At 53.9% G+C, this 57,671-nt stretch carries 49 protein-coding genes (1 of these 49 only partly in view); 31 read left to right on the forward strand and 18 right to left on the reverse strand.

Annotated elements, in window-relative coordinates:
• Window positions 1-48: 48 nt before the first annotated feature.
• The 11 genes from LX66_RS16320 (at window position 49) to glgB (ending at window position 11,152) form a co-directional block, all read left to right on the forward strand.
• Complete coding sequence (locus LX66_RS16320; RefSeq protein ID WP_145715337.1) at window positions 49-951, forward strand: serine hydrolase; 903 nt, start codon at window positions 49-51, stop codon at window positions 949-951.
• Between the two features lie 521 nt (window positions 952-1,472).
• Window positions 1,473-2,027, forward strand: coding sequence for a peroxiredoxin (locus tag LX66_RS16325; RefSeq protein WP_145715339.1), 555 nt, complete (start codon window positions 1,473-1,475; stop codon window positions 2,025-2,027).
• 160 nt (window positions 2,028-2,187) lie between these two features.
• Window positions 2,188-2,775 carry a carboxymuconolactone decarboxylase family protein gene (locus LX66_RS16330; protein WP_145715341.1) on the forward strand — a complete coding sequence of 196 codons (588 nt, stop codon included), beginning with the start codon at window positions 2,188-2,190 and terminating at the stop codon, window positions 2,773-2,775.
• Window positions 2,776-3,007: 232 nt separating this feature from the next.
• Complete coding sequence (rpmB, locus tag LX66_RS16335) at window positions 3,008-3,244, forward strand: 50S ribosomal protein L28 (protein ID WP_145715343.1); 237 nt, start codon at window positions 3,008-3,010, stop codon at window positions 3,242-3,244.
• Between the two features lie 27 nt (window positions 3,245-3,271).
• Window positions 3,272-3,454, forward strand: coding sequence for a 50S ribosomal protein L33 (gene rpmG, locus LX66_RS16340; protein ID WP_089918539.1), 183 nt, complete (start codon window positions 3,272-3,274; stop codon window positions 3,452-3,454).
• 73 nt (window positions 3,455-3,527) lie between these two features.
• Window positions 3,528-3,698 (forward strand): DUF4295 family protein, encoded by a 171-nt coding sequence (locus LX66_RS16345; RefSeq protein ID WP_145715345.1) that lies wholly within the window; start codon window positions 3,528-3,530, stop codon window positions 3,696-3,698.
• A 187-nt stretch (window positions 3,699-3,885) separates the two neighbouring features.
• Window positions 3,886-4,848, forward strand: coding sequence for a signal recognition particle-docking protein FtsY (ftsY, locus tag LX66_RS16350; protein WP_145715346.1), 963 nt, complete (start codon window positions 3,886-3,888; stop codon window positions 4,846-4,848).
• A gap of 98 nt (window positions 4,849-4,946) precedes the next feature.
• Window positions 4,947-5,816 carry a cupin-like domain-containing protein gene (locus LX66_RS16355; RefSeq protein WP_145715348.1) on the forward strand — a complete coding sequence of 290 codons (870 nt, stop codon included), beginning with the start codon at window positions 4,947-4,949 and terminating at the stop codon, window positions 5,814-5,816.
• Window positions 5,817-6,031: 215 nt separating this feature from the next.
• Window positions 6,032-7,339: a 30S ribosomal protein S12 methylthiotransferase RimO gene (gene rimO, locus LX66_RS16360; protein WP_145715350.1), complete on the forward strand. Its 1,308-nt coding sequence runs from the start codon at window positions 6,032-6,034 to the stop codon at window positions 7,337-7,339.
• 36 nt (window positions 7,340-7,375) lie between these two features.
• The gene (locus tag LX66_RS16365) at window positions 7,376-9,088 is read left to right on the forward strand and encodes a DEAD/DEAH box helicase (RefSeq protein WP_244620424.1); all 1,713 of its coding nucleotides are present in this window, start codon (window positions 7,376-7,378) and stop codon (window positions 9,086-9,088) included.
• 129 nt (window positions 9,089-9,217) lie between these two features.
• Window positions 9,218-11,152 (forward strand): 1,4-alpha-glucan branching protein GlgB, encoded by a 1,935-nt coding sequence (glgB, locus tag LX66_RS16370; RefSeq protein WP_145715352.1) that lies wholly within the window; start codon window positions 9,218-9,220, stop codon window positions 11,150-11,152.
• Here glgB and LX66_RS16375 read toward each other — a convergent pair.
• Window positions 11,139-11,324 (reverse strand): hypothetical protein, encoded by a 186-nt coding sequence (locus LX66_RS16375; protein WP_145715353.1) that lies wholly within the window; start codon window positions 11,322-11,324, stop codon window positions 11,139-11,141. The two genes, glgB and LX66_RS16375, sit on opposite strands and share 14 nt — an antisense overlap.
• Before the next feature lie 120 nt (window positions 11,325-11,444).
• On the opposite strand from LX66_RS16375, the gene LX66_RS16380 reads away from it, so the two are divergent.
• Entirely contained in the window at window positions 11,445-12,338 is an 894-nt protein-coding gene (locus LX66_RS16380) for a DUF4382 domain-containing protein (protein WP_145715355.1), read from the forward strand.
• 358 nt (window positions 12,339-12,696) lie between these two features.
• On the opposite strand, the gene LX66_RS16385 is transcribed toward LX66_RS16380, so the two are convergent.
• The 3 genes from LX66_RS16385 to LX66_RS16395 form a co-directional block, all read right to left on the reverse strand.
• On the reverse strand, window positions 12,697-13,095 hold the full coding sequence (locus LX66_RS16385) for a KGG domain-containing protein (RefSeq protein WP_170232383.1): 399 nt from the start codon (window positions 13,093-13,095) through the stop codon (window positions 12,697-12,699).
• A 537-nt stretch (window positions 13,096-13,632) separates the two neighbouring features.
• Window positions 13,633-16,026, reverse strand: a complete 2,394-nt coding sequence (locus LX66_RS16390; RefSeq protein ID WP_145715357.1) for a glycoside hydrolase family 31 protein — start codon at window positions 16,024-16,026, stop codon at window positions 13,633-13,635.
• Window positions 16,027-16,261: 235 nt separating this feature from the next.
• Window positions 16,262-17,293: a beta propeller repeat protein gene (locus tag LX66_RS16395; protein ID WP_145715359.1), complete on the reverse strand. Its 1,032-nt coding sequence runs from the start codon at window positions 17,291-17,293 to the stop codon at window positions 16,262-16,264.
• Window positions 17,294-17,385: 92 nt separating this feature from the next.
• Here LX66_RS16395 and LX66_RS16400 point away from each other — a divergent pair, with 92 nt between their 5' ends.
• From LX66_RS16400 to LX66_RS16450, 11 genes are all read left to right on the forward strand, one after another.
• A complete protein-coding gene (locus LX66_RS16400; RefSeq protein WP_145715361.1) occupies window positions 17,386-20,517 on the forward strand; it encodes a ligand-binding sensor domain-containing protein in 3,132 nt (1,043 codons plus the stop codon).
• Window positions 20,518-20,614: 97 nt separating this feature from the next.
• Complete coding sequence (locus tag LX66_RS16405; protein ID WP_244620425.1) at window positions 20,615-21,247, forward strand: response regulator transcription factor; 633 nt, start codon at window positions 20,615-20,617, stop codon at window positions 21,245-21,247.
• A 655-nt stretch (window positions 21,248-21,902) separates the two neighbouring features.
• Window positions 21,903-23,804, forward strand: coding sequence for a DNA topoisomerase IV subunit B (locus tag LX66_RS16410; RefSeq protein WP_145715365.1), 1,902 nt, complete (start codon window positions 21,903-21,905; stop codon window positions 23,802-23,804).
• Window positions 23,797-24,720 (forward strand): DUF1835 domain-containing protein, encoded by a 924-nt coding sequence (locus tag LX66_RS16415; RefSeq protein WP_244620426.1) that lies wholly within the window; start codon window positions 23,797-23,799, stop codon window positions 24,718-24,720. Before LX66_RS16410 ends, LX66_RS16415 begins: the two co-directional genes overlap by 8 nt.
• A gap of 16 nt (window positions 24,721-24,736) precedes the next feature.
• Window positions 24,737-25,129, forward strand: coding sequence for a cupin domain-containing protein (locus LX66_RS16420; RefSeq protein ID WP_145715367.1), 393 nt, complete (start codon window positions 24,737-24,739; stop codon window positions 25,127-25,129).
• A 17-nt stretch (window positions 25,130-25,146) separates the two neighbouring features.
• On the forward strand, window positions 25,147-27,693 hold the full coding sequence (locus tag LX66_RS16425) for a DNA gyrase/topoisomerase IV subunit A (protein ID WP_145715368.1): 2,547 nt from the start codon (window positions 25,147-25,149) through the stop codon (window positions 27,691-27,693).
• A 212-nt stretch (window positions 27,694-27,905) separates the two neighbouring features.
• Complete coding sequence (locus LX66_RS16430) at window positions 27,906-28,460, forward strand: RNA polymerase sigma factor (protein WP_145715371.1); 555 nt, start codon at window positions 27,906-27,908, stop codon at window positions 28,458-28,460.
• Between the two features lie 79 nt (window positions 28,461-28,539).
• Entirely contained in the window at window positions 28,540-29,646 is a 1,107-nt protein-coding gene (locus LX66_RS16435; protein ID WP_145715373.1) for a FecR family protein, read from the forward strand.
• Window positions 29,647-29,958: 312 nt separating this feature from the next.
• Complete coding sequence (locus LX66_RS16440; RefSeq protein WP_158642654.1) at window positions 29,959-33,426, forward strand: SusC/RagA family TonB-linked outer membrane protein; 3,468 nt, start codon at window positions 29,959-29,961, stop codon at window positions 33,424-33,426.
• A gap of 16 nt (window positions 33,427-33,442) precedes the next feature.
• Window positions 33,443-35,194 (forward strand): RagB/SusD family nutrient uptake outer membrane protein, encoded by a 1,752-nt coding sequence (locus tag LX66_RS16445; protein WP_145715376.1) that lies wholly within the window; start codon window positions 33,443-33,445, stop codon window positions 35,192-35,194.
• 140 nt (window positions 35,195-35,334) lie between these two features.
• Window positions 35,335-36,492 carry an Sb-PDE family phosphodiesterase gene (locus tag LX66_RS16450; protein ID WP_145715378.1) on the forward strand — a complete coding sequence of 386 codons (1,158 nt, stop codon included), beginning with the start codon at window positions 35,335-35,337 and terminating at the stop codon, window positions 36,490-36,492.
• Window positions 36,493-36,494: 2 nt separating this feature from the next.
• Here the strand turns inward: LX66_RS16450 and LX66_RS16455 are convergent, their stop codons facing one another.
• From LX66_RS16455 to LX66_RS16505, 12 genes are all read right to left on the reverse strand, one after another.
• Window positions 36,495-37,637: an NAD(P)/FAD-dependent oxidoreductase gene (locus LX66_RS16455; protein WP_145715380.1), complete on the reverse strand. Its 1,143-nt coding sequence runs from the start codon at window positions 37,635-37,637 to the stop codon at window positions 36,495-36,497.
• On the reverse strand, window positions 37,627-38,328 hold the full coding sequence (locus LX66_RS16460) for a methyltransferase domain-containing protein (RefSeq protein ID WP_145715382.1): 702 nt from the start codon (window positions 38,326-38,328) through the stop codon (window positions 37,627-37,629). The genes LX66_RS16455 and LX66_RS16460 overlap by 11 nt, the downstream gene beginning before the upstream one ends.
• Window positions 38,325-39,413: a type III polyketide synthase gene (locus LX66_RS16465; protein WP_145715384.1), complete on the reverse strand. Its 1,089-nt coding sequence runs from the start codon at window positions 39,411-39,413 to the stop codon at window positions 38,325-38,327. Before LX66_RS16465 ends, LX66_RS16460 begins: the two co-directional genes overlap by 4 nt.
• Window positions 39,406-40,275 (reverse strand): UbiA family prenyltransferase, encoded by an 870-nt coding sequence (locus LX66_RS16470; protein ID WP_244620427.1) that lies wholly within the window; start codon window positions 40,273-40,275, stop codon window positions 39,406-39,408. The genes LX66_RS16465 and LX66_RS16470 overlap by 8 nt, the downstream gene beginning before the upstream one ends.
• Window positions 40,276-40,317: 42 nt before the next feature.
• Window positions 40,318-41,277: a hypothetical protein gene (locus LX66_RS16475; protein ID WP_145715386.1), complete on the reverse strand. Its 960-nt coding sequence runs from the start codon at window positions 41,275-41,277 to the stop codon at window positions 40,318-40,320.
• 57 nt (window positions 41,278-41,334) lie between these two features.
• Complete coding sequence (locus LX66_RS16480) at window positions 41,335-41,913, reverse strand: D-sedoheptulose-7-phosphate isomerase (protein ID WP_145715388.1); 579 nt, start codon at window positions 41,911-41,913, stop codon at window positions 41,335-41,337.
• 42 nt (window positions 41,914-41,955) lie between these two features.
• Window positions 41,956-43,089, reverse strand: a complete 1,134-nt coding sequence (locus LX66_RS16485; protein ID WP_145715390.1) for a glycosyltransferase — start codon at window positions 43,087-43,089, stop codon at window positions 41,956-41,958.
• Between the two features lie 128 nt (window positions 43,090-43,217).
• Window positions 43,218-44,174: a glycosyltransferase family 2 protein gene (locus LX66_RS16490; RefSeq protein ID WP_244620428.1), complete on the reverse strand. Its 957-nt coding sequence runs from the start codon at window positions 44,172-44,174 to the stop codon at window positions 43,218-43,220.
• Window positions 44,175-44,277: 103 nt separating this feature from the next.
• Window positions 44,278-44,772: a DUF4199 domain-containing protein gene (locus LX66_RS16495; protein ID WP_145715391.1), complete on the reverse strand. Its 495-nt coding sequence runs from the start codon at window positions 44,770-44,772 to the stop codon at window positions 44,278-44,280.
• Between the two features lie 19 nt (window positions 44,773-44,791).
• On the reverse strand, window positions 44,792-46,054 hold the full coding sequence (locus LX66_RS16500; RefSeq protein WP_145715393.1) for a dihydroorotase: 1,263 nt from the start codon (window positions 46,052-46,054) through the stop codon (window positions 44,792-44,794).
• A 247-nt stretch (window positions 46,055-46,301) separates the two neighbouring features.
• On the reverse strand, window positions 46,302-46,463 hold the full coding sequence (locus LX66_RS28170; RefSeq protein ID WP_158642655.1) for a hypothetical protein: 162 nt from the start codon (window positions 46,461-46,463) through the stop codon (window positions 46,302-46,304).
• A gap of 97 nt (window positions 46,464-46,560) precedes the next feature.
• A complete protein-coding gene (locus tag LX66_RS16505; protein WP_145715395.1) occupies window positions 46,561-47,544 on the reverse strand; it encodes a lipase family protein in 984 nt (327 codons plus the stop codon).
• Between the two features lie 146 nt (window positions 47,545-47,690).
• Between LX66_RS16505 and LX66_RS16510 the strand changes: the two genes are divergently transcribed.
• The 3 genes from LX66_RS16510 to LX66_RS16520 all read left to right on the forward strand — a co-directional run bounded on the left by LX66_RS16510 (window position 47,691) and on the right by LX66_RS16520 (window position 49,135).
• Complete coding sequence (locus tag LX66_RS16510; protein ID WP_145715397.1) at window positions 47,691-48,281, forward strand: TetR/AcrR family transcriptional regulator; 591 nt, start codon at window positions 47,691-47,693, stop codon at window positions 48,279-48,281.
• Window positions 48,282-48,352: 71 nt separating this feature from the next.
• Window positions 48,353-48,802 (forward strand): hypothetical protein, encoded by a 450-nt coding sequence (locus tag LX66_RS16515; protein WP_145715399.1) that lies wholly within the window; start codon window positions 48,353-48,355, stop codon window positions 48,800-48,802.
• A gap of 9 nt (window positions 48,803-48,811) precedes the next feature.
• The gene (locus LX66_RS16520; RefSeq protein WP_145715401.1) at window positions 48,812-49,135 is read left to right on the forward strand and encodes a DUF3817 domain-containing protein; all 324 of its coding nucleotides are present in this window, start codon (window positions 48,812-48,814) and stop codon (window positions 49,133-49,135) included.
• A 15-nt stretch (window positions 49,136-49,150) separates the two neighbouring features.
• Here LX66_RS16520 and LX66_RS16525 read toward each other — a convergent pair whose 3' ends face one another.
• Window positions 49,151-49,903: an SDR family NAD(P)-dependent oxidoreductase gene (locus tag LX66_RS16525; protein ID WP_145715403.1), complete on the reverse strand. Its 753-nt coding sequence runs from the start codon at window positions 49,901-49,903 to the stop codon at window positions 49,151-49,153.
• 97 nt (window positions 49,904-50,000) lie between these two features.
• Here LX66_RS16525 and LX66_RS16530 point away from each other — a divergent pair, with 97 nt between their 5' ends.
• The 4 genes from LX66_RS16530 to LX66_RS16545 all read left to right on the forward strand — a co-directional run bounded on the left by LX66_RS16530 (window position 50,001) and on the right by LX66_RS16545 (window position 56,031).
• Window positions 50,001-50,369, forward strand: a complete 369-nt coding sequence (locus LX66_RS16530; RefSeq protein ID WP_145715405.1) for a winged helix-turn-helix transcriptional regulator — start codon at window positions 50,001-50,003, stop codon at window positions 50,367-50,369.
• A 19-nt stretch (window positions 50,370-50,388) separates the two neighbouring features.
• Complete coding sequence (locus LX66_RS16535) at window positions 50,389-50,889, forward strand: GNAT family N-acetyltransferase (RefSeq protein ID WP_145715407.1); 501 nt, start codon at window positions 50,389-50,391, stop codon at window positions 50,887-50,889.
• Window positions 50,890-50,935: 46 nt separating this feature from the next.
• The gene (locus LX66_RS16540; protein WP_145715410.1) at window positions 50,936-51,838 is read left to right on the forward strand and encodes a hypothetical protein; all 903 of its coding nucleotides are present in this window, start codon (window positions 50,936-50,938) and stop codon (window positions 51,836-51,838) included.
• Between the two features lie 104 nt (window positions 51,839-51,942).
• Window positions 51,943-56,031, forward strand: a complete 4,089-nt coding sequence (locus LX66_RS16545; RefSeq protein WP_145715412.1) for a carbohydrate-binding protein — start codon at window positions 51,943-51,945, stop codon at window positions 56,029-56,031.
• A gap of 52 nt (window positions 56,032-56,083) precedes the next feature.
• On the opposite strand, the gene LX66_RS16550 is transcribed toward LX66_RS16545, so the two are convergent.
• Window positions 56,084-57,202 (reverse strand): serine hydrolase domain-containing protein, encoded by a 1,119-nt coding sequence (locus LX66_RS16550; protein WP_145715414.1) that lies wholly within the window; start codon window positions 57,200-57,202, stop codon window positions 56,084-56,086.
• Window positions 57,203-57,471: 269 nt separating this feature from the next.
• On the opposite strand from LX66_RS16550, the gene LX66_RS16555 reads away from it, so the two are divergent.
• On the forward strand, window positions 57,472-57,671 hold the 5' portion of the coding sequence (locus tag LX66_RS16555) for a hypothetical protein (RefSeq protein ID WP_145715416.1). The gene runs 88 nt beyond the window's last position; the window shows 200 of its 288 coding nt (coding positions 1-200); it begins with the start codon at window positions 57,472-57,474; its stop codon lies beyond the right edge, outside the window.

The raw sequence follows: 57,671 nt of genomic DNA on the forward strand, positions 1-57,671 counted from the left end.
ATTTGGAATTTGGAATTTGCTCTGATTTGGTATTTGAATTTTTCAACTATGAAACTTTTCTATCTCTGTTGTTTCCTCCTGCTTTGCCAGGCTGCTTTTGCCCAGCAGGAAGACAGGCGCCTGGCGGCAAAGCTGCGCCCCCTGCTGGCGCGGCACCACGGCATTGCCGGCATTTATGTGCACCACCTCAAAACAAACAGGGTAGTGGCCATTAATGCGGATACGCTGTTCCCCACGGCCAGCACCATCAAAGTGCCTATCATGATCGGCATCTTCGACAGGATTGAAAAGGGAGAGCTGCAGTACCGCCAGCCCCTGGTGTACCGGGACTCCCTGTTGTACGAGGGGGAGGACATACTCGGTTCCTTTAAAGACGGGGAAAAGATCGGGCTGGACAAGGTAATGATGCTGATGTTGACCATGAGCGACAATACGGCCAGCCTCTGGCTCCAGTCCCTGGCCGGCGGCGGGCAGCAGATCAATGCCTGGCTGGAGGCGCAGGGCTTTACCCATACCCGGGTCAACAGCCGCACCCCGGGCCGGGAGGAAAACCGCCGGCAGTATGGTTGGGGGCAGACCACACCCCGGGAAATGGCCCGCCTCCTGGAAATGATCTATAAAGGGGAGGTGGTGAGCAAAGCCGCCAGCGAGCGGATGTACCGCAACCTGACCCGCAACTACTGGGACACGGAAGGGCTGTTGCAGGTGCCGCCGGGGGTGAGAACGGCCTCCAAGAACGGTGCGGTCAATGCCTCGCGGTCCGAGGTGGTGATGGTAAACGCCCCGCACGGGGATTATGTGTACAGTATTATTACAAAAGAGAACCAGGATCAGCGCTGGGAGCGGGATAACGAAGCCTGGGAGTTGCTGCGCAGGGTGGCTGGGCTGATCTGGCAGCATTATGAAGGTAAGGGCAAATGGATGCCCGACCCTGCGTTAGGGCAGTTTTAATACGGATAATGGTACCTGTGAAGGCCATTAGATGAACAGATCCTGGGTAGCGTCAAATTCATCCTGTCTGCTGATACTGTTTTTGATAAACGGGATCAAAGCAAGGCCCACCGTAATGATCACCAGAAGTACATGCTTAAGTTTCATTCGTCAGTATTTATCGTTCAAAGGCCCTTATGGAACCTCTCCGCCGGCTGGCGGACCGGTTTCATACCTGCCCGGTTTTTTCCAAGTTCTCTAAGTATAACTAAATAACGTGCCAAAATGTTACGACTTTAGCGCCCGCTGAAAGGTATGCTAAACGCGGGTTTAGCAATACCGCGCCAGATCGTGGCCTGGCGCGGGCCTATATGGGTTGTCTATGAGAGGGTGTGCAAGGTATAGATATTATCAATACCTTATCTTGAAAATCTATTTGATTAATTATGGCCGGACACGCAATTTTGCACCTGGTTTAAAATGCGTGGATGTTACGCAAAGCAAGGTATTAAGATCGTCAATTCAAAAAACAAGTATACAGTATGAAGAATGTTATTTTATCCGTAGGGTCACAGTTCCCGGAGTTCAAGAAAGCATCCGTTATATCTACAGAGAAAGGCAAAGAGTTCTATGACCTGTCTTCCGAGGAGATCAGGAATTCCGGCAAATGGTTGGTAATGTTCTGGTGGCCTAAGGATTTCACCTTTGTTTGCCCGACCGAGATAGCTGAGTTTAACAAGCACTACCAGGACTTCGCCGACCGCGACGCCATCCTGGTGGGCGCCTCTACCGATAGCGAATTTGTGCACCTGGCCTGGAGAAAGGACCATGAAGACCTGCGCAACCTGCAGTTCCCGATGCTGGCTGATACTTCCAAAACCCTGGCTGAAGAACTGGGTATCCTGGAAGCCAACGAAAAAGTGGCCTACCGCGCTACTTTTATCGTAGACCCTGAAGGTATCGTACGCTGGGTATCCCTGTACGACCTGAACGTGGGACGTAACGTAAAAGAAGTGCTGCGCGTGCTGGACGCCCTGCAGACAGACGAGCTGTGCCCCTGCAACTGGCAGAAAGGCGAAGCTACGCTGACCGCCTAAGCAGCGGCGCCATTGAAACAGCCGCTTGCCCGGCGCTTTTATTTTAATTAAGATCAATTTTCAATAGCGGGCAATTGGTAGCTTGCAGCCCTCACCGGCAATGAACGGACGCGGGGCTGCAAGCTGCTGGTTGCCCGCTGTCATTAAAATCACTACAACTATGTTTGCAACAACCAATAATGATACGGCCATCCAACTATTACAGGCCATCGGGCTGAGCGAAGCCGCTTTGTCCGGCCACCTGCAGGCCTTGGTCACCACGGATGCCCGCTACCTGAAGGACCTGAAGATCAATGTGACCAATGCCCTGGGAGCCGCCACCCTTACCAAAAAGGAGGCTTACCTGGTAGGCCTGGCCGTGGCGGTGAATGAGAAGCAGGCCGCCCTGCAGACCGCCTTTGAGGCGCTGGCCCGGCAGGAAGGCGCTACGGACAAGGAAGTGGCGGAAACCATTAGCTGCACTTCCCTGATGAACACCAACAACGTGTTCTACCGTTTCCGTCACTTTGTGAACAAGGAATTCTATAATACCACGCCTGCCGGCATCCGCATGAGCATTATGGCCAACCCGGTGCTGGGTAAGGAGTTCTTCGAGCTGCTGAGCCTCGTGATCTCCGCCCTGAACGGCTGCGAGATGTGCGTGACCTCCCACGAGGAGGCCCTGCTGAAGCATGGTACTGAGCAGCAGCGGATCCTGGATGCTGTAAGGCTGGGCGCCGTGCTGCGGAGCGTAGTAGTGCTGCTGTAATATGCGGCGGTGTGAATAGGCTGGTGCGCCGGTGATGGAAAAATGAAGCAATGTGGATAAGTAAAAACAGCAATAATTATAAATAACTGGATATCAGGTAATTGTTGATCATTAGCGCATCGGCGCACCAGCATATTGGCACATTCACACTGGGTTGTTAATAAAATCACATAATAATATTTGCGAAATCCATAAAAAAATTGGACTTTTGCAGTCCAAAATTTTTTCGATCATGGCAAGAGTATGTCAGGTGACAGGAAAGAAGCCGATAACAGGTCACCATGTTTCCTTCTCTAATATCAAAACAAAGAGAAGATTTCTGCCCAACCTGCAGAAAAAGCGTTTTTTCCTGGCGGAAGAAGACCGCTGGATATCCTTGAAAGTGTCTGCGGACGGCTTGAGGACGATCAATAAAAGAGGTTTGTATGCAGTAGTGAAGGAATTGCGTGCAGCCGGGCAGGAAATCTAATTACGGAATTCACTAATTGTATATACAATGGCAAAGAAAGGTAACAGGGTGCAGGTTATACTGGAATGTACCGAGCATAAGAACTCTGGACAGCCGGGTACTTCCCGTTATATCACCAACAAGAACAAAAAGAACACTCCGGAGCGCCTGGAGCTGAAAAAGTACAATCCTATTCTGAGGAAGGTAACTGTACACAAAGAGATTAAATAACCTGATTTCAAGACCTTCAGGACCCGGCAGGTTTCCAAAACCCGCCAGGTCCCGGAGATAAATCTATAAACCAATGGCAAAACAAGCTAAAACCGCGATCAAGAAAGATAACAAGGGTGGTGCTGACTCCAAGGTATGGACCAAAGTGATCAAAGCGGTACGTTCTCCCAAGTCCGGTGCCTATACCTTTAAAGAAGCCATCGTGCACAAGGACAAGGTACAGGAGTACATGAACCAAAAGTAATTCGGCTTTACTAGATCATACTGCACAGAAGCTGTCCCGTTCTTTACGGACAGCTTTTTGTGTTTGTAACCTGTCCGCTTTATCTTATTTTCGTTCATCAAAATCCTGGTGTCGTGTCAATTGTGCAATGCCGTACAGTGCATGACGCTGTGGGCCGGAACTGTAGCGACGGTCTAAAATCATCATTATGAGCTTTTTTAATAAACTATTCTCCAGGGAAAAGAAGGAAAGCCTGGACCAGGGATTGCAGAAGACCAAAGAGAGCTTTCTTACCAAGATAGGAAGGGCGGTGGCCGGTAAATCTACCGTGGACACCGAGGTGCTGGACAACCTGGAGGAAGCCCTGGTATCCGCCGACGTGGGCGTGGATACCACCGTGCAGATCATAGACCGCATTGAAAAAAGAGTGGCAAAAGATAAATACCTGGGAGCCAGCGAGTTGAACAGGATATTGCAAGAAGAAATTGCAGCCTTGCTGGTGGAAGCGCCGGACAGCGGCTTCCGGGACTTCGAAACACCGGAAGGCAAAAAGCCTTATGTGATCATGGTAGTGGGCGTGAACGGCGTAGGCAAGACCACCACCATCGGTAAACTGGCCTATAACTACAAAAAGGCCGGCAAGTCCGTGCTGCTGGGGGCTGCGGATACCTTCAGGGCCGCGGCGGTAGACCAGTTAACAGTATGGAGCGAGCGGGCCGGCGTACCTATTGTAAAGCAGCAGATGGGCTCCGACCCCGGCGCCGTAGCCTTTGATACCGTACAGAGCGGGGTGGCCCGCAATGCGGACGTTATCATTATAGACACCGCCGGCCGCCTGCACAACAAAGCCCACCTCATGGAAGAGCTGAGCAAGATCAAGCGTGTCATGAAAAAAATGATCCCGGACGCCCCGCACGAGGTGCTGCTGGTGCTGGACGGTTCTACCGGGCAGAATGCCCTGGAGCAGGCCCGGCAGTTTACCGCAGCCACGGAAGTGACCGCCCTGGCTATCACCAAGCTGGATGGCACTGCCAAGGGCGGCGTGGTGCTGGCCATTGCCCACCAGTTTAAAATACCCGTCAAATATATTGGCATCGGGGAGAAAATGGAGGACCTGCAGGTGTTTGACAAAGAGGAGTTCGTAGACTCGCTTTTCAGTATAAAAAACTGATTACCAGTCTGATGTGAGTGTTGTGTGCAGGTGTTGTTGAAGTGTGGCGCCCAAATGATGGAACGTATTTACCTTTTACAACATCACAACACCAACATATGAACATCGTCGCTATAGACCGGGTGGACGAGATTGCGCCCGATGCTTTCCGGCAACAATATTATGAGCCGCGGAAGCCACTGGTGATCACAGGCCTGAGCCGGCAATGGCCCGCCAGGGAAAAATGGACCTGGGAGCACTTCAAGTCCATCGTAGGTGACCAGACAGTAGGTGTTTACAACAATGAAAGGGCAGGGGCCGGCACTCCCGTAAACGGTGCGGACAACTACATCCGGTTTGGCGATTACCTGGATATGATCCAGCAGGGCCCCGTTACCCTCCGCATTTTCCTCTTTAACATTTTCCGGTACGCGCCTGACATTGTGCAGGATTTTACCTGGCCGGACCACCTGGTAAAAGGCCTGCTCCGGAAGTACCCCATGCTGTTTGTGGGTGGCGCCGGCTCCGTGGCGCACATGCATTACGACATTGACCTCTCGCACATTTTCCATACCCAGTTCCTGGGCCGCAAAAGGGTGCTGCTGCTGGAGAACAACCAGTCGCCCTACATTTACCGCATGCCCTTTACGGTGGAAAGCGCCGCCAGCTTCGTGGACTGGCACAAGGCGCTGGACACCGAACAGTTTCCCGCGCTCAAATACGCCAACGGGTACACGACCATCCTGCACCACGGCGATACCCTGTTCATGCCGGGCGGCTACTGGCATCATATGGAGTATATGGACAGCGGCTTTGCCATGAGCCTGCGCGCCCTGGACCAGCGCCTGTCCGGCAAGCTGAACGGACTTTACCACATTGTCGGCCTGCGGGGCATGAACAACCTGCTGATCCGCCTGGCTCCCCAATGGTGGTACCACTACAAGCGCAGGATGGCCCACCGGAATGCGCAGCGCGTGCTGCGCAATTAATAATGAATAATTAATAATGAATAATCGGCAGCAAGTGTGACAGGCTGTATATTCGTGTCATAATTATTCATTATTAATTATTAACTGTTAATTTTTTTTGGTAATTTTGCACCTTCTTGTATAAGCCCCCACTAAGGCAAAGTCACATACAGTAAGTCTGCTGTTTTTATTTGTTCGTGTCTTGAATGTCTTCGTGGCGGTAACCCAACCGGCAAATGAAGACTAAAACACTAAAGAAAGACAAGGTTAACATTATTACATTAGGTTGTTCCAAGAATATGGTAGATTCAGAGGTGCTCAGCGGCCAGTTAAAGGCCAATGAGATCGATGTAGTGCATGAGAGCGCCCGGAAGGACCATAACATTGTGGTGGTGAATACCTGCGGCTTTATTGACAAGGCCAAGGAAGAATCCATCAATACCATCCTGGAGCAGGTGGAGCTGAAAGAGCGGGGCCGGCTGGACAAAGTGTATGTAACCGGCTGCCTGAGCGAACGTTACCGTGGCGACCTGGAGCAGGAAATACCCGGTGTGGACGCCTGGTTTGGCACCATGGAGCTGCCGCTGATACTGAAGCAGTTTGACGCGGATTATAAAGCCGAGCTGCTGGGAGAGCGCCTGCTAAGCACGCCCAAGCATTATGCTTACCTGAAGATAGCCGAAGGCTGCAACCGTACCTGTTCCTTCTGCGCTATTCCGCTGATGCGGGGCGGGCATGTGTCCAAACCCATTGAGGCCATTGTGCAGGAAGCGGAAAAGCTGGTGCGCGCAGGCGTAAAGGAAGTGATGCTGATAGCGCAGGAGCTTACCTATTACGGCCTGGACCTGTACAGGGAGCGCCGGCTGGCGGACCTGCTGAAAGCGCTGGCCGCCGTACCGGGACTGGAATGGATCCGGCTGCACTATGCCTACCCGCACAAGTTCCCCATGGACGTGCTGGACGTAATGCGGGAGCATCCCAATATCTGCAACTACCTGGACATGCCGCTGCAGCATGCGGCAGACAACATGCTGAAAGCCATGAAAAGGCAGATCACCCGGGTGGAAATGGAAGACCTCATTCACGCTATCCGCGAAAAGGTGCCCGGCATCTGCCTGCGCACCACGCTGATCACCGGTTTTCCCGGGGAGACCCTGGAAGACGTGGAAGAGCTGAAGCGCTTCCTGGAAGCCATGCGCTTTGACCGGGTAGGCATCTTCACCTACAGCCATGAGGAAGGCACCAGCGCCTATGCCCTGGAGGATAACATCCCCGCCGAAGAAAAGGAGAGAAGGGCGCAGGAGATCATGGAAGTGCAGCAGGAAATATCTTATGAAAAGAACCAGGAAAAAATAGGCCAGGTACTGAAAGTGATCGTGGATAAGAAAGAATCCGGCCGCTACCTGGCACGTACTGAATTTGACTCCGTAGAGGTGGACAACGAGGTGATCATCAATACCAGCAAGCGCCTGCAACCCGGCGATTTTGTTCAGGTAAGGATCACCAAAGCGTTTGATTACGACCTGGAAGGAGAATTACTATAGAATATAGCTCCCGACGGAGCTGGTTAAAGCAAATCAATGACTACATTTGAATCACTGGGCCTACAGGAGCCCATTTTAAAAGGAATCCAGGACCTGGGATTTATTGCACCTACACCCATACAGGAAAAAGCCATCCCCGTACTGCTGACCGGCGACCGGGACTTTGTGGGACTGGCGCAGACGGGCACGGGTAAAACGGCCGCATTCGGCCTGCCCCTGCTGCAGCAACTGGATGTAAAACGCAGACAGCCGCAGGGCCTTGTGCTGTGCCCCACCCGCGAGCTGTGCCTGCAGATCACCAATGACCTGAAGAATTTCAGCAAATACCTGGGAGAAGTAAGCGTGGTAGCCGTATATGGCGGCGCCAGCATTGTACAGCAGTTGCGCGAGCTGAAAAGAGGCGCGCATGTGGTAGTGGCCACCCCCGGCCGCCTGCTGGACATTATAGACCGTGGCGCGGTTAATTTTGAGCATGTGCGCTATGCCGTACTGGATGAGGCGGATGAAATGCTGAACATGGGTTTCCAGGAGGATATCAATAACATATTGTCCAAAACCCCGCAAACCAAGACCACCTGGCTGTTCTCCGCCACCATGCCCCAGGAGGTGCGCCGCATTGCGCAGAACTACATGACAGATCCCTTTGAGCTGACAGTAGGCAACAAGAACAGCGGTAACGCCAATATCGAGCATGAATACTACGTGGTGCGCCCGCGTGAAAAATATGCCGCGCTGAAGCGTATCGTGGACTACAACCCGGAGATATTCGGCATCGTCTTTACCCGCACCAAGATAGAATCACAGGAGATCGCAGAATCCCTGATCCGCGACGGCTACAATGCCGATGCGCTGCATGGCGACCTTACCCAGCAGCAGCGTGACAAGGTGATGAAACGTTTCCGTGAAAAGTCCCTGCAGGTGCTGGTAGCTACGGATGTGGCGGCACGCGGTATCGATGTGGACAATGTTACCCACGTGATCAACTACGAACTGCCCGATGATGTGGAGAACTACACCCACCGCAGCGGCCGTACCGCCCGTGCAGGTAAATCAGGCATATCAATTGCTATTATCACCAACAGGGATATAGGGAAGATACGCCAGATAGAAAGGGTGATCGGTAAGAAGTTCATCAAGGCCGAAGTGCCGGATGGCTTTGCGGTATGCGAAAAGCAACTTTTTGGCCTGGTGCACAAGGTGCATAACGTAACCGTGAACGAGGAGCAGATAGAGCCCTACCTGGAGCGGATATACGAAGAGTTCCAGGACATGAGCAAGGAAGAGCTGATCAAGCGCTTTGCCTCCCTGGAGTTCAACGAGTTCCTGGAGTATTACAAGGACGCCCCGGACCTGAACGTGAAAGAGGAAAGACGCTCCTCCTACGAAGGCGGCGGCATGAGCTTCCGCGGCACCGGCAAATTCACCCGGCTGTTTATCAACCTGGGCTCCGTGGATGATTTTTCACGTGGCGACCTGTTGCGCTTCCTCTGCGATACCAGCGGGGTGCGCGGCAACAAGATAGGCCGTATAGACCTGAAGGGCGTGTACTCCTTCTTTGAAGTGGAGAATGATGTGGTGGAGAAATTTGTACAGGGATTCAAAAAAGCCGAACATAATGGACGCAGCGTACGTATTGAAATGTCGCAGGACGGCGATAAGCGCCGGGGAGGCAGCAATGGCCGTTCCTTCGGAGACGGTGGCGGCAGGAAGTACGGTGCACCCAGGCCCGGCTTTAAAAAGCGATATTAAGTACATATATAGGGAAACGGAAAATAAAAAGTCCTCCTGGTGCAGCCGGGAGGACTTTTTTCGTTATTTTCCACCTGAGAAACAACGCAGCCGTTTCCCGGAACTGAACAACTGTAATCCAGCAAGCCGATGTCAATTGAAGGATACCGCCCATTGCCGCCTGTAGCGCCTTTCTCGCTGTTTTCAGCGAAAGATGTAGAACTGTTCCAGGCCGGCACACATGAACGCCTGTACGAGAAATTCGGCGCCCACACCCTGGAGTACGAAGGGGAGAAGGGCACCTACTTTGCCGTATGGGCCCCGCACGCCGCCTATGTTTCCGTAATAGGTGATTTCAATAACTGGGACCGGTATACGCATACCTTGTTTCCGCGCTGGGACCATTCCGGCATCTGGGAAGGTTTTGTGCCGCATGTAAAAAAAGGCGCTTTATACAAATTCTTTATCCGCGCCCGTTCCGGCGAGGAGCTGTACAAGGGCGACCCCTTTGCCCGCTACTGGGAGCTGCGGCCCAACACGGCCTCCATTACCTGGGAGCTGGATTACCACTGGAAGGACAGGAAATGGATGGAGCGCCGCCACCAGCACAACAGCCTCCAAAGCCCCTTTTCTGTATACGAAGTGCACCTGGGCTCCTGGCGCAGGCCGGACCCGCATAACCACGAAGTATTCTATTCCTACCGCGAAATTGCGGACATGCTGGTGCCTTATGTAAAGGAAATGGGCTTTACCCATATAGAGCTGATGCCGGTAGGGGAGCATCCTTTTGACGGCTCCTGGGGATACCAGCAGACCGGCTACTATGCGCCTACTTCCCGCTACGGCACCCCACAGGATTTTATGGCGCTGGTAGATGCTTTTCACCATGAAGGCATCGGCGTGATACTGGACTGGGTGCCTTCCCACTTCCCTTATGATGCGCACGGCCTGTACCGCTTTGACGGATCGCATGTGTATGAGTACGAGGATATGCGCAAAGGCTTTCACCCGGACTGGAACAGCTACATCTTTAATTACAGCCGCAACGAGGTAAAAAGCTTCCTGCTTAGCAATGCCATTTACTGGCTGGATAAATACCATGTGGACGGGCTGCGGGTAGATGCCGTAGCCTCCATGATACACCTGGACTATTCCCGCAACGCGGGCGGCTGGGTGCCCAATGAGCAGGGCGGCCGGGAGAACCTGGAGGCCATCGCCTTCTTAAAGCACCTGAACGAAAGGGTTTACCATTTATTCCCCGACACGCAGACCATCGCGGAAGAGTCTACCTCCTTTTACGGTGTGTCCCGCCCCACCTTTATGGGAGGGCTGGGCTTTGGCATGAAATGGATGATGGGCTGGATGAACGATACGCTGGACTATTTCAAGAAGGACCCGCTGCACCGCAAATGGCACCAGGATCAGCTAACCTTCAGCATTATGTACGCCTTCAGCGAAAATTTCATGCTGCCCCTGAGCCATGACGAAGTGGTGCACGGCAAATCGCCCCTGGTGTATAAAATGCCGGGCGACGACTGGCAGAAATTCGCCAACCTGCGCCTGCTGTTCGGCTACATGTTTACCCACCCCGGCACCAAGCTGCTGTTCATGGGCGACGAGTTTGGCCAGACACAGGAATGGAACTACCGCTCCGAACTGGCCTGGCACCTGCTGCAGCATCCCACCCACCTGGGTGTACAGCACTTTGTAAAGGCCCTGAACCACCTGTACCGGGCTGAGCCGGCCCTGTACCAGCAGCAATTTGACCCTGCCGGTTTTGAATGGGTGAACGCCAGCGATTATGATAACAGTGTGCTGGCTTACCTGCGCAAGGGCACAGGCCCCAAAGATACCCTGCTGATCGTCCTCAATATGACCCCCATAGCAAGGGAAGGTTACCACCTGGGTATTCCCATGAGCGGCACCTGGCGGGAAATACTGAACAGCGACGACCCGCAGTATTACGGCAGCGGGGTGCAGAACACGGCCACCCTGAAGGCGCAGGAGCAACCCTACCAGGGAAAGGACCACACCCTCACCCTGCGCATACCACCGTTAGGGGTGACTATTCTCAAAAGAATGTAAGCTTCAAATTCCAGGTTCTAAATCCCAAATTCCAAATTCCAAATCCCAAACCGGGACGTACTTGTTCAATTGAAAGTAGCGTTGCTTTTACTTTTGCCACTATTTCCCCTTTGGGATTTGGGATTTGGATTTTTTTCTCCCTTTTTTTTAAACTTTCTTTAACATTTCCCATCCAAACACTGCGTTTTGGCGAGGGCGGCAATACTATGGAAGGACGGCAAAACGTTTTATTATACTGTGCCAGCAAATTGAAAGACCAAAAAATCCAATAATCACTTAAAACCATTCATTTATGAAAAGCTACTTCGGGCGCCTGCGATGGCCGTTGGCATTCCTCGCGATGGTAACCGTGGCGATCTATGCCTGCCAGAAGGACGGTTCCACCGAACCGGGCCCCAATGCCGACGAACAAAAACTAAGCATTTACATGTCCGACGATCCGGGTTTCTTTGACAATGTATACCTGGATATCCGTAAGGTGGAAGTACTGGTGGATACCTGTACCAGTGGCGATGATGATGATGACGACTGGGACTGGCGGGACCGCTGCTGGTGGGATGAGGACCGGCGTGGCGGGAAGGATACCTGCGAGGTATGGGATTCCCTGGCCGTGAGCCCCGGCGTGTATGACATCCTTTCCCTGCGGAACGGCGCAGATACCCTGCTGGCCGGCGGCATTGTGCCCCGTGGCGTAGTAAAGAAGATCCGTATCACCCTGGGCGACAACAACTCCCTGGTGAAGGATAGCGTTACCTACCCGTTGACCTCCCCTTCCGGGCAGGTGAAGATCATCATCAAGCTGCGCAGCGACGACTGGGATGAAGTGGCCAGCGGAGATTTCCGCCTGTGGCTGGACTTTGACCTGAACCGCTCCATTGTAAAGGTGTGGAACGGCAAGTTTATCCTGAAGCCGGTGATCAAAGTATACACCCTGAAGCTGACGGGCAGCATCTCCGGCAAGGTAACGCCGCATGCCGCCTGGCCGGTGATCACCGTGTATAACGACCAGGATACGGGTTTTGCACTGCCCTGGATAGGCGGGGAGTTCAAGGTGCGGGGCCTGAAGCCCGGCAGCTACGACGTATTCATCAACGCCTCCAATGGGTACCGGGATACCACCCTTACCGGCATTACCGTAGAGCGCAACCGGAATACGGAGATCGGCAGGATCACCCTTCGGCAGTAATATTATTGGTATATGCATCAAAGACCTGCCAGGTTTTTAAAACCTGGCAGGTCTTTTTATTTGCATCTTCTGGTATTTGATAGTATATTTATCTTATAAAATATGTTAACGCCCGTTAAACCATATCCTTAACCCGGTAAACTATTCATATGGAAAACCTGAAAAAACGTAGCAGATCAGAAGAACATGTATATACCTATTTCATTTACAGGAGCCTGATGACTTTCTTTATCTTTTGCGCACTGCTGTCCATGTGCTTTTTCACGCTTTATGCTTAAAGCAAACAGGCCACACGGTCTGGTAAACATGATTTCCCAAACCTTGTGGCCTGCTGCCTGTAACTTTGTGGTCAATTGGGTTATGACTGCACTGCACCGCTGTGCTGCTGTGCTTCCTGGCGCTGGCGCCTGCGTCCGTGAGCGGCTTCACCGCCTTTTTTGCCAATGGCCGCCATATGCTCGCGGTTACGGCTCACGGCTTCGCCACCCTTTTTACCGGCCATACGCGCCTCTTCGGAGGAAAATTCATGCGCTACACCCTGCTGGTGCGCTGCACGGCCTCCCATACTGGCTATAGCCTTTTGTTTTTCGCCGTCCATAGCTGCAAACCCACGTAAGCTTTTACGGCGGGGAGCGGATTCCCTGTGCATATCTCTTTCAGTTTCCGTTGTTCCGTTGTTTTCCACTTGCGGGTTTTCATGGGCCACAACGTTTTGCCAGTTTTCTTCCTGGGCCGAGTAGCTGCTTTGCATTGTCATAACATCAGGTTTTAAGGTGTTGAAAATAGTTTCCGTTCCAATACTTCATGTGTTACCGCTAGAAGCGCATATATATGGTGCTGGAAAACAAGGACTGTGCCATGGCCGGCGCCGCACTGGCGCAGGGAGAGATATAGGGGGCAGAGGGGAAATAACGGGTAACCAGTTCTACAGTATATAGAAAATGTCCACACCTTACCGGGCAAAAGTCCTTTTCATTATTCACTCCGTTCAGGGATGTTCATTTTATTCATTTTCCTTACCGGAGCGCCAAAAGCTTTGCCTGATGGGCGAATCAGCTTACTTTTGAACAAACTCTAAAGTTGGCATAGGTTATGAAAAGGCACTAAGATCTCCATCTGTTAGTGCCCTTTTTTTTAGAAAATCCCAAACTGGGAAATTCCAAATTCCAAACCCAAATTCCAAAAATGCGGTCAAGGTACAAATATCACTGAGCTGTTAAAAATGGCCTGGTGATAACCGCCATTTTGGAATTTGGGACCTGGGATTTGGAATTTGGGTTTTGGAATTTGGAATTTATCTCAGGATCAGTTCTTCAAATTTCCTTTCCACCATCACTTTTACTACACCTACCGCAAAATTCCGGGCATTCAGCTTGTACGCCTTGCCGTCCACCACGTATTCCGTGGGCTTGAAGGGCAGGCCATGCACCAGCACCCGGTACTTTTTGTAGCTGGCCTGGTACTGGCCAAAGAACCGCTTCTTGAGCCGGAACTGCTGCTTGTCAGACACCTGCTTGTAGCGGATGGTGTTGAACTGCCCGTCCTTGTAGCCGTAATGGTCGCCGGCATCCTCGTACAGCATGCTGGCGGTGGGTTGTTCGCAGTAGTATACGTTGAGGATCATTTCGTCTATGGGCCGCTCGCCCACGTATTGTATACCGGGATAGTTGGGCACCACGGCGCCTGCCTTTACAAACAGCGGCATCTCATCCAGCGGGGTGGGAATGGTAACGGTCTGCCCGCCCTCAAATACCTGGTCATTAAAGAAATAATACCAGCGCCCGGCGGGCAGGTACACTTCCTTTTCCTTCACGCCCGGTCCGTCCACATGGCTGATCAGCAGGGCATCGCCCAGCATGAACTCGTGGGAGCGGTTGTAGGTTTGCGGGTCCTGCTGGGCCACAAAGGCCAGGGGGCGCAGCATGGGCGTGCCGTGATGGCTGTACTGCCAGAAGGTGGTATACAGGTAGGGCAGCAGGCGGTAGCGCAGTTGTATGAACCGTTTTACAATAAACTCGTATTTGCTGCCGAAGCTCCAGGGCTCCTGGTTAAAGCCGGTCTCGTTGCTGGCGGAGTGGGTGCGCATCAGCGGGTGGAAGGTGGCCAGTTGTATCCAGCGGGTGTACAGCTCCCCGTCCGGCTCCCCGATAAAGCCGCCGATATCGCTGCCGGCAAAGGAAATACCGGAAACGGCCAGGCGCTGGCACTGTACGTTGGCCAGCCACAGGTGCTCCCATTCGGATACGTTGTCGCCTGTCCATACGGAAGCCCAGCGTTGTGCGCCGGCATAGCAGGAGCGGGTGATCACAAAGGGGCGGTTGGGCATCAGGTATTTCCGGAGGCCCGCCGCGGTGGCCTTGCTCATCAGGTGACCGTACACGTTGTGCGCCTTGCGGTGGCTCACGTCCTCCCCGTCATAGTCGTGCCGCACGTCTTCCGGGAAGGTGCCCATTTCAAACACGGCCGGCTCGTTCATATCATTCCACACGCCCCGCACCCCGGACTCTACCAGCTCCTTGAACAGGTTGCTCCACCACTCCCGTACTTCCGGGTTGGTGTAGTCCGGGAACACGCATTTGCCCGGCCACACGTCTCCCTCCATCAGGGCGCCGTCGGCGCGCTTGCAGAAGTAGTCCCGTTCCATACCCTGCTTGTAGATATCGTAGTCCGGGTCCGATTTGATGCCGGGGTCAATGATCACTACCATTTTAAAGCCCTGCGCCGACAGATCCCTGCCCAGCTTGACGGGATCGGAGAAACCTTCCTTGCTCCAGGTAAAGCAGCGGAAGCCTTCCATATAGTCAATGTCCAGGTGGATCACATCACAGGGGATCTGCCGTTTGCGGAATTCCGCCGCTATTTCCATCACGCGCTTGTCGGGGTAGTAGCTCCAGCGGCATTGCTGGTAGCCCAGCGCCCACAGGGGTGGCAGTTCGGCGGTGCCGGTTATCTTGGTGTAGGCCTCCGCCACCTGCAGCAGGTCGGGGCCGTACATGAAGTAATAGTTCATTTCACCGCCCCTGGCCCAGAAGCTGCATACATCGTCCCGCTCATGCCCGAAGTCAAAAAGGGTGCGGAAGGTATTGTCGAAGAAGATGCCATAGCCAATGCCGTGGTGCAGGCCGTAATAGAAGGGGATATTGCGGTACAGGGGATCGGTGTCTTTCTGGAAGCCGTAGGCGTCCGTGCCGTAGTTCTCCAGGCGTTTGCCGCGCAGGTTCATGTCTGTAGGCTTGTCGCCCAGGCCGTAAAAGCATTCTCCTTCCTGTATCTGCTTGCTGCAGTACACGATCTTGCCGCCTTTGAGCAGGTAGTGCTGCCAGTGGAAGCCCATTTCGTCCTGGTTGATCACGCGGCCTTCCGTATCGGTAATGGTAAGGCGCAGGTTATCGCGGGCCACCCATATGCGGATGGCGTCTGTGTATATTTCAAATACCTCCTCGAATTCCCGGATCCCGAAATTTACGGGCGATTCCTCCAGCTTTTCACTGAGGGCGTAGGAGAAATCGCGCTGGAATTTGCCGTCGGCGGCAAACCGGAAGCGAACGATCTTGTCTGAAATGATGCGTACTTCCAGTATGGTTTCTGCTGTATGAAAATAGAAGTAGTTGCCTTCTTTCTGCCATTTCCTGACACTATCAGGATAGTGTTTTACCGAATACTTACTCGACGAGCTTGTTATTTGCATAATTGGCTTTTATAAATCCTTTCGCTGTCTCTACCCAACCACACTCATCTAAATTAAAAAAAAATCATGTGAACATGTTCTTTTTCGCGTTTGGCAAGGCTAACACAGCGTTTACCTGCTAAAATGGTGTATTGGCTAAATAGCGATCCGAAAAATATTAAATAGCTGGTAATTTTATAAAAGAAACGTACTTTTTTGCTTTAACCTATTTGTTCCTTTATGGAGCGCACTTTTTTCAGAGTGCGCTTTTTTTTACCACCAGCTTAGCCAGCCGGCCCCCAGCCCCTGCCAGGAACACCGCCGTCCCTTTCCGGGCCCGTTGCACCACATGATAACCTTCCTTGCTGATCAGTTGCCAGTGCTGCCCGCCGTCTGCAGATACGTCTGTGCCGGAGGTGCCGGTAGCAATGAGGCTATGGGGGCCGGTCCAGCATACGGAGGAGCGGTACCCGCCTGGCGGGGTGAGGGGAGCCATCCAGGTCCGGCCGCCATCGCTGGTCAGCGCACAGTTTTGCAGGCGCAGGGTATCGTTACTGTAATCGCCGCCTACGGCCACGCCCTGCCGGCTGTTGCGGAAGGCAATGGAAAATACGCCGGTGCTGGGCCGGCCCTGTAATATGGGCAGGGCCACAGATTGCCAGCGGCCCTGGTGCTGCCGGAAAAAACGGGCGGTAAGGCCGCCGGTGGCAAAGCAGATATCGCCTCCCGGCAGGTAATACAGGCCGCTGCCGCTGGCCGCAAACAAAGCCTCGCCGGTGGCTGCAACGGGAGCATCCGGTTGCAGGCGCCAGTTGCGGCCGCCATCCTGTGTGGAGAGCAGGGTAAAGCGCCCTTCCAGCGGATCGCCGATGGCCAGGCCTTCCTGCCGGCTGCGGAAATCCATCGCATCAAAGAAAATGCCTTTGGTATCATTATAATATACCCGCTGCCAGGTAGCCCCGCCATCCGTGGTCACGAAAATATGGGCCGGCTCGCCTGCATTGATCACCAGCGCCTCCTGTTCATTAAAAGCCGTAATATCCCGCCAGTCGCAACTGTCGCAGCCGGGCACCTGCACCCATTGCCACTGCCGGCCGCCATCCGTGCTTTTGCCCACCATGCCGCCGGTGCCGGATGCCCATACCAGGCTGTCTGTAAGCACGCAAAGACCGCGGATGCTCTTTAGCGGGCCCTGCGGCAGGGGGGCTAATACATATTTTTGCTGGGCGCTTAGCTGCAGGAAAAAGAGGCAGCAGCACAGTACGCAGCCATAGACCTTCTTTAGCATTTATATACAATCTGTTAGTGAGCAAGAAAATTACAAAATCATTCAAAAGTGTGATGCAGATTTATATATTTGCAAACAACTAACCTGCATCAGTGCTCAATTTGCCATCCCAGATAAAACGACTGCAACTGCTTTGCTCATTTGTTTTTGCAATTAATTCCCTATTTGCACAGGGGGGCAGGTATATATTTGACGCATATAGCGTAAATGAAGGACTTTCACAGAGCTACGTCAGCGATATCATACAGGACCGGCAGGGATTCCTGTGGTTCGCCAACCGCGACGGGGTGAACCGCTTTGACGGCTACGTGTTCAACGAATACCGTTTTAAGACCAGCGAGGGCAACCGGAAAGGGGAGGGGAAGGGCAACCTGGTGAGCAATACTTCCAGCGGCGTAAGGGCCGTGATCAACCGTTTTGACCTGAAAGGGTACAAAGGATACTCCTTTTTCAAGAACAGCCGCGGGCAGTTGCTGCTTACGCACAACAACGGCATCAGCGTGTACGACCCTTACCGCAACACGTTCCGCATGGTGCTGGTGGATACTTCCTATATCAATGAGCGCGAGCGCGACTGGCCCATCAAGTTCAAGATACTGGGAGAGGATACCGCTTCCCGCCGCCTCTGGGTATGGCGGCCGCTGAAAGGGCTGTATGCGCTGGACAGCCGCACCTATGCCATCAAGCAGGTGGTGCTGTACCCGCCGCAGTTCTCGAAGCGCGGCCTGGTGCCCCGCGATATCATGAAGGACGGGGACCTGGTGTGGATGAACTTTGAGCCGGGAGAGCTGCTGGCGCTGAATGTGAAGAACCTGCAGCTTACCACCTACTGCCTGCCGGTGATCGATGACTTCCCGGTGATTCGCAACCTGAATGCCGACTCCATGATCATAGCCAGTAAAGGGCATATTGTGATGTTCAACAAAAGGCAGCGCAAGTATACCGACCTGGTAGTGAACGAAGTAGATGATAAGGGCATGCCTTTTATGCCCGTAGTGATGGAGCTGGACCATAACGGCAACATGTGGATTGGCGGTACGGATGGCGTGCTCATCTACAGCATCCGCCGCAACGAGATCCTGCAGCACATCACCACCTTCAATACTTTTGAGACCCGCTCCCTCAACAATGTGCGCTACCTGTACCGCGACGCGGCGGACAATATGTGGGTGGGCACCAATGGCGACGGCATCAAGAAATACTCCCCGCACAAAAAAGTATTCAACCTCTACCGTTCCCCTTTTATCACGCATAACATGGTGCGCGCCATTTACAAGCATGACGATGGCAAGCTGTATGTGGGCCTGTGGCAGGACGGGCTGGATATTTACGAGGAGGGCGGGCGCTTCCTGGAAAGGATCTCCAACAGCGGGAAAGACCATCCCTTCCCGGGCAATACCATTGACGCTATTTGCCGGGAGAACTACAAATACCTGTGGATACATTTTGAAGGCAAGGCCCTGGGCCTTTTTAATGTGCAGAATAAAAAATTCCAGGACCTGACGCCGGTGGTGGAAAAGCTGGGCCTGCCGGATCAGCAGGACTACTTTTCCCCTTTCCTGTTCCGGCGGGTAAACGGGGAGGTGTATTTTAATTACGGCGAGTACCTGATGTCCGTCAGCCCCGAAGGCCGTGGCTACAAGGCCGCGCTGGTGCACCGCTTTCCCGGGGAGATACTGAACTGCTACTACGAAGATTATATGGGGAACCAGTATGTGGGCACCCAGGCTACGCTGTATGCTAAAGATGTAGGCAGCACCCGCTGGAAAACCATTGCCCTGCCGGCAGGCACCATTGTAAAGAGCATTAACAAGAATGCGCACAAGAACCTGCTGGTGGCTACCAGCCGCGGCCTGTTCATGCTGGACGGCTCCTACCAGCTCATGAAGCACTATAACAGCTACGATTATCCCGCGCTGGTGAACGACTATTTCTACGGGGTGCTGCTGGACGACAAGGACCGTATCTGGGTAAGCCATAACAAGGGCCTGTCGCAGATCAACCCGGTAACGGACGAGATCACCACCTTTAACCACGAGGACGGGCTGCAGTCTAACGAGTTCAACACCGGCGCCTATTTTAAATCCGTGGACGGGGAACTTTTCTTTGGCGGCATCCGCGGGGTGAACGGTTTCTACCCCCGCAATTTCAGGAACAATCCTTTTGCGCCGAAAGTGGTCATTAAAAGGCTGGAAGTGCTGGACCAGCCCTATGAATCGGATACGGCCATTTCCCTGCTGCATCATATTGAGCTGCCCTATAACCAGAATACCATCGCCATTGAGTTTGTGCCGCTGGAGTATACCAACCCGCTGAAGAACAAGGTGCAGTACAAGCTGGAAGGGGCGGACGAGGACTGGGTGCAGGCCGGCGCCTTCCGCATGGCACGCTATACCAACCTGCGGCCGGGCACCTACACCTTTAATGTACGCGCCTCCAATAATGACGATATCTGGAACCAGACGCCCACCACCCTGGAAATAGTGATCCGTATCCCGTTCTGGCAATCATTGTGGTTCAGGTTTTTATTGCTGTTACTGCTGTTAGGCATTGCATATTACTTTTCTACGTTGTATCTTGATTATAAAATACGTCATGAAAAACTGAAACTGGAGAAGGAGCAGGCGGTGGACCAGGAGCGGGCGCGTATTTCCAGCGACATGCATGACGATCTTGGTTCGGGACTATCCACCATACGCCTGTTGAGTGAAATAGCCAAGCGGAAGATCAAAGACCCTTCCCAAACCCGTGAAATAGAACGTATCTCGGAAGCAGCCGGCGAGCTGGTGGACAAGATGAGCGAGATCATCTGGGCCATGAACTCATCGAATGATTCATTGGAAAACCTAATTGCATACATGCGCAGCTTTGCAGCAGATTTCCTGGAACATGCTCATATCACCCACCAGTTTTCCATACCGGAAAGCATTCCCAACATCAAGCTCAGTGGTGGCACCCGGCGCAACATTTACCTGGCAGTGAAGGAATCGCTGCACAACGTGGTAAAACATGCCCACGCCACAGAGGTATTGATAGAGGTAAAGATGCAGCAGCATATGACGATACTGATAAAAGACAACGGCAAGGGATTTGACCAGGAAAAGGTACGGCTGTTCGGTAACGGGCTCAAGAATATCCAGAAGCGCATGCAGGCGGTAGGAGGCCAGGCAGATATCACTTCCCGCAACGGTACGATAGTTTTTCTAGATATCCCGTTAAATTGATCTATTTTTGCCCGTAATAAAAAATAACATTTTTGTGTAAGTAACCACTAAGAACAAGACAATGACTGTGTACTCAAAAAAGAAATCCCAGGACAGTATGGATGTAATTTCGGTAGCTATTGTGGAAGACAATCATGATATCCGTACCGCCATGGAATTATTGATAAACGGTTCAGATGGTTATGCGTGCGTGGGAGCATTCAATAATGCAGAAACTGCCTTGGAGCAGATCCCCCATTTGTTACCCAATGTGGCCCTGATGGATTTCAACCTGCCCGGCGGCATGAATGGAATTGAATGTATTGCCCGTTTGAAAGCCGAATACCCGGATATGCAGTTCATGATGCTGACGGTGTACGAAGACGACGACAAGATATTTCAGGCGCTGGAAGCAGGCGCCAGCGGATATATTCTCAAAAAGACCTCCCCCGGTGAGCTGCTGGAAGCCATCCGCGACCTGCATGAAGGCGGATCGCCCATGAGCTCACAGATCGCCCGGCGCGTAGTGGCCTATTTCCAGAAGCAGGCCCGCCCCAACCCGGCGCTGGAAGCGCTTACCTCCCGCGAAAAGGAGATACTGGACCAGCTCTCCAAAGGTTTCCTGTACAAGGAAATAGCCAGTAACCTCTTCATCAGCATTGAAACAGTAAGAAGGCATGTGCACAACATCTATGAAAAGCTGCACGTAAGAAGCAGAACGGATGCGGTGAACAAGTACTACAACAGGTAATTAATATGCCAATAAATTGATATGCTGATGTGCTTACTCATCGGCATATCAATTTATTGGCATATCAGCACGTTGTTCAGCCCCGCTTCAGCTTGGCCAGGTTGGTGCGCAGCAGGTGTGCAGATAATACCATTGCAGCAATCAACAGGCAAGCCAGTTTGAATAATAGACCGGTTTTCATAGGTATAGGGTTTATATGGTTAAAACAATCCTTACCGCATCATTTGCCATGAATCGAACTTCTGCAGCAGCCGTAAAAAGGTGCCGCCCAAGCGGTTCATGGAGCGTTGTTCCCGATTAACGAAAAAAGTAAACAAAAGTGCAGCGGAAAGTACTGCTGCTGACACTAACAGGCATAGCGTTTTCATTTGCAGATAGTTTGTCTTTCGTTGGTTAGGTGGAACTTCGCATGTACAAATACTGTTGGCATATATTTGTCATGCTAGGTTTCATAATTAGGACATTTATTGTACTTGTGCAACCAGGATTGTAAATATAGATAAATATCTTATATAAAGTATACTTTGTATAAAAAAATATTTAAACTCAATAAAAAGGACGCGGGTGCATAACTAATTCTTGGGAGGATAGCCCGAATCCTTTATTTTTGCCAGTAACCTGATTTTGCTAAAAGATTTAGTATTTATATTTTATTATGGCAATTACTGATAAAACGGACAAAAAGGATCTCTTTGCGGCCTATACGGAAGACTCCATCCGCTCCCTGGACTGGCGCGAGCACATACGCCTGCGCCCGGGGATGTATATAGGCAAGCTGGGAGACGGTACCAGCATGGACGACGGTATCTACATACTTATTAAAGAAGTGGTGGATAACTGTATCGACGAACATACGATGGGCTTTGGCCGGCAGGTGGATATCAAGGTATCGGAGCACAGCGTAACCGTGCGCGATTATGGCCGCGGCATCCCGCTGGGCAAGGTGGTGGACGTGGTGAGCAAGATCAATACCGGCGCGAAATATGACAGCAAGGCCTTCCAGAAATCCGTGGGCCTGAACGGGGTGGGTACCAAAGCGGTGAACGCCCTTTCCACCTATTTCAGAGTGCAGTCCGTACGCGACGGCCGCATGAAAGTAGCCGAGTTTGAGCGCGGCGTGCTTACCAAGGAGCACAAGGAGGCCGCTACCAGCGAAACCAACGGTACGCTGGTGACCTTTATCCCCGACGATACCGTTTTTAAGAACTTTCACTATATCCCCGAGTTCCTGGAGAACCAGATATGGAACTATTGCTTCCTGAACGCGGGCCTCACCATTAACTTCAACGGCCAGAAATACGTTTCAAAGAACGGCCTGCTGGACCTGCTGCAGCGCAAGACCAACGAAGAGGACCTGCGCTATCCCATCATCCACCTGAAAGGGGAGGATATCGAGGTGGCCATCACCCATGAGAACCAGTACGGCGAGGAGTATTACTCCTTTGTGAACGGGCAGCACACCACCCAGGGCGGTACGCACCTGGCGGCTTTCCGCGAAGCGTTTGTAAAGACCGTGCGCGACTTCTATAAAAAGGACTATGATGCCACGGATATCCGCGCATCCATCTGCGCCGCCATTTCCGTAAGGGTGCAGGAGCCGGTGTTTGAATCGCAGACCAAGACCAAGCTGGGCTCCCTTACCGTATACGAAGGTGGCCCCTCCATGAAGGCCTTTGTACTGGACTTCCTGAGCAAGCACCTGGACGATTTCCTGCACCGGAACCCCGCTGTGGCGGAAGCCATGAAAAAGCGCATTGAGCAGAGCGAGCGCGAGCGCAAGGAGCTGGCCGGCATTAAGAAACTGGCCAACGAGCGGGCAAAGAAAGCCAACCTTCATAATCGTAAGCTGCGCGATTGCCGCATTCACCTGAACGATGAGGTTAGCGGCAAGGACAAGCTGGAAGTAGACGCCAAAAGGCTGGAAACCGTGATCTTTATTACCGAGGGCGATTCCGCCAGCGGTTCCATCACCAAATCCCGCAACGTGGAGACACAGGCCGTGTTCAGCCTGCGCGGTAAGCCGCTGAACAGCTTTGGCCTTACCAAGAAGATCGTGTACGAGAACGAGGAATTTAACCTGCTGCAGCACGCGCTGAATATAGAAGAAGGACTGGAAGGACTGCGCTACAACAAGATCGTGGTAGCCACGGATGCCGATGTGGACGGCATGCACATCCGCCTGCTGCTCCTTACCTTTTTCCTGCAGTTCTTCCCGGACCTGGTGAAGAACGGCCACGTGTACATCCTGGAAACGCCGTTGTTCCGCGTGCGCAACAAGCAGGAGACCATCTACTGCTATAGCGAGGAGGAAAAGCAGCAAGCCGTGAAAAAGCTGGGCAGCAAACCGGAGATCACCCGCTTTAAAGGCCTGGGCGAGATATCGCCCGAGGAATTCGGCCGCTTTATAGGTGAGGACATGAAAGCTGATCCGATCATTTTATCCAAGGACATCCATATCCAGAAACTGCTGGAATATTACATGGGCAAGAACACCCAAACCCGCCAGGAATTTATTATCAGCAACCTGCGGTACGAAAAAGATCTGGTGAATGAGTAATGCAACATCCGACATGAACCTGTTACATATCGTATTTGGTCCCGCTTCTGCACCAGCGCTGGCAGCCGCCTTTGAGCTGGAAGAAACGCTGAAGGGGGACATCCTGTGTTTTGAGGACGACCTGTCCGTAGGGCCACTGTTCATCCTGGACACGAAAGACGGGCAGGCCAACCGCCGCCAGTGGTGGCAACAACTGGCCGGCCTGCAGCCCCAGCCGGTGGCGGCGACGGGCAACGAAGCCGCTAATGCCGATGCAGCGCCCGCCCCGGCGGCCGAAGAAGAGAACGGCGACCCGGAAAAGGCCCGGCAACTGAAAGCCCTCCTGAAAGCGGAGCCGGAACTGGAAGTATGGATTTGGGCCGGGCAGAATGCCCGCGACGTATGTGGTTATTACTGGCTGGTAAGCCAGTTGTACGATTTTGCCGGCCGCATACATATTATCTACCTCAACAACCTGCCTTTCCTGAATGAGAAGGGCGCCGTATTTTATCCTACCCACCTGCACCAGATACTGCCGAAGGAGTTCCTGAAGGCCAGGAAGCTGGCCCGCCCGGTATCCCTGGCGGAATTTGAGCTGGACGGGGACGAATGGCACCGCCTGATGAATGAAAATGCCGGCGTGCGCCTGCTGGAAGGCGGCAAAAAGATCAAGGGAGAGCCCGCTGTGTTTTATGACAAGGAGCTGCTGCAGCAATGCGGGAAGGATTTCCGGAAGGCCGCAAAGGTAGTAGGACAGGTAACCGGTAAGCTGAAATATCCCGTGATGGAACAATACCTTTCCTGGCGGCTGAAAGAGCTGGTAAAAGAGGAAAAGCTGGAAAGCAAAGGGGAGCTGAAAACGATGAAGGATTTTGAAGTGAAGCTGCCCGGCGCAGGAGAGGAAACGGAAGCGCCCAACGCTGAAAATGCTGCCTGAAATAAAATTAATGACTATGGTAACGGTAACACCCCTGGAATTAATAGGCCAGGACGAACGGGGCGCTAATTATGCCTGGAGCTCCCTGCGCACCGGCAACTTTATCATCTGCTACCGCAAGGCCGGCAGCAGCAGCGGGCAGCATTACCATGAGGGAAAGAGCGATTACAAGAACCCGGAGATCATGTTCCTGCTCAGCGGTAAAGCGGAGCTGCACTGGTGCCCGGTCGGTGAAAAAGAGATGCGCGTCACCACGCTGGAGGCGCCCGCCAGGGTAGAGGTGGCCATTAATATCTGGCACCAGCTCATTGCCGTAACCGACTGCGCCTTTATGGAGCTGAACTCCGTGGAAGATGTGCAGCGCGATTCCGTAAGAATATGGAGAGAGGAGTTTGAAAAAAGAATGTAAGCTGTTAAAATCAGACTATGGACGATCAAAATAACATCCTGCCAAACGACGACGCATTACACAATATCACCCACGTGGGTGGTATGTACGAAAACTGGTTCCTGGACTACGCCTCCTACGTGATCCTGGAACGCGCGGTGCCCAGCGTGGAAGATGGGTTGAAACCGGTACAGCGGCGCATTTTGCACGCCATGAAAGAAATGGATGACGGCCGTTTTAACAAGGTGGCCAACATCATCGGGCAAACCATGCAGTACCATCCGCATGGCGATGCTTCCATCAGCGACGCTATCGTGAACCTGGGACAGAAAGACCTGCTGATAGAAACGCAGGGCAACTGGGGGGATGTGCGCACCGGCGATGACGCCGCCGCCGCCAGGTACATAGAGGCGCGCCTGTCCAAATTTGCGCTGGAAGTGGCCTTTAATCCCAAGACCACCACCTGGCAACTGAGCTACGACGGCCGCAAGAACGAGCCGCTCACCCTGCCCATGAAGTTCCCCCTGCTGCTGGCGCAGGGCGCCGAGGGCATTGCCGTGGGCCTTTCCACCAAAATACTGCCGCACAATTTCTGCGAACTGATAGACGCCTCCATCAAATACCTGCGCGGCCGCAAGTTTGAGCTGTATCCCGACTTCGCCACCCAGGGCATGATAGACGTAGGCGCCTATAACGACGGCAAGCGCGGCGGCAAGGTACGGGTGCGCGCCCATATCGAGGAAAAGGATAAAAAGACCCTGCTGATAAAAGATGTGCCATACGGTATTACCACCACGCAATTGATGGAATCCATCGTAAAGGCCAATGACAACGGCAAGATCAAGATCAGGAAAGTGGTGGACAATACCGCCAGGGACGTGGAGATAGAAGTGCAACTGGCCCCCGGCATTTCACCGGACATTACCATTGACGCGCTGTACGCTTTCACGGACTGCGAAATATCCATCTCGCCCAATGCCTGCGTGATCGTGGAAGACAAGCCGCACTTCCTCACCGTGTCCGACCTGCTGAAATACGCTGCGGACTTTACCCGCGAGCTGCTGAAGAAGGAGCTGGAAATAAAGCTGGCCGAGCTGGAAGACAAGTGGCACTATACCTCCCTGGAAAAGATCTTCTTTGAAAAGCAGATCTACAAGGAGCTGGAACAGAAGCACAAGGACTGGGAAACCGTGCTGGCGGCTATTGACAAGGGCTTTAACCCCTACAAGAAGCAACTGAAACGGGAGATCATCCGGGAGGATATCGTAAAGCTTACCGAGAAGCCCGTACGCCGTATCTACCGCCTGGACATCAACGAGCTGAATGAGCAGATCAAAGGGATTGAAGGCGATATCAAACAGGTAAAATATGACCTGGACCACCTGGTGGATTTTGCCGTAAGCTACTACGAAGGCTTGCTGAAGAAATATGGCAAAGGCCGCGAACGGCAGACAGAGATCAAGACCTTTGACACCATACAGGTGCAGCAGGTGGCCATAGCCAATACCAAGCTGTATGTAAACCGGGCCGATGGCTTTATCGGGACGTCCCTGAAGAAGGATGAATTTGTAGCAGACTGCTCTGACCTGGACAACATCATCGTGTTCCGCCGGGACGGCAAGATGCTGGTGACCAAGGTGTCCGATAAAACATTTGTAGGCAAGGATATCATTCATGTGGACGTGTTCCGCAAGAACGACGAGCGCACTACCTACAACATGATCTACGTGGATGGCAGGACCGGCACCAGCTACGCCAAGCGGTTTAACGTGACCGGCGTGACCCGCGACAAGGAATATGACCTTGCCGCCAAGGGAGAGAAGAATTCCAAGGTGCATTACTTCAGCGCCAATCCCAACGGCGAGGCCGAAGTGGTGACCGTGAAACTAAGTCCCAACTGCGCCGCCCGCAACAAGGAGTTTGACATGTACTTTGAGACCATTGCCATCAAGGGCCGTAGCTCCCAGGGCAACCAGGTGACCAAGTATCCCATCCGCAGCGTGAAGTTCAAGGAAAAAGGCGTGTCCACCCTCTCCGGCCTGAAGATATGGTATGATGATAAAGTAGGACGCCTGAACACCGAGGAACGCGGCGTATACATCGGCAGCTTTGAAAACGAGGACAAGATATTCGTGGTGTACAAGAACGGCACTTACGAGCTGACCAATTTTGAGCTGACCAACCGCTATGAGCCGGATGATGTGGTGTACATCGAAAAATTCAGCCCGGAAAAAACCGTGTCCGCCATTTACTATGATGCAGACAAACAGCAGTTTAACGTAAAACGTTTCCGTATAGAAACGCAGACACTGAACAACAAATTCCTGTTCATCAAGGAAGGCGCAGGCAATTACCTGGAGCTGGCCACCACCCACTCAGACCCGGTGGTGCTGCTGAAGACCGGTAAAAAACGCAGCCCGGAAGAAGAAGAGATCAACCTCAACGAGTTCGTGGAAGTGACCGGCTGGAGAACTGTAGGCACCCGTATTGCCGGCAACGACCTGGTAAGCGTGGAACTGCTGTCTGAAGATGAGGACCCCAGCCCGGATGAAGAGGAGGGAAATGTGCAGGGAGAATTGTTTTAGGAGGATGCAATAACCGTAATATGAGACCTGCCAGGTTTTAAAAACCCGGCAGGTCTTTTTTTTCACCAATTATTTTTATTTTGTCCCCCAAACCAGGATCTATAAAAGCACCGGCATATTACTGTAGCGCGAATGTCCTTAACAATAAGATAAAATATTGTGAAGGATGGGATGTTTAACTTGCAGCCGTCTCCACATTTTTTGTCGATCGAATGAGATATCAACAATCCACTGAAGCCGAACTGTTGCAACTGCTGGCGGGGAATGACAGTGCTGCCTTTGAAGCGTTGTACCACCGGTACTGGCAACAGTTGTACATTTTTGCTTTTAAGAAGCTGCGGCAGGCAGATGAAGCAAAGGATGCAGTGCAGGATGTATTCATCAACCTGTGGCAGCGCCGGCATCACCTGCAGGTGCACACTACCTTGCAGGCTTACCTGTATGCCGCTGTCCGTTACGAGATATTGCGCAGGTATGCGGCGGCTTTAAAGGCCGGGGTATCCCCCGCACAGGTGGAGCAGTTGGTGCTGGCGGCGCCCGCACAGGCTACGGATGCCGTGCATGAAAAGGAGCTGTTGCAGCAACTGCATACCGCGGTGGAACAATTACCGTTAAAAATGAAAGAAATATACCTGCTAAGCCGCAACAACCACAAGCCCATTGCTGTTATTGCCGATGAGCTGAGCCTTTCCGAGCAAACCGTCAAGAACCAGCTCTCCCGCGCGCTGATGCGGCTGCGGGCGCATTTGAAAGAAACAGCCCTGTAAAGTCCTTAACAATTCCTTAACATATCCCGCTGGTACTTCCCGCCTTTTCCAGGTGCTATATAATGGCACACTACAATAAATGGATCAACAACAGTTAAAGGCAATTATAGAACGGTACCTGGAAGGCAGGGCCACGCCCGCAGAACAGGCATTTATAGCGCAATGGCTGGATGAAATCGAGCCGGATGAATTTTTTTCACAAACGCGAGATTCCATCCGGCCATTGAAAAATCAAATGTTAACGGATGAAACGGCGCCCGATGACACGGACCTTTCAGATATGGAATGGGACCAGTTGGAGGCGGACATGCTGGCCGGTATCCGGCGGGGGGCGGGCTATGAAGCGCCTTCCTTTCCCGGGGAAGAAAAACGGATCATCCGCTCCCTGGGCATCCTGAAGCGCATTGCCGCCGTGCTGGTGCTGGTTGCCGGCGGTACTGCCGCATTCCTCTACCTGCGTTCATGGTCCGTAAAACCCGCTACGGCGCCTGCTGCTGTGGTAGTACAGGAAGCGGCGCCGGCCATACAGTACCAACTGGTGCATACCGGCGCCGGCAATACGAAGAAAATAACGCTGCCGGATGGCTCCATAGTGACCCTGAACAAAGCATCGCGCCTGCGCTATCCTGCGCAGTTCGGCAAGAGCAGGGAGGTATACCTGGAAGCAGGGGAGGCGTTCTTCGAGGTGCATACGGATGCGGCGCGCCCGTTCATGGTGCATACCAGCGAGCTGCGTACCCGGGTGCTGGGCACTTCTTTTAACGTGCGTGCCCGCGCCGGTAAAATTAATGTAATGGTAAAGACCGGGAAGGTGATGGTAAGCACACCCGTAACCGCCAGGGGGCCTGCCCGTGATGTGGTGCTGGACCCTAACCACGCGCTGGAAGTGGATACGCTCAGCTATAGCGGCCGCCCTTATGCCGCGCCGGCATGGATTGCCACCGCCTGGTGCGCACGCCGGCTGGAATTCCGTCAGCATACATTATCAGATATTATAAAAGCGCTGGAGAACAGGTTTGACACGCAGATCAGCTTACAATCACCGGCATTGGGACAATACCGCTATACAGCCACCTTCACCGCTGCCAATTCCCTGGATGAAATACTGGATGCGCTTTGCCTCGTGCACCAGTTAAGATATGAACAGAGAAATAATAAGGTGACAATACAGGCAATTAATAATTAATAGTTAATAATTAATAATCGTAAAACTGTTGTATCAATGAAGCACTGATGTCCTGAAATCTACTTGCCATTAATAATGAATAATCGTAGCGCTATCGCGTCCTCGTAACATTGCACCGCTAATTATTAATTATTCATTATTAATTATTAATTAAAAAAAACCGGCTATGCGCCAACATAACCGGTTTGAATTTGCTGCTGCTCCTCCGTAACGACCAATTACCGGGAATGCGGGCAGCGTGTTTTTTATACTTGATAAAAACCATTCAAAATTATGCAAAATGTAGTTAAAAAATCTACAATCTATTTCCTTATGCGCCTGAGTACCCTTATTACCTGCTTTGCGGTAATGAATGGCTCACTGCCGGCCATGACACTGGAAGGCCAGCATCTTAAAAAGAATATTACCGTCAGCATGCCGCCCTCCGGCCTGCATGAAGTACTAAAGCAGGTAGCCCGCCAGAGCCACCTCCAGTTGGTGTACGACGCCGCTGCAGCAGCCGGCTACCATACAGATTCCATCCATCTTTCCGGGGCCGCGCACACCGTGCTGGACTCGCTGCTGGCGCCCGTGCACATGGATTACAAGACCATGAACGGCCTGCTGGTAGTATATAAAAAACCGGCCGCCGCCTTTGTGCTGAAAGGCAAGGTGGTGGACGCGCAAACCCAAACGCCGCTGGTAGGCGTAACCGTGTTCCTGAAAGGCACCAGGCGGGGCGTGGTGACCGATGAAAACGGCGGCTTCACCTTCCCGGACGTAAAGGCCGGTGATGTGCTGATGATCTCTTACATTGGTTACGATCCCCGGGAAATTGTGCTGCAGGGTGATGATTTCATCACCATCCGCCTGAACGGCCGCAGCTCCAAGATACGGGACGTGGTAGTGGTAGGCTACGGCACACAGAAGAAAGTGAACCTTACCGGCGCGGTAAGCCAGGTAGATGCCAGTGCTATTGAAAGTCGGCCCGTGGCCAACGTAGGGCAGGCCCTGCAGGGCGCTATTCCCAACCTGAACGTGAACTTCGGTGATGGCCGGCCGGGTGGTACCGCCAAGCTGAACATCCGCGGCTTTACCTCCATCTCCGGCGGATCGCCGCTGATACTGATTGACGGGGTGCCGGGCGATATCAACCTGATCAATCCCCGCGATGTGGAAAGCGTATCAGTACTGAAAGATGCTGCTTCCGCGGCCATCTACGGCGCGCGCGGCGCATTCGGCGTGATACTGGTCACCACCCGCAAAGGACGCTCCGGTAAAATGCAGATCAGCTACGGCAATAACTTTAGCTGGAGCAGCCCTACGGTAAGCACCGATTTCATTACCAGCGGCTACGATGCGGCCATGCTCAATGATGAAGCGTTTAAGATCACCCTGGGTAAAACCTACACCGGTTATACGGACGAGGATTACGCGGAGCTGCTGAAAAGAAAAACCGATCCTTCCCTGCCTTCGGTAGTGATAGACAACCGCAAGGGAAAGGACATGTATATCTACTACGGCAATACAGACTGGTGGCATGCCATGTTCCGTGATGTAATGCCCGGCATGGAGCATAACCTGAGCCTGAGCGGCGGTACGGATAAGATCAACTATATGGTGTCGGGCCGCGCTTACCAGAAAAAAGGCATGATGCGCATCAACCAGGATGTGTACAACTCCTATAATTTCCGCGCCAAGCTGGAAGCGGAGGTAAAGCCCTGGCTGACGCTGACCAGCAACACCCAGTATAACGCCAACAATTATACGTATCCCGGTAGCGGTGTAAACAGCAACTTCGTATCGGTAAGCGTGCACGCCCTGCCTTCTTACGTGCCGGTAAACCCGGACGGTACCGCTACCTACCGCACGGAGCTGAATAACTATACCATTGGCGACGGCATCTACGCCGACCTGCTGCATGGCAAAAGCAAGGGAGAGGAGAAGAACTACCAGTTGGTGAACATGGTAGGGGCTACCCTCAAAGTGAACGAGCACCTGAACATCGTGGGCAACTATACCTATACGCTCACGCATGAAAATGATTTTCACCGCCGCACGCCCGCTCCCTGGTCCATCTTTCCCGGTGTGATCAGCTATGTGTTCAACGACCAGTTGTGGCAGCAGGACCGTACCAGCCACTACCACGTGCTGAATGCCTATGCTACCTACAGCCGCGATTTCGGGAAGCACAGCTTCACCGCCATGGCAGGCTACAACCAGGAGCTGCGCCAGGAGAAAATGCTGTACGCCAACCGCAAGGATATTATGTCCGAAGACCTGAACGAAGTAGCATTGGGCGCCGGCGACCAGCTTGTGAACAGCGATGCCAGGGAACTGGCCCTGCTGGGGTATTTCGGCCGTATTACCTACGACTACGCAGATAAATACCTGCTGGAATTTAACGGCCGTTATGATGGTTCTTCCCGTTTCCCGAAAGAAAAGCGCTTCGGCTTTTTCCCTTCCGTGTCCGCCGGCTGGCGCATCAGCGAAGAGCCTTTCTTTGCCGCTGCCCGCAATGTGGTGAACGACGTGAAGATCCGGGCCTCCTACGGCGCGCTGGGCAACCAGGATGTACAGAACCAGTACTATCCCTACATTCCCGTGATGAGCATGGGCACCATTTCCTATATCACCAACGGGCAGCGCACCCAGTATGTGGGAGTGCCTTCCCCCATCAGTCCCTCGCTTACCTGGGAAAAGGTGAACTCCGTGGACCTGGGCCTGGACCTGAGCTTCCTGAAGAACCGGCTGAACGCCTCCTTTGACTGGTATGTGCGCAACACGCAGGACATGCTGACCAAGGGCATGACCCTGCCTAAAGTGTTCGGCGCTTCCGAACCGAAGGAGAACGCTGCAGACCTGCAGACAAAGGGTTGGGAGCTTTCCCTGGACTGGCGCAGCGCCGTGAATGTAGGCGGCAAGCCCTTATCCTACCACTTCGGGGCCAACCTGGCGGACTTCAGGGCGCATATCACCCGCTTCGACAATCCCAACAAGATCCTGAGCGATTACTATGAAGGCAAGGACCTGGGCGAAATGTGGGGCTACAGCATCGCAGGATATTTCGCATCGGACAAGGAAGCCGCGGACTGGTATGTAGACCAGCGCCAGGTAGGTAACAATATATTTTCCGCACCGGGCGAATGGGGACAGCTCCGCGCCGGTGACCTCCAGTTCCGAGACCTGAACGGCGACAGCATCATCAGCAAAGGACAGAACACCCTCGCCAACCACGGCGACCAGGTAAGGATCGGCAACTCCCTGCCCCGCTATACCTTTGGCATCCGGGGCGGCGCTGAATGGAACGGTTTTGACCTGAGCTTCTTCTTCCAGGGCATCGGCAAGCAGAACTGGTATCCTGGTAATAATGCGGACAAGTTCTGGGGACCCTTCTCCCGCCCGTACATGTCATTCATCCCCACGGATTTCCAGGAAAAGCTGTGGAGCCCGGAGAATCCCGATTCCTACTTCCCGCGGCTGAGGGGATATATTGCGCTGAACAACGGCGGCTCGCTGAAGGAAGCCAATGACAAATACGTGCAGGACCTGGCCTATATCCGCCTGAAAAGCCTGATCATCGGCTATTCCCTGCCGGCCTCCCTGCTGAGCCGCGCCAAGATAAGCCGCTGCCGTATCTACTTCAGCGGTGAGAACCTGCTCACCTTCAGCAAGCTGGAAAGCGATTACCTGGACCCGGAACAGCTCTCCAGCGATCCCAACCTGGTAACCGTGGATGCTAACGGCCGCGTATACCCGTTCAGCAAAACCTATGCTGTAGGCCTGGATATTACTTTTTAATCATTAAAGATCAATCATGCAAAGAATATATCACCTCCTTCTTTTAACAGCGGCTATCAGCCTTGCTTCCTGCAGCAAGTTCCTCGACCGCGAGCCGCAGGCGCAGATATCGCCCAACGCTTTTTTCAAAACCGAAAAGGACCTGCAACTGTATATTAATTCCCTGTACAACCGCGTGCCCAGCGCTGAAGGCGTCTATAACGAGGATATGGACAACGTGGTGAAAAGCTCCCTTTCCAGCTTCCTCCAGGGCAAGCGCGACATACCGGTGTCCGGCGGCGGCTGGGATTGGGCGGAGCTGCGCAAGATCAATTATTTCCTGGTGAACTGTAACCGCGTGCTGCCGGAAAATGCCACGCGCAAGTACGTGGCCGCCGCCCGCTTCTTCAGGGCCTGGTTCTATTACGACATGGTAAAGGATTTCGGGGATGTGCCCTGGTACAGCGAGCCGATTGAGCCGGATGATGTGGAGTACCTGCAAAAGCCCCGTGATCCGCGTACCCTGATCATGGACTCCGTGCTGGCGGACATTGACTTTGCCATTGAGCACCTGGATGCTACCCGCAGCACGGAGCTGGTGACCAAATGGACCGCGCTGGCGCTCAAGTCCCGCATCTGCCTGTTTGAAGGCACCTTCCGAAAATACCACGAGGAGTTCAACCTGCCGGAGGCCGACCGCTTTTTAAATGAATGCGTGGAAGCTTCGGAAGCGCTCATCAGCAGCGGGCAGTACAGCCTCTACACCAGTACGCCGGACAAGGCCTACCTGGAGCTGTTTGCCTCCAGGGCGCCCCGCCCGGAGGAGATCATACTCGCCCGGCAGTACAGCGCCGGCCTGCAGATATACCATAACGCCAACTATTATACGATCACTGCCTCCTACGGGCAGCCGGGCCTGGAAAAGAGCTTTGTAAACAGCTACCTCATGAAAGACGGCACCCGCTTTACCGATATACCCGGCTATGAGACCATGCAGTTCTACGACGAATGCCAGGACCGGGATCCCCGCCTGTCGCAGACCATCCGCACGCCGGGCTATACCCGCATTGGCAACACGGTGACCCTGGTGCCGGACTTCGGCGCTTCCGCCACCGGTTACCAACTGATCAAGTATGTGACGGACGAGAGCCAGGACTCCTACACGAAGAATGACAATGCCATGCCGGTGTTCCGCTACGCTGAAACGCTGCTGAACTTTGCGGAAGCCAGAGCGGAGCTGGGTACGCTTACACAGGCGGACATTGACAAGAGCATCAAGCTGCTGCGGGACCGGGTGGAAATGCCTACCCTGGATATGGCCGCCGCCAACGCCAATCCCGACCCTTATGAAGCCGCCCGCTATACACACCTGCAGCCCGGCCCCAACAAGGGCGTGCTGCTGGAAATACGCCGTGAGCGCCGCATAGAGCTGGTGATGGAGAATTTCCGCTGGGACGATGTGCGCCGCTGGAAAGAAGGGAATATGTTCGTAAAGCCCTTCAAAGGCATGTATTTCCCCGGCCTGGGCAAATATGACCTGGATATGGACGGCGCCATCGACGTGGTGATCTACGAAGGGCAGAAGCCCGATGAAAAGGGACCGGCCTACCTGAAGCTGGGCACGGAGATCAGCCTGGAAAACGGTACTGCCGGCGGCAATATGATGATCAACCGCAATATTCCCAAGCAGTTTGACGAGGACCGGGATTATCTCTATCCCATCCCTATCCAGGAAAGAACGCTGAACCGGAACCTGACGCAGAACCCGGGATGGATTGATGGATTGTAAAAATGTAAATTCCAAATTCCAAAACCCAAATTCCAAATTCCAAAATGGAGGCAGTGTTCTAACTAAGGCGGCATTGCCTGTTAACCGGACACATGTTTCCGATTTTGGAATTTGGGTTTTGGAATTTTTAAACCAGGTACATGAAACTACTCGCCACACTCTGCCTGCTCAGCACTGCGTTGCTGTGCCGCGCGCAACAGCAGCCGGGTAAAACCATCTTCCCCGGCATTCCCGGCTATCATACGCTGAAATGCGATTTCCATATGCACACCGTTTTTTCCGACGGGCATGTATGGCCGTCCTTCCGTGTATACGAGGCCGTGCGCGACGGGCTGGACGCTATCGCCATCACCCCGCATATCGATTACGAGGGGCAGCCGGATGATCTTGAAAAGAACTATAACCGCCCTTATGAAATAGCGCAGGAAGCCGCTAAAAAGAGCGGCCTGATCGTGATCCGGGGTGTGGAAATATCGCCCAGGATGCCGCCCCACCACTGCAATGCTATTTTTGTACAGGACGCCAATGCTATCCCTGCACGTTATATGAAACGCACCAAAAAGGCGTTCGTGATGAAGGACAGCGTAAGCCGGGAGGATATCATGGCCTCCTTTGAAGCCGTGAAAAAACAGGGGGCCTTCATCTTCCACAACCATCCGCAGTTCAACTGGTGGGATGAAAAGCGCTTCGGGCATGAGCGCTTTAACGATGCGCACCAGGCGCTGCTGGCAAAGGACATGCTGCAGGGTATTGAAGTGGTGAACTCCACCAGGTACATGCCCTATGCGCATGCGCTGGCCCTGCAATACAACCTGGCCATGCTGGCCAATTCCGATGAGCACCGGGATATCAGCAATACCTACCGCGACAGCCACCGGCCCATGACGCTGGTATTTGCCGGGGAGCATAGCGCCGCCGGTATCCGGGAGGCGCTGGACGCACGCCGCACCGCCGTGTACTTCCGGGATTACCTGGCCGGCCGCCCGGCGGAGATGGAAGCGCTGCTGAAAGCATGCGTGACCGTTACCACGAAGCATGGCAAGGACAAAGATGCGCCGGCGCTGGTAGTGCTGCTGGACAACCGGAGCGGTTTTCCCTTTTCCCTGCGCCTTCGCGCGCCTTACCTGTTCGTAAACCTGCCTTTGGGCCGCGTAACGCTGCCGCCGCATACCGTTACGGAGGTCAGGCTGCAGACGGCCTGGGAATACCCGGAAAAGATAAAGTTGCAGGCAGGGGTGGAAAACGTGCTGGTAGCGCCGGACCAGGAGCTGGAAACGGAATGGGAAGTAGGATGGTAGTGTTAGAACGGCTTTCCATGTGTAGCCCTTATAATGCCTTTTGCTACAAGAGGCAGGTAGCGCATCAGCCCTACCAGCATATCCGCGCGGCTTTCCCTGCCCAGGAAGCGCTGCAGGGTTCTGCCCATCATCATCCGGCTATGAAAATGCTGCTGCCAGTTACGCTGGTAATATTGCTCCATTTCCTGCCGGGTGATCTGCTGCCGCAGCAGGGCATGGATCTGCTCAAAGGCCAGTTTGGCCGCATGCAGTGCCATGCTCATGCCATTGCCGCACAGCGGCGTGATCATGCCGGCGGCATCGCCTACCATGAGCACATGGTTTTCCACGGCGGATTTTTTGGCAAAGCTGATCTGTGAAATAGCCAGCGGCTGCTCGTACAGGAAATCGGCTTCCGTGAATATCTTTTCCAGGTGGGGATTGCGGTACAGCACTTCCCGCTCCATTTCCGGGATGCTGTTATGATGCTGTTGCAGGTTGGCCGCAGTGGTGAGGTAGCACAGGCAGCATTTGCCGTCCTCGATGCGGGAAATGCCACAGTAGCCGTTCCCGAAGTTGTGCAGCGCGATGAGGTGCTCCGGCTGCGGGTAGCGGATATGGTACTTGATGCCGATGTAGTTATTGAGCTTTCCCGCCTGCTGCTGCGTAAAAGTCCGCTTCCATTTTACATCCAGGTTGCTGCGCTTGCCAAAAGCGCCGGCCGCTATAAAGGCAGTGGCGCGCAGGCCCTGGTCTGCCTGGATGATAAACCGGTTCTGCCGGAACTGTATATCCTGCACCCTGGTTTGGGTAAAAACGTGTACACCTTTCCGCAGCGCGATCTCGTACAGCGCATGATCAATAAGATAACGGCTGATGCCGAAACCACCCAGCGGCAGCTTCGTAGTGTAGGCTTTACCGTGCACGCCGGACAGGTGCAGCTCCCCGATGGCCGGCAGTTGCCATTGCTGCAGGTCCAGGCCCAGCCGCTCCAGGAAACCCCGGCTTTCCAGGCTGATATATTCCCCGCATACCCGGTGAAAGGGGTACTGCTCCCGTTCAAACAGGGCTACCTGGTGCCCAGCTTCCGCGCACTGGATCGCCAGGCTAAGGCCCGCCAGGCCGCCTCCCACAATGGCGATATCGTACCGGTGCTCAATTCTCATGGCGCTGGAAAGTAATGAGGTGACGGAATGCCCATTGCCAGCGTACCCGGTAATGGCGGACTCCGGCCTGCTGCAGCAAGGCGGTCCATTCCTGCCGGGTAAAGCCCCTGGCCACGCTTAGCGGCGCATCGTTCTTTACCAGGTAGGAACGGGAGAACGCTGCCGTCAGCAGCCGGATGGAATGATAGGCCAGCGGATGGCGGTGCAGGTCGTTGATAAAGCAGCCCAGCCGGCAGTTGGCCTGCATCCACTGCAGTTGCGTTACCAGCGCATCGTCTGTAAAGTGATGGCAGAACAGGCTGGAGAAAATAATATCCGGTTTGTCGGTGAATGTTACCTCCCGGTAATCGCTCACGATCCAGTGGGCGCAGGCCTGCAGGGCCGCGTTTTGCGCGGCGTACTGTATGCAGGAAGGCTTGATGTCAATGCCGGTAAAGGTAACGGCTATATGATGCTGCCGGCACCATTGCAGCAGGGCCGCCAGGTTGTCGCCGCCCCCGCAGCCGATCTCGCAGATGTGGACCTGGCGGCGGTCTCCCAGCAGTTGCCGTAGCCCGCGGATGCTGATGCGGTGGCCTCCCAGCCAGCGGTTGATGATGTCCAGTTCCCGCAGGTTCTGCCGGATGGCGGCAAAGGGAATATTGTCCGCATCCAGCAATTCGGGCTGATATGAACGTTGGGCCAGGTTCATTTCACGGTAGCTATAAATGTTTCCATGGTGAGTCCCGGGCCAAAGGCCACCCCGAAGATGCGTGCGGGCAGCGGGCCTTCGTGCACCCGGTCCATCATTTCCTTCAGTACAAATAAAATGGTGGGAGAAGACATGTTGCCGTACTGCTGCAGCACCTGCCGCGCGTATTGCAAAGCATTCCCGTCGAGCTGCAGCTTTTGTGCGATAGTGTCCAGTATTTTGCGGCCGCCGGGGTGCACGCACCAGTAGCTGATCTCCTCCTGGCGGATATTGCTTTTCTGCAGCGCTTCCTGTACCAGTCCGCTGATATCCTCTTCTATCAGGTTGGGCACATAGCCGCTCAGCGTCATTAAAAAGCCTTTGCTGCTGATGCCCCAGGCCATGTCCTGCTTGCCTTTGAAGGTTACGTTGGCGCAGAACCCGTCCACCGTTACGGTAGGCCGGTCGCTTTCAAAATTGCCCATCAGCACCGCGGCGCTGCCGTCTGCAAACAGGAGGGCGGCCGCCGCATTGTCCGGCGTGTAGTGCTGCTGGAAATGCAGGGTGCACAGCTCCGTAGATACGATCAGTACCCGTGCCTCCGCATCGGTATCGCAGATCATTTTACCCAGCTTCAGCGCATGTACGGCCCCGTAGCAGCCCATGAAATTAACGGAGGTGCGGAAGATGCCCGGCGATAGCTGCAGGGCCTCTATGATCTCCAGGTCCAGGCCCGGCGCGCTCATGCCGGTACAGCTTACGGTGATGAGGTGGGTGATGTCCGTTGCTGGCAGCAGGCCCTCCAGGCAGTTTTCAATGGCCTGCAGGGACAGCGGCAGGGCTTCCCTTTTGTACACGGCCATGCGATCGTCAATGGACAGGGCGCCGTGGCCGTTGGCCGACAGGAAGGACCATTGCTCCGGCGGCAGGCTGAAGTCCGCCAGCACGGAGTAACGCGTCTGTATGCCGCTGTGGTGATAAAGAAAGGAGAGTTTCCTGCTGTCGGTTGCATCCAGTTGATGTGCCTGCTGCATAAAGTGCAGTATGTCCTGCTGTTGATGGCAGTAAGCAGGCACCGCCGTTCCTATGGAAATAATTTCAGCCAATCTGATGTATAATTAAGAGTACAATAAAAGCCAGGTTGGTGCTGGTGCCAGCTATCACATTCATTTGCATGGTGCGCTTAAAGTCCGCGGCAGACCCGTCTTTCCATACCTGCAGGAACCAGCGTATAAAAAAGAAGATCACGGGGATGAAAAAGAGCTGCAGCAGCACAAAGTCCCACAGTTGTTGTTGCTGTTGATAATAAACAAACAGCAGGCCAAAGGCGGCCAGGTACATGGCGGCGCAATAGATAAAAGTGCCCCGTTTGCCCAGCAGCATGCTGATGGTGGTCACGCCGTCCGCCGCATCGGCTGCGTGCTGGTACACCTGCGTAATAGGGTAAAAGCCGCCTATCAGGAAGGCCGCGGCAATAGCGGGCAGCCAGGGCGCCGGCAGGGATGCGCCGGCGGCAGCAGCGCCGTAATAGACCATGCAGAACACCAGGGTGCCCTGGTTCAGCACCACGGTAACGTAACCCCAGATGGGAAACCGTTTCAGCCGGATGTACCGGTTACTGTAGGCGCGGGAGCAGATGATATAGAACAGCAGGGCCAGCGCAAACCAGCCGGATACCAGGAAGGCCAGCAGGAAGGCGGCAGCGTCCATCCACACGGTTACATAGAATAGCTGCCGGGTGGGCTGCATGGGCTTTGCCACGCCGCCTATGCTGCCCTCGTCCCGGTCCATGTAGCTGTTGTAACCGTTGCTGGAAGGGTAGAGCAGCCCGTGCAGCAGTACAAAGATCAATATGGCCCTGGCCGGATGGATAGGCCCTGGTACACAACTGAGGGCAAACCAGTATACCGGCATCAGGAAGTAGGAAAAAGGAAAACGTAATAGCTGTATTGTAGATGGATGTAGCATGCAATTGCGCTCCCGGCAACCGAATATAGGAAAAAAACGGCACTACCTGTTCTTGCGCTTCCGTCCGGCTTTCTCCGCTTCCATCTCTTCCGCAGTCTGCGGATGCATCAGGTCCTTTTTGCGCTGGTCCAGCGGGTGCTGTACGGGAAACTTGCCCCGTTCCAGCGCGTCGTGAAACACTTTTTCAATATGCACCCACTTGCCGGCTTTCCATTTGAATCCTTCATAGTCCAGGTCGGGCACATACGTATACGGTTTTCCGGGCTCATTGGTTGCCGATATCAGGTGATCATATACGATCATGTCCATTTCGGGGTTGTAACTGAGGCTGATGGTGGCTTCTTTCTTGTATTCCACGATGAAGCGGTTGCGCACCGGCTTGGGCACGGTATCTTCCGCAAAGCTGAAGTAGGGGCCGCCGAACACGGGCTGCCCGTCTTTGAAGGTGAGCATGTCCAGCAGCTTCTTGGTGCTGCGCAGGTTATTGGCGTCGTAGCCAAACAGCGTATAGTATTCCCTGTTAAAATAATGCCGCTGCAGGATCTTGTAGTAGAGGCAGCCGTACCAGGCCTTGTTGCCGGCAACCGTATCCGCGTTACCGTAGTCGGAATTGTCGAACAGGGGAAACAGCTTCAGCTCCCCGTTCTTCGTATTCATCTGTATGGCGCCGTAATGGTGGTAAAAGCCGTTGTCCATTTCCAGGCCCCAGGAAAAAATGCGGAAAGTGCTGTCCTCCGGGTACTGTATGCTCACGGAGCGGATGGAGTCAAAAGGGAAGTCAAAGGAATATTTTGTTTTCAGGGCCTGCACCAGTTTGGGAATAAAGCGGTCGCTGCTTTGGCGGCGGGCGTCCTCCGTTCTACCGTTCAGGATATTGTAGGCCAGGTATTGCAGGGAGTCCTGTTGCTGTTGCAGCACAGCCAGGCTGGCGGAGTCCAGGCGCTGGGCCTGCACCGCTGCGCCGGCCAGCAGCCCCAGGAGCAGGAGTAAGGTTCTTGTCATTGCTTCTTATTACGTTCTGCCTGTAAAATTATTGTATAGCACGGTAATAATGTGCTGTCAGAACAGGCTGCTCTCCACTATTTCGCAGATAATATGTCCCACGGTGATATGCGACTCCTGTATACGGGGCGTGTCTGCAGAAGGGATGTTGAGCAGGTAATCGCAATATGCTCTCATTTTGCCCCCGCTTTTGCCGGTCATGCCGATCACGATCATGCCCTGTTCCCTGGCGGCTTTGGCGGCTTCCAGTATGTTGGGGGAATTGCCGGAGGTGGAAATGGCCACCAGCACGTCTCCCGGCTGCCCGATGCCCCGCAGCATGCGGGCGTATATTTCGTCATACCCGTAATCATTGCCCACGGCGGTCAGGTAGGAGGTGTTGCAGTGCAGCGCTTCCGCGTACAGCGCTGGCCGGTCTTTGTAGAACCTGCCGGAAAACTCGGCCGCCAGGTGCTGGGCGTCGGCAGCGCTGCCACCGTTGCCGCAGAACAGTATTTTTTTATGATCCTGCAGGCTGTGTATCATGGCGATGGCCGCCATGTGAATGGTATCCAGCAATACCGCATCCTCCATAATGGCCTGTTTAACGGCAATGCTTTCGCGGATGGCTTCCGTAATGATCGTTGTTTGCACCATAACAGGGGGTACATCATGAAACGTACCACGTTTGCCGCACTCCTATCCGCCGGCCAGACTATGTATTTCTTTCGCCAGCCTGTGCCAGGAATATTGCTGTTTTTCCACACGCAGGGCTGCGGTCATGTCCGCTTCGCGGTTGTCCAGGAAGTAGCGTTCCACGGCGGCGGCAATGGCTGCCGGCTCCGGTGCGCAGCGGAAGCCCACCTTACCGTCCGGTATGGTTTCCGCCAGCCCGCCTACATCGGTCACTACCATGGGCCTTTCAAAATGGTAAGCAATCTGTGAGATACCGCTCTGGGTAGCGCTTTTATAGGGCTGCACTACCAGGTCGGCGGCACAGAAATAATATTTTACCGCTTCATTGGGAATGAAGTCCGTGTGCAGCAGCACCCGGTCGCCCAGTTGCAGTTGCTGCAGCAACTGGTGATAGGGAGCGGCGTCTTCGTAGAACTCGCCGGCCACCACGAGGTGGATGTCCAGCCTGCGCAGGCGCTCGTCTGCCATGGCCTGCAGCAGCAGGTCCAGTCCTTTATAGGGGCGGATGAACCCGAAAAAGAGGAGGTACCGCTTTTGCGGGTCCAGTTGCAGGTAGGCCCTGGCTTCCTGTCTGGGCAGGATGGGGCCGTAGCTGTCATAAATGGGGTGGGGGATGATGGATGCCGGCTTGTGCGGCTCAAAGGCCCGCAGGTCGTTCAGCACGGAGCGGGTCATGGCGATGAAGGCATCTACCGGTTTCAGGAAGTAGCGGGTAAAGGCCTTGTCGCCGAAACGTTGTTCGTGCGGCACCACGTTGTCCAGCAGCCCGATCACCTTGAAGCGGGCGCCGCCTCTTTTGGCTACGCGCAATATGGTGCCCAGGCAGGGCCCCATAAAGGGCAGCCAGTATCTTACGATCACAATGTCCGGGTTGAAACGGCGCACCTGGCGGCCAATGCGCCACCAGTTGAGCGGGTTCACGGAATTGATGAGGCGGCGTATGCGCAGGTGGGCCGGCGGCGGGTCCGTGGCGTACTGGCTTTTACCGGGAAAGAGGAAGCCGGGGTACTGTACCGTAAAGGTCCAGATATCCACTTCATCCGCCAGTTGCAGCTCGGTGGCCAGGCGCTCATTATAAGCGGCCAGCCCACCCCGGAAAGGGTAGGCTGTGCCGAGGATCAATATTTTTTTAGGCATCAGTAGAAAAGGTAAAATTCCAAATCCCAAAATCCAAATCCCAAAATCCAAAATACAGGTAGGCCTTCAATAATACTGAACTGTTATTGGTATTTAGGTGTTTGCCTGCATTTTGGAATTTGGAATTTTCAAATCGTTTCTTCTATCAGGTAAGTGTTCCGTTCCGGTGCGTTGCGGGCTACCAGCTCGCCGATAAAGCCCGTGAGGAAGAGCTGGGAACCGATGATCATGAACAGGATGGCCAGGTAAAAGATGGGGCGGTCCGTCATGTTGTAGCGGTCAAAGAATATCTTGGCAAAGGCCAGGTAAAAAGCAATGCCAAAGCCTGCCAGGAAGAAGAGGGTGCCCAGGGCGCCGAAGAGGTGCATGGGCCTTTTCCCGAACTTGCCGATGAACATGATGGAGGCCAGGTCCAGGAAGCCGTTGATGAAGCGCTCCAGCCCGAACTTGGTAACCCCGTATTTGCGGGCGCGGTGCTCCACCACTTTTTCGCCGATGTTGCGGAAGCCGGCCCATTTGGCGATCACGGGAATGTAACGGTGCATTTCCCCGTATACTTCAATGGACTTCACCACTTTTTTGCGGTAGGCTTTCAGGCCGCAGTTCATATCGTGCAGCTTTACCCCGCTCATTTTGGTGGTGGTCCAGTTATACAGTTTGCTGGGCAGGTTTTTGGTAAACGTGTTGTCGTAGCGTTTTTTCTTCCAGCCGCTCACCAGGTCATACCCGTCTTCCATGATCATTCGGTACAGCTCCGGTATTTCATCCGGGCTGTCCTGCAGGTCGGCGTCCATGGTGATCACCACGTTGCCCCGGGCGGAGCGGAAGCCTTCATTCAGTGCTGCAGACTTGCCGTAATTGCGGCGGAAGCGGATGGCCCTGATACGGTCATCATCGGCCGCCAGCCGCTGTATCACTTCCCAGGAGCTGTCCGTGCTGCCGTCGTCCACCATCCACACCTCGTAGGTGAAGCGATGGGCCTCCATCACCTTTGCTATCCAGGCAACCAGCTCGGGCAAAGATTCCTCTTCGTTCTTTAAGGGAATAATAACGGATATGTCAATAACGGATATGTCTACACTCATAATAAATTAATAATTAACAATTAATAATTAATAATGCCCGTAGCATTTATGTTTCGTTGAAAGGCTGCGTCACGATTATTAATTATTAATTATTCATTGTTAATTATTTAACCGTCGGGTTCTTCTTGGCCACGGCAGCTCCTATCAGGGAGGCAATGGCGCCAAAGAACAGGGTGCCGAAGATGCCGCCGGCTAACATAAACACCATGAACATTTTGTCGGTCATGGCGATGGCATTCTCTATCACCTCGTCAGACTGCCCCTGCTTTTCCATGTCCAGCCGTACCTGTTCCAGCGCTTTTTCCTTGATCTCCGGGAAAATAAGGACGAAAAGCACGCCAAACAGCACGGTGATCAGCGCTATAATGGCGGTGGTTTTGAACCCGCTCGCAAAAACGTTGCCAAAGGTCACGTTCCCGTCATTGGCTTTAGCGTACTGGATGCAGGTAAAGATAACGCCGGCGAACATGATCAGGATGTTGACCCATTGCGTCCATTTGGCCGTATTAAGGTTCATAACGTAGTACAGTACAGAAAGCAGCACCAGTATTGCGCTGAGGATCAGGCCATACTGGAGATGGATTTTGTTTTTAGTCATAGCAAAGGTTTTATAAGGATTAAGAAAACAGTACCTGGTTTTTGCTGATGATCCCTTTCACTTTTCCCTTTAACGAGGTATCAATATACGCTGAATTTTTAGACCGGGAGGCAATATCTGCCACCGTAAACGTCCATTCCGTATCCGGGTCAAATATGGTGAGGTTGGCTACAGCGCCTTCCTGCAATATGGGGGCGGGCAGGTGGAACACCTGGCGCGGTTGTACGGTGAGCATGCGGATGAGCTGTTCCAGCGGGAGTTGGGGAACATGTCTACGGATAGCCCCAAAACAGGTTTCCAGGCCTGTCATCCCGTATTTGGCATATTCAAATTCCGTTTGCTTGGCGTCCCAGTCCTGGGGCTGGTGGTGGGTGGCAAAGCAATCTATGGTGCCGTTCAGCACGGCTTCCCGTAGCGCGGCCACATCTTCGGCGGTACGCAGGGGCGGGTTTACTTTCAGGAAGGTATTGTACTTCACCAGGTCCGCATCCGTAAAGGAAAGGTGATAGGGCGTAACGGAGCAGGTTACCTGTATGCCGGCCGCTTTGGCCCGGGCTATCAGCTCCACGGATCTGGCGGTGCTGATGCCGGTAAAATGTATGCGGGAGCCGGTGTACTGCGCCAGCTCCAGGTCGCGCTGTATGATCAGCTCTTCGGCCAGGGCCGGTTTGCCGGGCATGCCCAGTTGCGTGGAAAAGATGCCTTCGTGCATCAGGCCATGCGCGGAAATGCTCAGGTCGTCCGGGAGCTGTATGATGGTGCCGTCAAAAGCTTTTACGTATTGTAGGGCCTTGAGCAGCAGGCCGGGAGACTGCACCGGTTTAAACCCGTCTGAAAAGGCCACTGCGCCGGCTTCCTGCATCTCGTACATTTCTGAAAGGGAGCTGCCTTCCAGGTTCTTGGTCACCGCACCAATGGGCAGCACCTGTACGGCATGGTGGGCCGTCTGGCTCAGCACATAGGTGATCTGGGGCTTGGTATGCAGGGCGGGCTGGGTATTGGGCACGATCATGACCGTGGTAAAGCCGCCCCTGGCAGCAGCATCTGCCCCGCTTTGCAGGTCTTCCTTGTATTCCTGTCCGGGATCGCAGAAATGCGCAAATACATCCATCCACCCCGGGGACACGTGCAGGTTGTTCCCGCTAATTTCCCGGGCGCCGGCGGCGCTAATAGCCGGGGCTACCTGCCGGATCACGCCGTTTTCTACTAAAATATCCTGTTGCTGCCCGTGCAGGGGAGAGGTAGGTGCGACAATCTTTACGTTTTTAAGTAATATGTGCATGCTATACTAATAATACCTGTCTCTGAGAATAGTGCTTGTTCAAAAGTCCGGCAGCAAATGTAATATAAAAGTGGTAATTATCGGGCACCGGGGCACCAGGACCTCACCAGGCGTTTACCGGGGATTTACCGGCATTTACAGGGAGAAAGCATAGGGAAAGCATAAAGAAGGGATGAAAGAAAGCCGCACAAACGGCTGGTTCGTGCGGCTTTCATATGGGTGAAGACCATCCGGGTATATGATCGTCTTACAGCAGGCAACCCGGCTGGCCCGGTTTGCTGATGGGAGGCGGACATTTAAAGCCGAAAGTGGGGGCGTCTTCCCATTTCTTTACGCCAAGGCTGTTATTGCTCAGCGTGGAAATTTTGATCTTGTTCAGGCGGAGCTTCTTTGCGCTTTGTTTTTTCATACAATACGGTTTGAGGGTGGATAATTGAGATACCTTCCTGCTGAAGGTACGTAGAAATCCAGGCGCCGGAAATCCCGGGAAACAGGGATTTCGCTGCCTATGCCAGTTGTGTGGCCGGCGTCACCCCCAGGAAGCCCGCGTAATTGCTCACCGCATGCTGGGCGCCTGCCTGCCCGAACCAGTCTGCCGCGGTATTGTCCAGGTACTGGTCATTCAGGCTGGCGGTAAACTCGGTGTAGTGATTGGACTGCTGCTGGTAATGATAGAAGAGGAACACCCCGGCCAGCAGGAAGAAAGCCTCCCGCAGGCTGACGGTCTTCCCCTTGTAGGTGACCGTGATCTCCGAAGCGGCCGGCTGGGGCACGTACAGGAAACCGGTCAGGAAAATGGTATCCGAAACGGGGAAATTGGGCACAATATCATTCGTATTCTGGTAATGCCATGCGGCAGGCAGCTTGGCGTCCAGGTCCGAGGCAAAATCGCCGTTGCCGGGCGCCGGCGCGGCAAAGGTGAAGAGGGATACATTGCTGGTGGAATAGCCGTCCTTTGTAAGGGTGCTTACGAAATAGGAGGTAAATACATTCGCAATGTTACCCCCCAGGCTATGCCCGGTAATGATCACCTGCTTACCCGGTTTTACGGCATTGTCCAGCAGGAAATCCGTAAGGGACACGGAGGAGCCCAGCGTGTCCAGCATACCCAGCACGTTGTTAAAGGCGGTATTGGCGCCGTTGCTGATCAGGGGATTGGCGGTTGTGGCATAGGGCCAGCTTACCTGGGTGATCACGTCCAGGTCTTCCAGTATCCAGTTGGCAAACGCGTCCCAGTTGCTGAAAACATCCTGCGGGGGCAGGGAGCCGCGGATAGCCAGCGCATAGGTTTCTTCCGCCGCGTCGGTGGCCACAAAGGCATAGTTGCCATCGGAGGATTGCAGGCCGTTCCATACAATTTTCCAGCCCGGCAGGTAAGTGCCGATATCATTTACCGGGTCGGAAGAGTAGGTGACAAAACAAAGCAGTACTGCATTCTGCGCACCCGGGGGCGGATTGCCGTTACCAGGGGTGGTGGAAAGAGGTGTCATGATGTTGGATTTTAAAATTGAGAAATGAGGGAATAAAAAAGGGTATCATACGTAATTTCAGGGCATGTTGTTGCGAGGCTAAGGTATCAAGTTTCCCTCAACTTTCATTACTTTGTAAAAAAATACCCGGTAGTATCTTTTTAATTATGAAAAAAGCGGAGGCCACCCGGCTGGATATTTTACGAAAGGCTTTTGAGCTGATCTATGTGAAGGGTTACCAGAACACGAGCATTGACGATATCCTTGCCCGCACCCAGGTTACCAAGGGCGCTTTCTATTACCATTTTAAGAACAAGGACGAAATGGGCATCGCCATTATCAACGAGCTGCTCAAACCATCCCTGGCCAATGCATTCATTGAGCCGTTCCGGGAAGCGCAGGACCCCGTGGAGGCTATTTACCGGATGATGCACCACCTGCTGATGGAGAACGCTTTCATGAAGGTGGAGCACGGCTGCCCGGCTTCCAACCTTACACAGGAAATGGCGCCCTGGCATGCGGGGTTCAGCGAGGTGCTGGGCGAGCTGACCGGGCAATGGGAAAAGGTGATGATCAAATGTATTGAGCAGGGAAAAAAAGCGGGCCATATCCGTGCGGGTGTAAACGCCCGGCAGGTGACCCTGTTTGTAATGTCCGGCTACTGGGGCATCCGGAATTTCGGCAAGCTGGAGAACAGCAAATCGGTGTACCGTACCTACCTGAAGGAGCTGCGGGCTTACCTGCTTTCACTGCGATAAAAATTTTTCGCATAAAACATACCGATTAGTATGTTTTTGTATACTTTTGCATCGTCCAATTAAAATGAACGATGTATGCTGCGCTGATCTTTTTACACTCATTATTCAGGTGGCTGGTGGTTATCAGCCTGGCATACGCCATCTTCCGTGCATGCCGGGGTTATATTTCCGCGCGGCCATTCACCAGAACAGATAATGCGGTCCGCCACTGGACGGCCACTATTGCGCATGTGCAGCTCATGATCGGCATGACGCTGTATACGCAAAGCCCGGTTGTGCAATATTACTGGAAGCACGCGGGCGCCGGCTCCGAGATGCGCTTCTATGGCTTAATACACATTTTCATCATGCTTACCGCTATTGCATTGCTGACCGTTGGCTCGGCGCTGGCCAAAAGGAAGCCTACGGACCGGGAGCGGTTCAGAACCATGTTCACCTGGTTCCTGCTTGCCTTTATCCTGATCTTTATAGCCATTCCCTGGCCTTTTTCACCTTTGTCTCACCGACCTTATTTCAGATAATTGATAGTTATGAAACGTTTATTGCAGTCAAAAGTCGGCAGGTTACGGATCATCGGTTTGCTGGAAGGCATCTCCCTGCTGGTGCTGGTATTCATTGCCGTTCCGTTGAAGCACCTCCAGGGCGATCCTGCGCTGGTTAGAATGATAGGCCCGTTGCATGGCGCCCTGTTCCTGCTGTTTGTCTTCAATGCGCTGGGCGTGGGCGTAGAGCAGCAGTGGAAGTTCAGGACCACCACCTGGAAGGTGCTGCTGGCCTGCGTAATACCTTTCGGCACCTTTTACATTGACCGGAAGATACTGAGCCGGATCGATACGGCGGATAGCCAGTCGTAAGATAACCGCGAGCGGTCAGAAAGGGTAGTGGCGCATGCCGCCGTCCACCACCGCCACGGCGCCTGTAATATAGCGGGCTCGGGGCGATACCAGGAATACCGCCATGTTGGCGATGTCCTGCGGCTCCCCGAAATCGCCCAGGGGGATCTCCCGTTCGGCAAATTTCCGGCGTTCTTCACCGGGAAAAAAGGGCCGGATGTTCTCCGTGTCTATGAGGCCCGGCTGCAGGCTGTTTACGCGGATGCCGTACTGTCCCAACTGCCCCGCAAGCTGTTTGGACCATACCATCACGGCTGCTTTGGCCACGGCGGAGGCATTCACGGAGCGCAGCTCGTAAGTGCTGCCGATGTTCAGGATAACGCCCTGCCTACGTTCCATGAAGTGGGGCAGCAACTGCTGCGTGAGCTGGCGGTGACGGTCAAAATCCAGTGTCATGGAGTCTTGCCATGCCGCTTCCGGGCCTGCTACATCCAGCGGGCGGCTGCGTCCGGCGTTGTTAATGAGTATGTCTACATGGCCCAGGCCGGACAGCGCGGCTGCCGCAATTTGCTGCGGACCCTCCGGCGCTGTAAAATCCTGGATGAGCGTTAGCGGCGCTACGCCGCCTGCCGCTGTTATTTCCGCTTTGAGACTGTTCAGCAATGCTTCGTTCCTGGCCGTAGCCAGCACCTGTACGCCTTCCATAGCCAGCTCTTTTACGATGGCGCGTCCCATTCCCTGGCTGGCGCCGCTTACCACGGCAGTTTTTCCTTTTAGATACAGATCCATAATGCTTCTTATTGTTTATGATTTGCAAAAGTAGCCGGGCGCATCTAAATTTGGTGGCTATACAACCAATTGTATGGTACATACAAACATGTAAGTAATGGCTGCCAGGAAGAAAAATTCTACGTATACCCGTAATGAGCAGTGTATCATTGACTGCGATCTGACCTACGCGGTGCACAAGATCGGGGGCAGGTGGAAGCTGCTGATACTGGACAAGCTGGAGGGCGGAAAACGCCGTTTCGGCGAGCTGAAGCGGGAATTCTCCTACATTACGGAGCGCATGCTCACCCTGCAATTGCGGGCGCTGGAGCAGGACGGCCTGGTAAAGCGGACCGTGTATGCGGAAGTGCCTCCCCGGGTGGAATACGAGCTGACTGAAATGGCCCGTGAGCTGGGGCCTATTTTAAAACAGCTCAGCCAATGGGGCGGCAAACAGCGCCGGCTGGCGAAGAACGAAATGAAGTAGTCAACTTAATACAAGCGGCTTGAAAATCTTTGAAACCACCCACCTGCTGGTCAGGCAATTTACGGCTGCCGATGCGGACAGTTTTTTTCTTATCAACGGTAATGAGCAGGTAATGCGTTATATACGCCCGGCAAAATCCCGGGAAGACAGCGACGCCTTCCTGGAGGAGAACATCCGGTTATATGCCGCCAACCCGGGCGCCGGCCGCTGGGCGGTAGCGGAAAAGAGCAACGGCCAGGTCATCGGCATGTTCTCCCTGCTGCCCGTGCAGGGCGGCGCCGGCAAGCTGCATATCGGGTATGCTTTATTGCCAGCTTACTGGGGAAAGGGCTATGCTACTACCTTACTGGAAGCCGGCTGCGCTCATTTCTTTGGCAGCCACCCCCGTACAACGCTATACGCCATTACGCGGCAGGAAAATGTTGCATCGGAAAAAGTATTGCTGAAATGCGGGTTCCGGTTTTCGGAGCTGTTTGCGGAGCATGAGCGTCTTTGGAAGAAGGAGCCTGTTTTTTATTAAATATTAGCTATATTACAACCAGTAATGAAGCCCGATCCCTCATTCCATGTCATACCTGTCCAAAAATACCGATGCTGAACGTGCCTATTTCCCCGCTGCGGTATACCAGCGCAGCGCTTCAGGCATATCCAGGCCTGCAGTGGTGCAGCGTTTCGGTATCGAGGATTTTGATACCTACCAGGAGGCCAAGGACGCCAACATTTACAGCAAGGCCCTGCTGGATACCCAGAAGGACGACCGTATTGAGGAGCATTTCCAGAAGAAATTTGATTCCGATCAGCAGCGGGCGATCTACAAAGTCAACAAGAAACATTATGGCCAGGGCAGCATTGTTTCCGATGGTGACGGCGCTACCCTGCTGGTGAAGCAGAACACGGACCTGGTGCCGCACATAGACCACCGTTTTCCCAAATCGAGAGGCGGCTCCAACAGCTATATCAATGCGGCGGTGCTGCCCGCCAAAGGGAACATTAAAAAGAGCAATAAGCTGGAACTGAGCGCGGAGCCCGCCTCCGCCCTGGAACCATATAAATTTTTAGCGTTTTCATCTGCATTTGGCCCCGGCAAGGTAGGCGCCTTCCGCGATTTCACCGCGGAGCAGCGTGCCGAAATACTTTCCGCAAACCAGATGCATTACGACAAGGGATCGCCGGTGAGCGACGTGGACGGTAAAACAAAACTGGCCAGGTTCGATACCTCCCGCATCCCGCATATCGACCATATTACCGCCAAGGGGGAAGGCGGCACTAATTTCTATTTCAATGCGGCGGTACTGCCCGCCAGCGACAACATGAAAAAAAGCGGCAGAAAGGGGAGGGAATTCGATATCAATCATGCCATAGGCAAGTTAACCCTGGAGCGGTACTACAAGAAAAAAGAGGAGGGCACGCTTCCTCCCGGCGGTGTGATAGAGGATGACAGAAGCGCCAGCGGCAGCGATTCCGATTAAAATGCCATCTATATATTTTTAAAACACGCATACAGGTCCACGTGAAGGAATAAAAACCCTTGATGATAATTTATTGCTTGTAACCAATATAAATTCTACGACCTATGAGAAGCATCTTTACGCTACTGTTCCTCTCCACATTGTTATGGAACAACCAACTTTTCGCCCAGTTCAGGCTGATTGACGACATGGAAGGGAACGGCCCCGGTTCGGGGCAATGGATCTACAACGCCGGAACGAATGCCACCGGCACCGTACTTTTCCATGAGCCCAACCCTGCGCCGTCTGCCCTGAATCCCAGTACGCACGTCGCCAAATTTACGAAGGACACCACCTGTTCCCCGTACATGGCAGCGGCCTGCACACTGCCGGTCCCCCTGGACCTCTCGGCCAGTAGCACTTTTAAAATGCTGGTGTACAGTACAGTGCAGGAGGAGGTGCTCTTCAAACTGCAACCCGGCAGCGATTACACGCAGGCCGTGTACCTGACCTACAAAGTGCAGCAGGTAAATCGATGGGAAGAAGCGGTGTTTAATTTTACCGGGATCAATCACCGGACAGACCTCAACCGTATAACCGTCCAGTTTATAGACGGCCGGCGGGCCAACGGCATCTTGTATTTTGACCGGATACTGGCTCCGGACCCCATCAGCATCAACCTCACAAAAATCAATATCCCGATGGGACAGGAAGACGGGAAGGCGATCGAGGTAAAGCTGTATGGCGACAGCTTTCAGCCGGTCCTTAATCCTGCCAACTGGAGCACGTCGCCGCTGCCGCCCGGCGTGACGGTGGGCAGCATCCTGCGGGTGAACGATACCACGGCCCACATTATTTTAAGCGGCAATTCGCCGGCCAACTATTCCAGGACAGTATTTACCCTTACCGTGAACGGGGATGAGCTGCAAAACCCGGAGATACCTACCTATAACGCAACGGGCAGCGTGGTGTTTGACGGCAACCCTGCATGGACCATGATATACAATGATGAATTTGATACGGACGGCCTGCCGGACCCCGCCAAATGGAAAGTGGATCCGCGACCAAAGGGATGGACCAACAGCGAAGAGCAGGTGTATACGGATACTACGCATGATAACGCCCGCGTGAGAAACGGCCACCTGGTCATTACCGGGAAAAAGGATTTTCCAACCGGCAATCCTGATGAGCCCTGGTCCTCCGCCCGGGTCATTTCCCAGGGTAAAATGGATTTCCTGTATGGCAAGGTGGAAATGAGGGCCAAGCTGCCCCGGGCGCGGGGATCGTGGCCGGCCTTCTGGCTGATGCCCACCCACAGCAGCTATGGCTACTGGCCCTCAAGCGGCGAGATAGACATCATGGAGCATGTGGGCAATAATTTTGGTAAAGCCACTTGTGCGGTGCATACGGAGAACAAGAACTGGACGAACGGCGGCGACCTGGGTGGCAACGAGATATTGCCTGACCTTGATACCGTATATCATGTGTATGGTGTGGAGTGGTGGCCGGATTCATTGCGGTTTACCCATGATGGCCGGGCATACTACACCTATGTAAACCCGCATACGGACTGGCGGGACTGGCCCTTTGACAAACCTTTTTATGTGATACTGAATATCTCCATCGGCGGCGGGCTGGGAGGAAACATCGTGGATGCCGACTGGCCGGACAGCATGCTGGTGGATTATGTGCGCATTTACCAGAAGGGCTTGGGCACGCCGGTACTGGATTCCGTGGAAATACTTCCGGCCGGTGTATCCGTGTTGCCCGGGAAAACGCAACAGTTCACCGCTAAAATGCGGGACCAGAACGGGCACGTGCTGGACAGCATTACCCCGGTATGGAGCATCACGGGCAATGGTAACGTGATCACTGCCGGCGGCCTGGCCACCATTAACAGCTCCGGCGTAGTGACCGCCACCGCTACCTATGATACGGTGACGCTGTCGGGCTCCGTCAATGTGCAGGCAAGGGCCACCAATTACAAGCCGGTGCCGGCAAGAATAGAGGCTGAGGATTACGATAATTTCAACTCCTCCCGGCCGGAAACCACTGCTGATACCAGCGGGGGCCTGAATATGAGCTATATCGGCAACCAGACCTGGTTTGAATATGACCTGGATGTGCCGGACAGCCAGGCCTACCGCATCCGGTTCCGGGTAGCGGTGAACGCGCTTTCGGCACTGACGGTGATCGAGGATACCACGGAGCTGGCTACTGTGCAACTGCCCGCCAGCGGCGGCTGGCAAAAGTGGATCACCGTTACATCCGCTCCCATTGTTTTGGGCCAGGGACAAAAAACGATCCGCGTACAGTCCAATACCGGCGGCTGGAATTTCAACTGGCTGGAGATCGTGCCGGCATCGGCCCACCAGGTCGCCAGCGTAGTGATAAAGCCTGACAGCGCCCGGGTCTTCACCGGGGAAACAGTGCAATTCAATGCCTGGGGCTATGATGCGGACAGCAATTACATAATGCTTGCACCTGCTCCCGCCTGGTCTGTTTCCGGCACCGGCAACCAGGTCAGCGCCAATGGCCTGCTGCAGGCGGACAGCGTAGGGCAGTACACCATTACGGCAACATCCGGCGGGCTGGCAGGAACGGCCTTTGCCGAAGTGATGACCGTGCCGGTGTTCTCCCGGCTTGAAATAATGCCGGATACCGTAACGGTGCCGCTGGGCGCTTCCCAGCAATTCACGGTAAAAGGATATGACCAGTACGGCACCCCGGTGCCGGTAAGAGATACGGTATACTGGTCGGTGAGCGGCAGCGGTAACAGCATCAGCCCCGATGGTTTGCTGACCGCGGGGAATACACCCGGCAGCTTTGTCATTATAGCCAGGGCCGGCGCCATCAGTGATACGCTGGAGGTAGTGCTGGCGTATACCTGTACGGTGAATCAGCGCTATGAAGCCGAGTCCGCCTCTTCCCATGCTTCCGGCCCTTACAAGGAAACGACCGACGATGTAGACGGCGGACAGCATTTTGCAGGCATTACCGCCGGCAAATGGTTTGCGTACAGTAATTTGAACGTGCCTTCCGCAGGCAGGTACAATATCCGGCTGCGGGTATCCACTACGGCGCCTGCCCAGATAAAGATCGGTCATGGAGGCGCTACTTTCCGTATTATCAATGTGCCATCTACGAATGGCGAATGGCAGACCATCTCAGACACGCTTACGCTGCCAGCCCTGTCCTATACCGGCGTTCATGCGATGTCGGGCAGTTTCCGGTTTAACTGGTTTGCCATTGATAACTGTGCGGAAGCGTCCGATGAGCCGGTGCGTATTGCACTGACGCCTGATACCGCGCACTTGGGCGCAGGCGATTCCTACCAGTTCAGCGCCACCGCTTATGATGCCGCCAACCAGCCGGTTCCCGTGCCTTCCCTGGTTTGGGGAGTAGGGGGCGCCAATAATACGGTGGACACTACCGGGCTGGTAACGGCCAATGCAACGCCCGGGTTGTACCCGGTAACAGCCAGCGCTGCCGGTCTTGCAGACACGGCCTGGATCATGATCTACGAATGTTCGGTAAATACCCGTTACGAGGCGGAGAGCTGCGCTTTCCGGCATTCCGGTCCTTCGCTGGTGGCTACCGACGATGTGAGCGGCGCGCAGCATTTTACAGGACTGGCGGCCGGGCACTGGTTTGCCTATAATACGCTGAACGTACCCACTGCAGGCCTGTACAGGATCAGCTTCCGCGTATCTTCCACCGCGCCTGCGCAGGTAAAGGTGGGCCACAGCAGCTTCAATTTCGGCATTATTGATATTCCCTCCACCGGCGGGCAGTGGCAAACCATCACGGACACGATCACATTGCCGGCATTAAGCTACACCGGCATTCATGTGGTGTCCGGATCGTTCCGGTTCAACTGGTTCACGATCGATAACTGCGGCACCGGGGGCGGGCAGGCCCGCAGCATGTTGCCGGCCCTTGTTCAGCAGGAGGATGCCCCGGGTAATGAAGGCGATCTGAAGCCCGGCGTGTACCCGAACCCCACCAGCGGCCATATCCTGGTGGTACCGGGAGACCATGCCTATACGCTGATAAAGGTGTTTGACATCCAGGGCAGGCTGGTGCTTAGCTGGCGGATGGCGCCGGGAGAAAAGCGTATCAGCAAAGACATCAGCGCTTTGCCTGGCGGCGTATACCTCCTCTCACTGGAAGGGGCGCACGAAAGAAAGACCATGCGGATCATTAAACAATAGTAGCCATAGCAGGAGTATGCCACCCGGAACCCCGGGTGGCATACTTATTTTTTTACTGCTCCATTGCGGGGTACACATAATCCCGCATCATATCGGCAGCGTTTTTCTGGCCGTTCCACTTATTGTAATTCCCGGCATTCACGACTGTTACGGTGCCTTTCTCCTGATCAAAGAATACCTGTTGATCCCCGTTTCCCACGCAGGCTACTACCCGTACCGTTTTGTTCTGCACCTTATCCATGAAGATCCAGAACTGGTAACCATAAAAGCCCGTTTCAAAGATCTTGATATGGGACTGGAAGGACTCCTGCACCCATTCTGCCGGCACGATCTGGCGGCCCTGCCAGTTGCCGTTGTTGCTGTACAGCAGGCCGAACTTCAGCAGGTCCCTTGCCCGGAGGCGCATGCCGGATGCGGCAGCCGGCATATCGGTACCGGGAAATGTGAACCACGTGAACCGGGTGATCCCCAGGGGCTCCAGCAAATACTGCCGGGCATACCGGTCTATCCGCTGCCCGGTGGCCTTTTCAATGATGGCGGCCAGCAACTGCGTAGTGCCGCCATTGTACTTCCACTGCTGTCCCGGCGGTACTTCCATTGGCTGGCTGAGCACATAGCCCACGGGGTCCGGGCTGTTGATCATCCTGATCTCGCTGTTCTCCGGGTTGTCATAAGGCACCTGTTCATTCCATGCCAGGCCGGTGCTCATGGTGAGCAGGTGCTTAATAGTCAAGGTGGCTTTCAGGCCGGTATCCTGCTTCGCGTATTCCGGGAAAAAATCAAAGACCCGTTGATCAACGCTTTTGATCTTTCCCTGGGAGATAGCGATACCTACGCAGGCAGACACAATGCTTTTGGTGATGCTTCTTATATCATGCAGGCTGTCGCGGTGATGCGGCACCACACCCATTGCATTGCCCCATTGCTCATCCTGTCCCGGCCAGTAATTTTCGTATATGAGCCTGTTATGGCGGCTGATCAGCAAGCTGTGGATATTGGGATAGGTGCCTTTTTCGACCTCCGCCGCCAGGGCCCTGATCTTGCCGGCGTTGAACTGTTCTTCCTCCATCGTGGCGGTTGTGATCCCGTCAGCCAGTTGGGCAGGCTGTGGCTGGCTAAAGCCAGTGCGGACTGTCAATATAAATGACAGGAATAGGATTACTTTTTTCATAACGGTAAATGCTAAAGTTAGATGTGATAAAAAAACAATGGTATTCACCGAAAATAACGATTTCAGCGGCGCCAGGCGGGCGGGAAGTGGATAGGCGGCGGAACTGATCATGTGACGGGAGGGGAGGGGCTGGCCTTATTGTCCGTTTCCGGACGCCGGCGCCCGTACCTGGACAGTTACAGGAAAAAAAGCATGCATAAGTTTGGCGTATTACGTGCCGTGATAAGCTGGCAGCCTTCTTGCGGGAACGCTTTTATAACATAGAGACCATGAGCCACATAGTCATTCCTATTCCTCCGCTTCCGGGCAAGCAGGAGATCGAGGTGGAAGTAACGATCAACAACGAGAAGCAACAGTTGCACTACCGGGTGGAGCTGTTCTACTGGGACGACTGTTCCAATCCCATGGGGCACCGGGCGGATTGTATCAGTGAAATGCTGGCGCACCATGACCCGGAGTGGACGGTATA

It is taken from the genome of Chitinophaga japonensis (assembly GCF_007830125.1).
GTDB classification, from domain to species: Bacteria; Bacteroidota; Bacteroidia; order Chitinophagales; family Chitinophagaceae; genus Chitinophaga; species Chitinophaga japonensis.

Bases quoted from the DNA above. Each gene is read 5' to 3' on its own strand.
- LX66_RS16320 (WP_145715337.1), top strand. From the start codon at position 49: ATGAAACTTTTCTATCTCTGTTGTTTCCTCCTGCTTTGCCAGGCTGCT.
- LX66_RS16325 (WP_145715339.1), top strand. From the start codon at position 1,473: ATGAAGAATGTTATTTTATCCGTAGGGTCACAGTTCCCGGAGTTCAAG.
- LX66_RS16330 (WP_145715341.1), top strand. From the start codon at position 2,188: ATGTTTGCAACAACCAATAATGATACGGCCATCCAACTATTACAGGCC.
- rpmB (WP_145715343.1), top strand. From the start codon at position 3,008: ATGGCAAGAGTATGTCAGGTGACAGGAAAGAAGCCGATAACAGGTCAC.
- rpmG (WP_089918539.1), top strand. From the start codon at position 3,272: ATGGCAAAGAAAGGTAACAGGGTGCAGGTTATACTGGAATGTACCGAG.
- LX66_RS16345 (WP_145715345.1), top strand. From the start codon at position 3,528: ATGGCAAAACAAGCTAAAACCGCGATCAAGAAAGATAACAAGGGTGGT.
- ftsY (WP_145715346.1), top strand. From the start codon at position 3,886: ATGAGCTTTTTTAATAAACTATTCTCCAGGGAAAAGAAGGAAAGCCTG.
- LX66_RS16355 (WP_145715348.1), top strand. From the start codon at position 4,947: ATGAACATCGTCGCTATAGACCGGGTGGACGAGATTGCGCCCGATGCT.
- rimO (WP_145715350.1), top strand. From the start codon at position 6,032: ATGAAGACTAAAACACTAAAGAAAGACAAGGTTAACATTATTACATTA.
- LX66_RS16365 (WP_244620424.1), top strand. From the start codon at position 7,376: ATGACTACATTTGAATCACTGGGCCTACAGGAGCCCATTTTAAAAGGA.
- glgB (WP_145715352.1), top strand. From the start codon at position 9,218: ATGTCAATTGAAGGATACCGCCCATTGCCGCCTGTAGCGCCTTTCTCG.
- LX66_RS16375 (WP_145715353.1), bottom strand. From the start codon at position 11,324: ATGGGAAATGTTAAAGAAAGTTTAAAAAAAAGGGAGAAAAAAATCCAA.
- LX66_RS16380 (WP_145715355.1), top strand. From the start codon at position 11,445: ATGAAAAGCTACTTCGGGCGCCTGCGATGGCCGTTGGCATTCCTCGCG.
- LX66_RS16385 (WP_170232383.1), bottom strand. From the start codon at position 13,095: ATGACAATGCAAAGCAGCTACTCGGCCCAGGAAGAAAACTGGCAAAAC.
- LX66_RS16390 (WP_145715357.1), bottom strand. From the start codon at position 16,026: ATGCAAATAACAAGCTCGTCGAGTAAGTATTCGGTAAAACACTATCCT.
- LX66_RS16395 (WP_145715359.1), bottom strand. From the start codon at position 17,293: ATGCTAAAGAAGGTCTATGGCTGCGTACTGTGCTGCTGCCTCTTTTTC.
- LX66_RS16405 (WP_244620425.1), top strand. From the start codon at position 20,615: ATGGATGTAATTTCGGTAGCTATTGTGGAAGACAATCATGATATCCGT.
- LX66_RS16410 (WP_145715365.1), top strand. From the start codon at position 21,903: ATGGCAATTACTGATAAAACGGACAAAAAGGATCTCTTTGCGGCCTAT.
- LX66_RS16415 (WP_244620426.1), top strand. From the start codon at position 23,797: ATGAGTAATGCAACATCCGACATGAACCTGTTACATATCGTATTTGGT.
- LX66_RS16420 (WP_145715367.1), top strand. From the start codon at position 24,737: ATGGTAACGGTAACACCCCTGGAATTAATAGGCCAGGACGAACGGGGC.
- LX66_RS16425 (WP_145715368.1), top strand. From the start codon at position 25,147: ATGGACGATCAAAATAACATCCTGCCAAACGACGACGCATTACACAAT.
- LX66_RS16430 (WP_145715371.1), top strand. From the start codon at position 27,906: ATGAGATATCAACAATCCACTGAAGCCGAACTGTTGCAACTGCTGGCG.
- LX66_RS16435 (WP_145715373.1), top strand. From the start codon at position 28,540: ATGGATCAACAACAGTTAAAGGCAATTATAGAACGGTACCTGGAAGGC.
- LX66_RS16440 (WP_158642654.1), top strand. From the start codon at position 29,959: ATGCGCCTGAGTACCCTTATTACCTGCTTTGCGGTAATGAATGGCTCA.
- LX66_RS16445 (WP_145715376.1), top strand. From the start codon at position 33,443: ATGCAAAGAATATATCACCTCCTTCTTTTAACAGCGGCTATCAGCCTT.
- LX66_RS16450 (WP_145715378.1), top strand. From the start codon at position 35,335: ATGAAACTACTCGCCACACTCTGCCTGCTCAGCACTGCGTTGCTGTGC.
- LX66_RS16455 (WP_145715380.1), bottom strand. From the start codon at position 37,637: ATGAGAATTGAGCACCGGTACGATATCGCCATTGTGGGAGGCGGCCTG.
- LX66_RS16460 (WP_145715382.1), bottom strand. From the start codon at position 38,328: ATGAACCTGGCCCAACGTTCATATCAGCCCGAATTGCTGGATGCGGAC.
- LX66_RS16470 (WP_244620427.1), bottom strand. From the start codon at position 40,275: ATGCTACATCCATCTACAATACAGCTATTACGTTTTCCTTTTTCCTAC.
- LX66_RS16475 (WP_145715386.1), bottom strand. From the start codon at position 41,277: ATGACAAGAACCTTACTCCTGCTCCTGGGGCTGCTGGCCGGCGCAGCG.
- LX66_RS16480 (WP_145715388.1), bottom strand. From the start codon at position 41,913: ATGGTGCAAACAACGATCATTACGGAAGCCATCCGCGAAAGCATTGCC.
- LX66_RS16485 (WP_145715390.1), bottom strand. From the start codon at position 43,089: ATGCCTAAAAAAATATTGATCCTCGGCACAGCCTACCCTTTCCGGGGT.
- LX66_RS16490 (WP_244620428.1), bottom strand. From the start codon at position 44,174: ATGAGTGTAGACATATCCGTTATTGACATATCCGTTATTATTCCCTTA.
- LX66_RS16495 (WP_145715391.1), bottom strand. From the start codon at position 44,772: ATGACTAAAAACAAAATCCATCTCCAGTATGGCCTGATCCTCAGCGCA.
- LX66_RS16500 (WP_145715393.1), bottom strand. From the start codon at position 46,054: ATGCACATATTACTTAAAAACGTAAAGATTGTCGCACCTACCTCTCCC.
- LX66_RS28170 (WP_158642655.1), bottom strand. From the start codon at position 46,463: ATGAAAAAACAAAGCGCAAAGAAGCTCCGCCTGAACAAGATCAAAATT.
- LX66_RS16505 (WP_145715395.1), bottom strand. From the start codon at position 47,544: ATGACACCTCTTTCCACCACCCCTGGTAACGGCAATCCGCCCCCGGGT.
- LX66_RS16510 (WP_145715397.1), top strand. From the start codon at position 47,691: ATGAAAAAAGCGGAGGCCACCCGGCTGGATATTTTACGAAAGGCTTTT.
- LX66_RS16515 (WP_145715399.1), top strand. From the start codon at position 48,353: ATGTATGCTGCGCTGATCTTTTTACACTCATTATTCAGGTGGCTGGTG.
- LX66_RS16520 (WP_145715401.1), top strand. From the start codon at position 48,812: ATGAAACGTTTATTGCAGTCAAAAGTCGGCAGGTTACGGATCATCGGT.
- LX66_RS16525 (WP_145715403.1), bottom strand. From the start codon at position 49,903: ATGGATCTGTATCTAAAAGGAAAAACTGCCGTGGTAAGCGGCGCCAGC.
- LX66_RS16530 (WP_145715405.1), top strand. From the start codon at position 50,001: ATGGCTGCCAGGAAGAAAAATTCTACGTATACCCGTAATGAGCAGTGT.
- LX66_RS16540 (WP_145715410.1), top strand. From the start codon at position 50,936: ATGTCATACCTGTCCAAAAATACCGATGCTGAACGTGCCTATTTCCCC.
- LX66_RS16545 (WP_145715412.1), top strand. From the start codon at position 51,943: ATGAGAAGCATCTTTACGCTACTGTTCCTCTCCACATTGTTATGGAAC.
- LX66_RS16550 (WP_145715414.1), bottom strand. From the start codon at position 57,202: ATGAAAAAAGTAATCCTATTCCTGTCATTTATATTGACAGTCCGCACT.